Origin of the sequence: Providencia sp. PROV210, assembly GCF_028479445.1 — a bacterium.
GTDB lineage: Bacteria > Pseudomonadota > Gammaproteobacteria > Enterobacterales > Enterobacteriaceae > Providencia > Providencia rustigianii.
This window is the reverse complement of sequence record NZ_JAMPNQ010000003.1, coordinates 57,672-115,342: the sequence shown is the minus strand read 5'-3', so window position 1 is coordinate 115,342 and position 57,671 is coordinate 57,672. Positions and strand designations below refer to the sequence as shown.

Sequence of the window (57,671 nt, the reverse complement as noted above, 5' to 3'; positions counted from 1 at the left end):
GTATTGCTCTTGTACTTGGCTCTATATTAGGTGTTTCATTAGGAATTTTATTAGTGATCACCAGACCAGATGGGATCTGGGAAAATAAAACGCTCTATCGCATTATTAACCCAATTATTAATATCTTCCGCTCCTTACCTTTTATTATTCTATTAGTGGCTATCATTCCGTTAACTCGATTTGTCGTTGGAACTTCAATTGGAACAACCGCAGCAATTGTTCCTTTGGTCATTTATATTGCGCCCTATACCGCTCGATTAGTAGAGAATTCACTACTCAGTGTACATTCTGGCATTATCGAAGCCGCTGATGCTATGGGTGCGACTAATTGGCAAATTGTTTGGCACTTTATTTTACCTGAAGCAAAATCGTCACTGATTTTGAGTTTAACTGCAGCAAGTATCACCCTGGTTGGCGCAACCGCCATGGCTGGTGCCGTAGGCGGAGGTGGTGTTGGCGACTTAGCGCTTAATTATGGTTATCAGCGTTTTGACAATGTTGCAATGGCGATTACTGTCGTTACGTTAGTGATCATTGTTCAAGGAATACAGTTTATTGGTGATTATCTGGCTAAAAAGGCTCGTTTTCACTAGCTGTAAATTTGTCGGCAGTAATTCTCTGCCGACTTTTATTAATACTTCCCTATCAGAATCTGACTTCTCCATCTCGAGTCTTTCATCAAACTTCATCTTACTCGTCAAAAATAAGGTAATTTCGACTAATTTCACAAAAAATCGTGCTATATCTGCAAATTAACTTTTTAAAAATACAATAAAATATCAATATATTTAAAGTGATTCATATATAATCATAATATTCTGTAGCAAAATGTTTATTTATGCATTTGAAGTTAAAATATCATCCAACTGCATATTTTTGTCACTTTAATAAAATCAAGAGCTACTTCGTACGCTTTGCGATGCATCGTCAGCGTTTTATCAACCACTTAACTGACAACTGATTATGCCGACTATTGAACAACTGATTTTACTTTCATCTATATTGATTTTACTGGGTATTTTTTCTAGTAAACTCTCTGCAAGATTAGGCTTACCCATGCTGGTTATGTTCCTATTTGTCGGCATGCTAGCGGGAGAAGATGGTCTTGGAAAAATAACCTTTGATAATGTTAACGTTTCTTATGCTGTCGGATCCCTTGCGCTCGCTATAATTTTATTTGATGGTGGTTTACAGACTTCCGTTAAATCCATCAAATTAGTTTGGAAACCTGCATTTACCCTCGCTACCTTTGGGGTTTTAGTGACGGCAGGGATCACAGGACTCGCAGCTGCATATATCCTTGGTATACCTCTTCTTGAAGGATTGTTGCTTGGAGCAATAGTCGGTTCAACTGATGCTGCCGCAGTATTTTCATTATTACGTAATGCAGGGATCTACCTTAATGAACGTTTACAAGCCACATTAGAGATAGAAAGTGCAACCAACGATCCAATGGCTATTTTTTTAACGGTTGGTCTATTGCAGCTACTTATGAATCCTCAAGCAACAGGAAGTGAACTTGCTTTACTGTTTGTCAGCCAGATGGGGGTTGGTGCAGCGGTGGGTATTAGTGTCGGCTGGATTTCGATTAAAATCATCAATAAAATTAAATTGTTAACCGCTGGGCTCTATCCTGTGCTTGTTGCTGCCTGTGGTTTATTTTCCTTCGGTGTTGCCAGTAATTTAGGCGGTAGCGGGTTCTTGTCTATATTTATTACCGGAGTGGTCATCGGGAATCATTCATTTGTATTTCAACGTAATACCTTTTTATTTCATGATGGACTCGCGTGGTTAAGCCAAATCATCATGTTCGTCATGTTAGGGCTATTGGTGAATCCAAGCTCATTAATCGAAGTATGGCAAGAGGGGTTAATGATTGCGTTAGTATTAACATTCATCGCACGCCCATTAGCCGTGATTCCTGTATTAAAAATATTTGGTTTTACTCGAAATGAAAACACCCTGATATCTTGGGTTGGCCTAAGAGGATCAGTCCCAATTATTCTGGCTATATTCCCATTTATTTATGGTCTACCTGGCGCAAACCTTATTTTTGATGTGGTATTCTTCGTCGTATTAATTTCAGCGACTCTACAAGGCTCTACATTACCTTATTTTGCACGACGATTAAATCTGATGCAGCCACCGCCGTTGATACCAGCGGCAACCTTAGATATCACAGCTGTTGATCAAATTGATGCCGATTTAGTGGAATATACACTTGGTGATGACTGTTCAGCGGTAGGTCGCCGTTTGTCAGAATTAGCCTTACCCGATCAAACTGTTATCGCCATGATAACCCGAGGAAAAAGCGTCCTTCCTCCTAGAGGCTCAACCATGCTATTAGCTAGAGACCACTTATTTGTTGTTCTAAAACCTCAAAATAGAGCATTTCTAGAGCGTTTATTCTCTGGAAAAACAGCTTTAGCATTAGAACCTATTGAGTTGCCAGAAACAGGATTAAGCTTAAAAGGAACGACTCGAGTCAATGAAATATTCGAATCTTATGGTATCCAACTGGAAGTGGATTCCAACAAAACATTGGATCACTTTATTCACGTAAATACGGATAACCAGCCAGTACAAGGAAATATTATTAGATTGGATAATATACAGATAAAGATTGAGGAAATGATTGGCCCGCGAATTGTTACGGTGATATTGGAACCAGTAAAATTAGAGCTAAGCTAGCCTATTGAGAAAAATTTCAATTCTGTAAGAATTCACATTTCGTTTTTAGGAATTCGATTATATATAAAAATAAAAGCCCCTAAGGGCTTTTATTTTTAGTAAGTGTATTAGAAAAGAAAGTATATATATTCAAATACTCACGCTTAATTAATTAAATTCCATATTTTCGTTCTAAATTGAATCAATCTAATTACGAATTTCCATTTTCGTTTCATAATGAAACGTGGGTAGATAGGAAAATACTATACTAGAGAATAAATCGAGTCATTAAACCCTTTAGATTCTTTTCCTTCAGTGGCATTCATATCATCCTGAAGCACTTCGCCAAAGAATTCTCCCATATTCACGCCTAATACTTTTAATACACGAACTAAGCAATCAATATCGATACGGTTCACACCGCGTTCATAACGAAATAATTGCTGCTCGCTGATGTCAATCTCTTTAGCTAATTGAAACACAGTATAGCCTTGAGCTTTTCTTAACGATTTAATTTTTTGTCCAACTGCACAAGCGACAGGATATTTTGTATTCATAAACATTCTCGCTTCAATATATTAATTGAATAAAAATCAGCAGATATTTTTCCGCAGTTTTTTATTGTTATTTTATATAACTATAATAACTATAGCTCATTGATATAAACATGGTGATACATCCTACATCACTAAGCAAATAATATACTAGCCATCTAATTAGTTTCAACTAGTCCAAAAATGACATTGCAACTATGTAACAAAATATTACTTCCTATACAAATAAGATGATAAGGATAATTATCCTAATACTTTCATATGGTTATATTATTTAACGGACAGTGAATACCACCTAGTTAATTTAGGTGCAACGCACCTCAACAATATTATTCACTAAAAAAACACCACCTTCCCGCCAATTAATCCAAAAATAAAAGAAATAAACAGAATAATTTAACACTGTAACAAAGTTAATGGTTTCAGAATAACGATGATGTATTTTTAAGCTATAAGATACATCAAATACCAATATTCTGTAAAAGAAAGTAAAAAAATATACATTTTACATATATAACTATTTTGCAACACCGAGCATCAACAACATACATCTATGGACAGCATGTTACAATTAAATTAAATCACTATATTTTTAAAGTAGCCAGCGAATTTAATGCATCACCTTATTCAACATAACAAAACATTAACGTTAAGGAAGTTCAATGTTCACTTTACTTGATGAATATCACAAAAATATATACTTTAATGATTATCGATAATCTTATTTAAATATTATTTCACCGAGCACAAGTGGAATTTATTGTTTTTTTTGACTATCGAAACAGGAATAACCAGGATTTTCTTTCAATCTACCACTAGAATGATATCATTTTATTAACTAAATGATGTGAATTTCCATTAGAAATTCACAAAAATTTATTAGATTCTGCAACCGAACCTAATGCATAATAATCCTTATGCGAGTATTTCCAGTCCGAAAAAAAGATCTATTTAATCACTTAGATAGTTACTATTAACCCATTATATATACATAAAGTACTTTATTCATGTTACATAATAAACTCAGCACTATACAGTTCGTTGGGATAGGTAAATTTACTTATTTAATTTAAATTCATTATTTTAATTGAATATAGCCCCTCAACATAAAACTCACCGTGTATTGGAAAGCTTAAATAACCTACCATTAACTAGATTGAATCCCACTCGAACAGAGTAAACCCCTAAATTTATATTCTTAATATATTTATTGATATAACGCTTAATAACACTGCAATGTGAATACCCTTTTCGGGGTATATATAAATAATCACATAACAGGCATAAAACGCTTAACATAGTGATTAGTCTGGATATATAGAAAATATTTGATAGATAGTGGGTCGTGCAGGATTTGAGCTCTTCGAGCTGACACTTCGTGTCGAACCTGCAACCATTTTGTCGAGGTATGGTTCAATTATTGAAGCTTTACTTGAGATGGTGGGTCGTGCAGGATTACTCGGGCTTTGCCCTCGCCCTTCGGGTCGTTGCGGCAAGCGCAACGCTGTCTCGCTTCGCTCGGCTCGAACCTGAGCGCAGCTTCTCACCTACACTCAACGTACAATGTGTAAATAGTAGAGTTGTTTATTCTTGGGGAGTTTCTTTGAGATGGTGGGTCGTGCAGGATTTAAGTCCTTCGGACTTACACTTCGTGTCGAACCTGCAACCATCTTGTCGAGGTATGGTTCAATTATTGAAGCTTTACTTGAGATGGTGGGTCGTGCAGGATTCGAACCTGCGACCAATTGATTAAAAGTCAACTGCTCTACCAACTGAGCTAACGACCCATCTATTTTTGATTTTTTGTACTAATATAATGTCGAGAACGTACAGGATTCTTCGACCTTCGGTCTCACCCTTCGGGTTGAACCTGCAACCATCTTATTAACAGTTAACGATCCTACCAACTGAGTTAACGACCCATCTGTATGGCTTGAATTATTTACTACTTTAGATGGTGGGTCGTGCAGGATTCGAACCTGCGACCAATTGATTAAAAGTCAACTGCTCTACCAACTGAGCTAACGACCCATCTGAAAGTTTTTTAATGCGAATAACTAATGAAGTGGTGGGCGATAGCGGGCTCGAACCACTGACCCCCTCCTTGTAAGGGAGGTGCTCTACCAACTGAGCTAATCGCCCACTTCATGATAACCACATTGTAATAAATAATTGGTGGGCGATAGCGGGCTCGAACCACTGACCCCCTCCTTGTAAGGGAGGTGCTCTACCAACTGAGCTAATCGCCCAATTATTTATTTTCATCGTCAACGGTGGTGGGCGATAGCGGGCTCGAACCACTGACCCCCTCCTTGTAAGGGAGGTGCTCTACCAACTGAGCTAATCGCCCCGTCGTCGATGGAGTGGCATTATAGGGATACTGAGTTCTGAGTCAACGGTTTTTGAAGAGATTTTTTCTGTTCGTTGCAAAAATAATCAAGATGTTTTAAATATCACCAGGAAAGCCCCCTTTTTAATCAGACAGCTACAATCTTTTTCCAAAAAAGTCCTTTAAGAAAGTGAAAATGATTTGTCTCCTGAAAAATTTCTGCCCATTTTCCATAATTTGCTGATTTTCTTTATCTGTATAGAGATAAGCTGATTGAGGATTCGTTGCAGGATGATAGAATAGGGATACATTTTATCAATGCTTAGCAACTTCTGGATGTAAGGTTGGCGCAAAAAGTGGTCTTTTTAGATCCGCGTATCTCCTTTTATACCAATCACTATCTATTATATAGCAATGTGATTTTGCAAATATCCGATGAATATAAGCGTATAAGAAACCATGTTTCGTAATTAAGGCAATCTCGATGAGTAAAATCAAAACCCGTTTTGCACCAAGTCCAACAGGCTACCTGCACGTTGGTGGTGCTCGTACCGCTCTCTACTCCTGGTTATTCAGCCGTCACAATCAAGGTGAATTTGTCCTGCGTATCGAAGATACCGACTTAGAACGTTCAACTCAGGAAGCTATCGATGCCATTATGGACGGGATGAACTGGTTGAATTTAAATTGGGATGAGGGTCCTTACTACCAAACTAAACGTTTTGACCGTTATAACGCGGTTATTGACGACATGCTAACTGCAGGTACTGCTTATCGTTGCTACTGCTCGAAAGAGCGTTTAGAAGCATTACGCGAAGACCAAATGGCAAAAGGCGAAAAACCTCGCTACGATGGTTGTTGCCGTGACCATGCGCACAGCCACACTCCAGATGAGCCACACGTTGTACGCTTCCGTAACCCACAAGACGGCTCTGTGATTTTCAATGACACTATTCGTGGGCCTATTGAATTTAGTAACCAAGAGCTAGACGATTTGATTATTCGTCGTACCGATGGTTCTCCAACTTATAATTTCTGTGTAGTTATTGATGACTGGGATATGGAGATCACGCACGTTATCCGTGGTGAAGATCATATCAACAACACCCCTCGTCAAATTAACATTCTAAAAGCATTAGGGGCACCAGTGCCTGAGTATGCTCACGTTTCGATGATCTTAGGCGATGACGGTAAGAAATTGTCTAAACGCCATGGCGCTGTTAGTGTCATGCAATATCGTGATGATGGCTATTTACCTCAAGCATTACTTAACTATTTAGTCCGTTTAGGTTGGTCACATGGGGATCAAGAAATTTTCTCTATTGAAGAAATGAAAGAATATTTCTCTCTTGATGCTATCAGTAAATCAGCCAGTGCGTTCAATACTGAAAAGTTGCAGTGGCTGAACCATCACTACATCAATACCATGCCAGCTGAAGAAGTCGCAACATACCTTGCATGGCACATTGAACAGCAAAATATCGACACCAGCAATGGCCCGCAATTAGTCGAACTGATTAAATTACTGGGTGAACGTTGCAAAACATTAAAAGAGATGGCAGAGTCTTGTCATTACTTCTACCAAGATTTTGACGCTTTTGATGCCGATGCCGCGAAAAAACATCTACGTCCCGTTGCTCGTCAGCCATTAGAAGTTGTTAAAGATAAGCTGATCGCGATTTCTGATTGGACAGCAGAAAATGTTCATCAAGCAATTGAAGCCACCGCTGCTGAACTAGAAGTCGGTATGGGCAAGGTTGGTATGCCACTTCGTGTCGCTGTAACAGGTGCTGGTCAATCTCCAGGACTGGACGTGACTGTCCATGCTATTGGTCAAGCTCGTTCGGTTGCTCGCATTGATAAAGCACTGGCTTATATCGCAGAGCGAGAAGCTTTCGCACAATAAGTTATCTTACAGCCTCTGTCACTCAGAGGCTGTTTCTTTGTTTCGTTCCCTCCAAGTGGGAATTGATTGCAAAATGCTCTATATTTCAGCAATTAAACCCAAAACTCATATTAATATATTGACACTCAAACCTAGCTTGAATATGATGCCACCCGTCCAAAAGATTTTGTTTGGGGCTATAGCTCAGCTGGGAGAGCGCTTGCATGGCATGCAAGAGGTCAGCGGTTCGATCCCGCTTAGCTCCACCATCTAAAAATCCAGTTTAGGTGGCAAATACCCAACAAGGTATAACAAAATATTCGATTGGGGCTATAGCTCAGCTGGGAGAGCGCTTGCATGGCATGCAAGAGGTCAGCGGTTCGATCCCGCTTAGCTCCACCAAACTTTCCATCGAATCTTTTTTGTTTATGATCATCAGATCCTCCCCTGTAGTTACCCCCCAATCTGTATATAACTCATTAAATTAACAGTTATTTTATCGCCAGCTTCTATCTACAATTAATGACCTCATATATAATCATCTAATAATTTCATTTAAATAAAATTATTAGATGCACATTGGTGTATCTGTTACTTTCCATTTCAACTGGGTGAGTTATGCCACAACTAGATGCCGATATCATTGTGATAGGAGCAGGTATTTCAGGTTTATCCGCAACAAATCAATTACAGTCCCAAGGTAAGAAAGTCATTATTTTAGAAGCTAGAGACCGTCTAGGAGGGCGAATTCATACCCATGAAATTGCCGGACAGTTCTATGACTTGGGTGCGTCGTGGATCCACGGAATTAATGGCAATCCCATTAGTGCAATTGCTCAGCAACATCAAATCCAAACAGTTGTATTCAATTATCAAGATGCTATTTTCTATAAGAAGAATGGTTTAATCCTTTGTGAAAAGGAAAAGGCAGCTTTTGAAGCAGGTCTTGATTATTTGATGAATCAATTTGAAACTATTTCCTCTCCATGCAAATTTAACAGTGCTGCAGATGCATTAAATAGCTGGTTACAGAGTCTAGAATTCCATCAGTTACTAACCAAACAGCATCATGCTGATCAACCTCTTTTTGAGCAGTTACGGGATGGCTTACATGAATTTTTTGAAGCTATCGCCGAAGACCCTTGTGCTTGTACGCTAGAAACGCTATCACCTCACTTTCTTCAGCTGGAAGGCTTTTGTGACGGCGATGAGGTCATTTTCCCTCACGGATATCATCAAATAATAAAAACATTATCAAACAAGTTGGATATACGTACGAATCACCCCGTTCACCATATCGATTATCAATATGACTATGTGGTAGTGACGACCGTTTCTGGACAAAAGCTGACTGCGAGTCAAGTTCTGATAACGGTTCCATTAGGGGTTCTTAAAAAGAATGTAATCCAGTTTTTACCGCCATTACCCACTGTAAAGCAAGAAGCAATATCTCAACTAGGATTTGGCATTTTCAATAAATTATTCGTGACTTTTGAACACGCCTTCTGGCGTGAAGAGACGTTAAGTAACGTCAATAGTATGTATATCCATGAATCAGACTATTGGCTTAATTTTATGGATGTAAGCGCTATCTACCAAAAACCGACGCTACTGTTTTTATTTGGTGGGCTTTCAGCAAAATGGCTCGAAGAATGTGATGAGCAGACAGCTTGGAAAGAGTTATATGATTCCTTAACTAAAGTTTTTGATCATGTTCCGAAGCCAATTCAGCTATTAAAAACCGACTGGGAAAAAGATATTTATTCCTATGGCTCATTTAGCTACCCAGCCAATAACTATTCAACAAACCAAATTGAGCGATTAAAACAACCTATTAATGAAAAATTATTCTTCGCTGGGGAACATTTAGCACTATTAGGAGCAGGAACTGTTCATGGTGCATATCAATCAGGTATCGAGGCAGCAAGACAGCTACTAGGCGCTTCCTAGTTCCGAGTTGAACCTCTATGGCTTATTTACGCTTTAGGGGTTTAACAATGCTATCCAGCCCTTCGATTTTCAGCCCTAACGTCATTTCCATCAATTGTCCTAAACGACCTTGTGGAAACTCGCCTTTTTTGTAAAACCACAATAGATACTCTTCAGGTAAATCGATTAGGACACAGCCTTTATATTTTCCAAACGGCATATAGGTGTTAGCAATATCTAATAAATCTTGTTTTTCCATATGAAGTTTTCACTTTGTCAGTATCAAAAAAAACGGCATTCGATGAATGCCGTTTATCACTGTAACACTTTTTAGAAAATTACAGAATTAATCCTACCACCGCAGCTGACAGGAAGCTGACTAATGTTGAGCCGAACAATAATTTCAGACCAAAACGCGCTACGGTATTACCTTGTTTCTCATCTAATCCTTTGATCGCACCAGCAATGATACCAATAGATGAGAAGTTCGCGAATGAAACTAAGAATACTGACAGAATACCGACAGAACGGTCAGATAATCCGGCTGCAACTGCTTTTAATCCATCCATTGCAACAAACTCGTTGGTAACCATCTTCACGGCCATGATACCACCGACTTGCAGTGCTTCATTAGCAGGAATACCCAGCATCCAAGCAAATGGATAGAATACGTAGCCCAGCATGGTTTGGAAGCTAATACCAAAGATAGCGGAACAGATACCGTTGATCATGGCAATCAGAGCGATAAACCCAATCAACATTGCCGATACGATGATCGCAACTTTAAACCCAGCAAGGATATACTCACCCAGCATTTCAAAGAAGCTTTGACCTTCATGCAAACTGCGCATTTGAATGTCTTCTTCACCTTCTGGAGAATAAGGGTTGATTAACGATAACACGACGAATGTACCAAACATGTTCAGAACTAATGCTGCAACCACATATTTTGGATCCAGCATGGTCATGTACGCACCAACAATTGACATTGAAACCGTCGACATCGCGGTGGCTGCCATGGTGTACATTCTTCTTTCAGACATTTTGCTTAACTGGTCTTTATAAGCAATAAAGTTTTCTGACTGACCCAATAACAAAGAACTGACTGCGTTAAATGATTCTAATTTACCCATGCCATTCACTTTCGATAGCACTGTACCGATGATACGAATTACAAAAGGTAAAATTTTAACGTGCTGTAAAATACCGATGAGTGCTGAAATGAAGATAATTGGGCAAAGGACTTGAAGGAAGAAGAACGCTAAATTACCTTCGATCATCCCACCGAAAATAAATTTAGTCCCTTCTGCGGCATAGCCTAATAAGTGAGTAAATACCCCAGCAATTCCTAGAACAAAAGATTCACCGATATTTGATTTTAAGAACAAATAAGCCAATGCGATTTGGATGACAAGAAGCTGAATAACATAACGAGGACGGATCCCCTTACGGTTACTACTCGCCAAAATCGCAAGAGCAGCGATAACAACAATGGATAAGATAAAGTGCAGGATCGAGGTCATTTACGACTCCAACAAAGTTAAAAATCAGTCTATGTGCATATTCTATGTAATAGACAACATTTAAACGAGACTGGAGTCACATTAATATGAAAACTGAGAGCATCTATTTTCTAAAAACGAAGCCTAGGTCACGTTTAACAAGTAATGAACTAACCGCCCCTAAAATTGTAAATGCCATTATCACAATTATTGATAATGGCACGGCGAATTAAATATAGGTCACGATCAGATATTCAGCAAACGAACTAACTCATCTTCATCAATAACTTTTACACCCAGTTCAATCGCTTTAGCCAGCTTTGAACCAGCAGCTTCCCCAGCAATCACCATATCGGTCTTCTTCGACACACTACCTGCTACTTTTGCGCCTAAAGCCACCAATTGATCCTTCGCTTCGTCACGAGTGAGCCGGCTCATTGAGCCCGTTAACACCACCGTTTTTCCTGCAAATGGGCTATCGATTTCATCACTATTCACCACTTTTACTTCAGGCCAGTGGATATTGGCGATGGTCAGCAAGTCATGAATAACTTGGCGGTTATGCTCTTCATGGAAAAAATTCACCACATGTTTAGCCACAACTTCGCCAATATCTTGTACCGCTTTGAGAGATTCTTCATCTGCGGCCATCACCGCATCTAAAGAAGCATAATGAGAGGCTAAGTTGGCTGCTGTAGCCTCCCCTACTTCACGGATCCCCAACGCATAGATAAAGCGCGCTAACGTGGTTTGTTTCGATTTTTCCAACGCATCAATCAGTTTCTGTGCAGATTTTGGCCCCATTCTTTCCAGACCGGTTAATTTCCCTGCCGATAACTGATACAACTGAGCCGCATTCTTCACGTATTCGGCATCTACCAGTTGTTCAATAATTTTATCTCCCATACCATCGACATCCATTGCACGACGGGAAACAAAATGCTTTAACGACTCTTTCAATTGGGCACCACAGGTTAAACCACCGGTACAACGAGCAACGGCTTCTCCCTCTACTCGTTCAATATCAGAATGACAAACTGGGCACTGAGTTGGGAAAGTAATTTCACGGCTATCCGCAGGGCGTTTATCCATCACCACACTCACAATTTGTGGAATAACATCCCCCGCACGGCGGATCACCACCGTATCACCAATACGTACCCCAAGGCGTTCTATTTCGTCCGCATTATGCAAAGTCGCATTACTGACGACCACTCCTGCAACTTGGACAGGCTCTAAACGAGCCACAGGGGTAATTGCACCTGTACGTCCAACTTGAAACTCAACATCTTTTAATAAAGTTAACTGCTCTTGCGCTGGGAATTTAAACGCAGTTGCCCAACGAGGTGCTCTGGAAACAAAGCCTAATTTTTCTTGCGTCGCAATATCATTGACTTTAATCACCACACCGTCGATATCGAAACCTAAAGTTGGGCGAATTTTTTCAACATGGTGATAGAAGTCGAGAACTTGTTGGCAACCGACTCGTAATTGAACATGTTCGCTTACAGGTAACCCCCACGCTTTAAACTGCATTAGGCGTTCATAATGCGTATCTGGTAGGGTATTTCCCTCTACCAGACCCACACCATAGCAGTAAAAGGTTAAAGGTCGCTTTGCCGTGATGCGAGGGTCTAACTGACGCAATGAACCTGCTGCTGCATTACGTGGGTTAGCAAATATTTTTCCATCCGTTCTGCGAGCCTCTTCATTCATGGCTTCAAAACCTTTTTGTGGCATGAAAACTTCACCACGAATTTCGACGCGTGCAGGAATATTATCTCCACGTAAACGCAATGGAATCGCCTTAATGGTTCTGACGTTTACCGTAATATTCTCACCAACTGAGCCATCACCACGGGTCGCTGCTTGGACTAACTCGCCATTTTCATACAATAAACTGACAGCCAAACCATCCAGTTTCAATTCACAGCAAAATGTTAATTCTGTGTGATTATTGAGCCTATCTTTTACACGTTTATCAAATGCCAGATAGCTCTCTTCATCAAAAACGTTATCTAAAGATAGCATAGGGACTTCATGGCGCACGGTGCCAAAAGCGGTTAATGGCGCGGCGCCAACCCGTTGTGTCGGAGAGTCTGTCGTAATTAATTCAGGGTTTTCTGCTTCTAGACCTTTTAGCTCTTGCATCAGCTTGTCATATTCCACATCGGGAATTTCAGGCGCATCGAGCACATGATATAAATATTCGTGATGGCGCAGTTGCTGTTTTAAAGAGTCAATTTTTTGTTTTAGCGCATCTTGGGGCTGTTTCGTCGTCATGTTTCACCAGAGTAGATATAAAAAACCCCCAGTTACGGGGGTTTTAATTAACTTAATGTATTTCGAATTCTTGCATGATACACCTCTATTTTTTGAGGTGTCAGTATTTTACGTTCATCATCCAACACAACCCCTCCGGCATCGGAGGCAATCCGTTGTGCAGCCTGTAGCATCAATTTAAAGTTTTGACTGGCTTCACCGTAAGATGGCACCATCATAAAGATAGAGACCCCCGGTGTGGTAAATTCTGACATCGTATCCGGATCAAACGACCCCGGCTTAACCATATTGGCCAGACTAAAGAGCACTGGACCTGTACCTGATGGATTCACATGGCGATGGAAAATATTCATTTCACCAAATTGGAATCCTGCTTGGAGAATACTTTGCAGTAACGCATCGCCCTCCAGCACATGCCCTTGATGAGCTGCAACATGGAGAACCAGAACAGTTTCTTTACCATTTGATGCAGATGCTTGTTCTGTGGACTGAGAATGCTGTTCAATATGCTCATGATGAACTGGCTGAGCCGCTTCATGGGTATCAACCCCCATCATAGGCTCTTTGTAAATTCTCACCGGTTCAGACACATGCTCCACATCATCGACGACTTCATCAGCCATACTGATCGTGAGCTGTTCTGGAGCGTGGCGAGTTTCAGCATGAGGTGCAAATACCGGTTCTGATGCAGCCGGTTTTTCATGCCGCCCTGAATTATGATGAGCATCATCCATCGCCAAATTAAATTCTGGCTCAGCATCATGTTTAACCACAGTCTGTGACTGCACAGCAGGTTCAACACGAGGCTCATCTTTCACCATATAGATAGGTTCAGGCTCAACAACGGCTTTTTGTGCGGGTTGATTTTCTGTAAACAAGGCTGAATCATCATACGCCGATGAATTTTCCTGTGTTTCATTTTTTCTACGTTTTACAGGTCGATCGCGAAATAACTTAGAGCGCTCTTTACGGCTGGTCCATAAACCATGCAGTAATAAAGCGACAATGGCTATCGCACCTACGACCACTAATATTAGACGCAAATCCTGCATCGCTGCTATCTCTAGTTGATGAATAATGATGCCATCACGGCGGGAACTACCTTAAGATTATTTCTCAATTGCTCTAAGTGCAACCCTCAGAACGATTTTCTTACAAGAAAGAGAATAATCTGCCTTTATTTGCTGCTTTTTTATACAAAATTATCACTAGTCAGTGTAAATTCATATCTATATGATACATCTTCACCCGCAAAGGAGATAATAAGAAGTATGACCCAATCGACATTTTCGCCACAAAAAAATCATTCTGGTTTTTATTATTTTACACAAGGATGGCGATTAATCACACGTCCAGGCATTAAACGCTTTGTTATTTTACCTCTTTTGGCAAATATTCTGTTGCTAGGAGGCGCTTTTTGGTGGCTTTACAGCAAGCTAGGTGACTGGATTAATCAGGTAATGAGTTATATTCCAAGTTGGTTACAATGGCTTGATTATCTTATTTGGCCAATGGCTGTCATTTCTATCTTATTGGTTTTCAGTTATTTTTTCAGTACCGTCGCAAATATTATCGCTGCACCGTTCAATGGCTGGCTTTCTGAACATTTAGAAGCGGAACTCACCGGAAAACCGGCACCAGATACGGGTATTGCAGAATTAATGAAAGATATTCCTCGTATGGTAAAACGCGAGCTAGTCCGTATTGCCTACTACCTACCACGTGCGCTTATTTTACTGGTTTTATTCTTTATTCCGGGTATCGGTCAAACTATTGCCCCAATTTTATGGTTTTTATTCGGGGCATGGATGATGTCCATTCAATATTGTGATTATCCTTTTGATAACCATCGTGTTGGATTTGCTGAGATGAAACAAGCTCTAGCTAAAGACCGCATGAATAACATTCAGTTTGGTGGCGTGGTTAGCCTTTTAATGATGATCCCATTTATTAACTTAGTTCTTATGCCCGTTGCAGTCTGTGGCGCGACCCTTATGTGGGTTGATCGCTATCGTGCTCGCTACGCACGTTACTAATCTATTTTTGAGATATGCAGGCAATTTCCCTGCATATCTTTCTATCTTATTTCGCCTTTCGAATAAAACACCCATCAAGTTATAAGTGCCTATAAATTAATAACCATTAGTTATATCCTATAGGGAAATCATATTTGCATTAATTCCATGTTCACGTATGTTCAATTCATGTTCAATTTCGATGAACCCCTAATTTCTCGACAAAACGTTTATTTTAAGGATGTCCCATGAGCAAAATTTATGAAGATAACTCGTTGACCATTGGTAATACACCTTTAGTGCGTTTAAAGCATTTCGGCAACGGTAATATTTTGGCTAAAGTGGAATCTCGTAACCCAAGTTTTAGTGTAAAGTGCCGAGTAGGTGCCAGCATGATTTGGGATGCAGAGAAAAAAGGCATCCTAACTAAAGATAAAGAGCTTGTTGAACCGACTAGCGGGAACACAGGAATTGCACTGGCTTATGTTGCTGCAGCTCGCGGCTATAAACTGACACTCACCATGCCAGAGACCATGAGTGTTGAACGTCGTAAATTACTGAAAGCTTTAGGCGCAAATTTAGTACTAACCGAAGGTGCTAAAGGAATGAAAGGTGCGATTGCTAAAGCTGAAGAGATTATCAGCAGCAACCCAGATAAATACTTACTATTACAACAATTTAATAATCCAGCTAACCCAGAAATCCATGAAAAAACAACCGGCCCAGAAATCTGGCAAGATACTGACGGTAAAGTCGACGTGGTTGTGTCGGGTGTTGGTACTGGTGGCACAATTACCGGTATTGCGCGCTATTTGAAAAATACCCAAGGAAAAAAAGACGTTGTAATGGTCGCTGTAGAGCCAATCACGTCTCCAGTCATTAGCCAAGCGCTTGCTGGCGATGAAATCAAACCTGGTCCACATAAAATTCAAGGTATCGGTGCTGGGTTTATCCCTGGTAATTTAGATCTTTCTTTAGTGGATAAAGTGGTACAAATTAGCGATGACGAAGCCATTCAAACGGCTCGCGAACTCATGGAGAAAGAAGGTATTTTAGCCGGAATATCTTCAGGTGCAGCGATTGCAGCAGCCGCTAAACTGGCAGCCCAACCAGAGTACCAAGGGAAAAATATTGTCGTGATTTTACCCTCATCAGGTGAACGTTATCTATCAACCGCCCTATTTGCTGATATTAATGCCGAATAATTTTTCACACGTTAATATTTCGTTAAAAAAGCACCTGTTGGGTGCTTTTTTTGTGGGAGAGATCATAATTTAGCACGGATTGAGATGATTTCTTACTCAGTGTTTAGTATTAAACATACTAATTATTTCACACCTCGAAATTAATCATTTTTTAGTCAGCTCTAATTTTGGCTTATCAAATGAGTGATGTGAAAATTAAACCAGGTAAACTGTAAAAGGGTTGATACTGCACAAAGTTGGAAACCTTTTTATTAGTTAATAATCTAATTATACGCATGCTCAGCATATTTCATCTACAATACGCTGGGTAATGATAAAAACTAAAGTTATTGAGGAAATACTATGTTCCAGCAAGAAGTCACCATTACAGCACCAAACGGTTTACACACTCGCCCTGCTGCTCAATTCGTGAAAGAAGCAAAAGCATTCACATCTGACATTACTTTGAGTTCTGGCGGCAAATCAGCAAGTGCAAAAAGCTTGTTCAAATTACAAACTTTAGGTTTAACCCAAGGCACTGTAGTGACAATTTCCGCTGAAGGTGAAGACGAGCAACAAGCAGTTGAATTTTTAGTTAAACTGATGGGCGAATTAGAATAATTTCCCCCTCAAGAGATCGATTTTAACGAAATGATTCTCTGTCCCTGAATATTTTATTCAGGGACACCTGCTTAATCACGTATATCTACTGTTGTCTCTGCAACATCAAAACTCCTACCAGTAGTAAGGTAATATTATGATTTCAGGAATTTTAGTATCCCCAGGTTTTGCTTTTGGTCAGGCTCTCATCCTCAAAGAAGATCCTATCGTCGTTAGCACTCGCAAAATTAGCGATGAACAAATCGATAAAGAGATCCAAAACTTCATTGATGGACGTAACAAATCAGCCGAACAGCTCTGCCTCATCAAAGAGAAAGCAGAAAAAAATCTTGGTGCGGAAAAAGCTGAGATTTTTGAAGGCCATATTATGTTGCTGGAAGATGAAGAACTTGAGCAAGAAATTATCACCTTAATCAAAGGTGACAAAAAAACGGCTGATGCCGCAGTTTACTCTGTCATCGAAGATCAAGCTCAAGCCCTTGAAGCTTTAGATGACGAATATTTAAAAGAACGTGCTGCTGACGTACGTGATATTGGTAAGCGCTTGCTAAGAAATATCCTCAACATGCCAATTGTTGATTTAAGCGCTATCACTGAAGAAGTTATCCTCGTGGCACCTGATTTAACACCATCAGAGACAGCCCAGCTGAATCTCGATAAAGTTTTAGGCTTTATCACCGACTTAGGTGGACGGACGTCTCACACATCCATCATGGCTCGTTCATTAGAGATCCCAGCTATCGTCGGAACCTCCGACGCAACAAGCAAAGTAAAAAATGGCGATTTTATCGTGCTTGACGGTGTTAATAACGTCATTTATCTGAATCCATCAGAAAGCGAAATCGACAAGCTCAAAGCCTCTAATGCTGAATATTTGAAAGAAAAAGAAGAGCTGGCGAAACTGAAAGATTTGCCCGCAATTACTCTCGATGGTCATCAAGTTGAGGTCTGTGCCAATATCGGTACTGTGCGTGATGTCGCCGGCGCTGAGCGCAACGGTGCGGAAGGTGTTGGTTTATACCGTACTGAATTTTTATTCATGGACCGAGACGCTTTACCTAGCGAGGAAGAACAGTTCCAAGCATATAAAGCGGTTGCAGAAGCGATGGGCAGCCAAGCAGTGATTGTCCGCACCATGGATATCGGTGGAGATAAAGACTTACCTTATATGAATTTACCAAAAGAGGAAAACCCATTCCTTGGCTGGCGTGCAATTCGTATTTGTCTTGATCGCAAAGAAATTCTACACTCTCAATTAAGAGCTATTTTAAGGGCATCTAAATTTGGTAAACTGCGCATTATGTTCCCGATGGTGATTTCCGTTGAGGAAGTTAGGGAATTGAAAGCAGAACTTGAGATGCTTAAAGAGCAGCTACGAGAAGAAGGTAAAGCCTTTGATGAATCGATTGAAGTCGGTATTATGGTGGAAACGCCAGCGGCTGCAGTTATCGCCCATCATTTGGCAAAAGAAGTTGATTTCTTTAGTATTGGGACGAATGATCTCACTCAATACACTTTAGCGGTTGACCGTGGTAATGAGCTGATTTCTCACCTTTATAATCCAATGTCTCCAGCCGTCTTAAACTTGATTAAGCAAGTTATTGATGCTTCTCATGCTGAGGGGAAATGGACGGGAATGTGTGGCGAATTAGCAGGTGATGAACGTGCGACCTTATTGCTGTTAGGCATGGGGCTGGACGAATTTAGCATGAGCGCAATCTCAATTCCTCGCATCAAGAAACTCATTCGTAATGCGAATTTTTCTGATGCTAAGGCTCTCGCCGAGCAAGCACTTGCTCAACCGACTGCCGAAGAATTGATTAAACTTGTAGATACCTTTATCCAAGAAAAAACGTTATGCTAGCAGCAGCACATTAGTTCGGTCCCATATAAAACGATTAGGAGAAGGTCCATGGGTCTGTTTGACAAACTCAAATCACTAGTTTCGGAAGACAAAAGTAGCAGTGGCAGTATTGAAATTATCGCCCCTCTATCAGGTGAAATCGTCAATATTGAAGATGTTCCAGACGTTGTGTTTGCTGAGAAAATTGTTGGTGATGGTATTGCTATCAAGCCTACCGGAAACAAAATTGTCTCTCCAGTTGATGGTACTATTGGTAAGATTTTTGAAACTAACCATGCGTTCTCCATTGAATCAGATGATGGCATAGAACTATTTGTTCACTTTGGTATTGATACCGTTGAACTTAAAGGTGAAGGTTTTAAACGTATTGCTGAAGAAGGCCAAACGGTGAAGAAAGGGGATTTAGTCATTGAGTTTGACTTAGCTCTTTTAGAAGAAAAAGCCAAATCAACCTTAACACCGGTTGTGATTTCAAACATGGATGAGATTAAAGAACTGAATAAGTTAAGCGGTTCTGTGACAGTCGGTGAAACTGTCATTATGCGCATTAAAAAATAGTCGCAATTAATCGAGCCTAATAAAAAACCACCAGCAGCGCCAGCGTTATTGGCTCACTTCTGGTGGTTTTACTGTATCTATTGATATTATCTGTCAAAAACACCCGTTGATAGATAGCGGTCACCTCTATCACAGATAATAGCCACAATCACCGCTCCGGGATTCTGTTTTGCAACCCGTAAAGCCCCTGCAACCGCCCCACCAGAACTCACTCCACAAAAGATACCTTCATACTTAGCTAACGCTCTCATCGTCTCTTCTGCGTCTTTCTGGTTGATATCTAACACGCTATCAACAAGCTTACTATCAAAAATCCCCGGTAAATATCCCGGAGACCAACGACGAATGCCCGGAATTTGGCTTTTCTCTTCTGGCTGTAATCCAATAATCTGAACATCACTTGATTGAGATTTTAAGTAGCGGCTAACGCCAGTTATAGTACCGGTCGTTCCCATACTGGAAACAAAATGGGTGATACGCCCTTCTGTTTGTTGCCAAATTTCAGGCCCTGTTGTTTTAAAATGCGCTAATGGATTATCAGAATTATTAAACTGGTCGAGAACTTTTCCTTCGCCCTGATTGGCCATTTCTTGGGCTAAATCACGCGCCCCTTCCATTCCAACCGTTGTACTAACTAAAATCAGTTCTGCACCATAGGCTTGCATCGAAGCTTTGCGTTCTTGGCTCATATTATCGGGCATCAACAACTTTAATTTGTACCCTTTAACTGCGGCAATCATCGCCAGTGCAATGCCTGTATTACCGCTAGTTGCTTCTATCAGGGTATCTCCGGGTTTAATTTCCCCACGCTTTTCAGCCTCATTGATCATGGAAAATGCAGCGCGATCCTTCACTGAACCAGCTGGATTATTGCCCTCTAGTTTTACCCATACTTCTGCATCTATCCCTTCCACCAGACGTTGTAAACGTACTAACGGTGTATGACCAATAAACTGTTCCAAAGTCGACACTGAGTTTTCCTTATAATAATTTTTATTCATCGATCCCGCAGGTAAGATCAATCGCAATATTTTAATCTACGCGCTTTTAGCTAAAGTGGGAAAAAATAATTGCTCGTTTCCCTGATATATTTTGGTGTGTTTACTACCAAGGTAATATTGTTCACCTCTGATGGGTACCGCGCCCAGCTCTTGCCATACCACTGATAAACTGTGCTCCCCCCAACCGAGTGGTTGAACGGTTAATTGCCAGAAATGCCCCCGAGGACCCGACTCAACAACTCTAACAGGAAGCTGATGAAGTGAATCAGGTTGCACTTGTAGACTAATATCCCAAGGCCTGACAAATACATCGACATTACCTTGTTGTGCACTCACTTGCTCAAGAGGGAAAGTATAATTAGCAATTTGCAGCTGTGAACCACGAATTTGCCCTGCGATTTGATTCACTTCCCCCATAAACTCAAGAACAAAACGCGTTTGTGGATCTTGCCAAATTTCATTCGGTGTTCCCACTTGTTCAATCTGCCCTTGGCTCATCACCACAATCCGGTCAGCAACTTCCATCGCTTCCTCTTGGTCGTGAGTCACAAATACACTGGTAAATTTTAGTTCCTCATGAAGTTGACGTAACCAACGCCGTAATTCAATTCGGACTTGTGCATCCAACGCACCAAACGGCTCATCCAATAACAGAATTTGGGGTTCAACCGCAAGGGCACGCGCTAAGGCAACTCGCTGTTTTTGTCCACCTGAAAGTTGTGATGGATAACGAGAAGCCAAATGAGCTAATTGCACCATATCGAGCAATTCCATCGCTTTTCGTTTAATATCAGCTTTTGATGGGCGCTGTTTTCTTGGTAATACCGTCAAGCCAAATGCTACATTTTCAAAGACAGTCATATGGCGAAATAGCGCGTAATGTTGAAAAACAAAACCTACATGACGGTCTTTAGCATGAATATGGCTCACATCCTGCCCATGGAAACGTAAGTGCCCATAACTATGCTGCTCCAATCCTGCAATAATACGCAGCAATGTCGTTTTACCTGAGCCAGAAGGCCCCAGTAATGCCACCATTTCCCCTGAAGCGATATCCAACGAGATATTATTTAGCACTGGCGTTTTGCCAAAAAGTTTGCCTACGTTAGCGATTTCAATACTCATAATTAATGGACTCCCGACTCAGTTTGCTGGCGACTTAAATGCCATTGCAATGCACTTTTCACCATCAAGGTGATGATGGCTAATAACGCTAAAATTCCCGCGGCGGTAAATGCGCCTACCGTATTATAATCTTGATGAAGCAATTCAACTTGCAGCGGCAATGTATAGGTTTCCCCTCTAATGGCCCCCGACACCACGGACACAGCACCAAATTCGCCAATGGCACGGGCGTTAGTTAAAACCACGCCATACAACAGCGCCCAGCGAATATTGGGTAAAGTCACTCGCCAAAACATTTTCCAACCTGATGCCCCGAGTAAAATTGCTGCCTCGTCTTCTTGGCTACCTTGACTCAACATTAATGGGACTAATTCTCTAACGACAAAAGGGCACGTCACAAATATGGTGACTAATGCCATACCCGGCCATGAAAACATGACTTGAATATCAAATCCTTCCAACCATCCACCAAACCAACTGTTAGAGCCGTAAAATAATAGATATAGCAAGCCCGCTACCACCGGAGAGACCGCAAACGGGATATCGACTAAAGTGAGTAATAACTGACGACCGGGGAAACGGAAGCGAGTCACAAGCCACGCGAGCATGACGCCAAAAACTAAATTGACAGGCACGGTGATCAAGGCAATTAATACTGTTAGCCCGATAGCGTGTAACATATCGGGATCGCCCAAATTCATCAGAACCTCACCCAGACCTTTTTGAAATGCAGTAATAAAGATCCAAGCGATGGGAACCACTAATAGCAGAAAAGAAATGCTGATCCCGATTGTAATCAGAGCCCATTTTCCCCAATTAATTGCAGGGCGGCGTGCGATAGGAAATGGCGTAATCTGTCCCATTAATGTCCCCCTAACCTTTTACCAAATCGGCTTTGGATCATATTGACAGTAAACAGTAACAGTAATGAAACAGCCAAAATAACCGAGGCGATAGCACTTGCAGCCGGGTAATCAAATTGCTGTAGCTGGCTAAAAATCATTAATGAAACCACCTCCGTTTGCCATGCGATATTCCCCGCGATAAAAATAATTGCACCAAACTCGCCAAGGCTGCGAGTAAAGGATAAAACGGTGCCTGCAATTAAGGCTGGGGAAACTTCAGGCAAAATAACACGGCGAAAAGTTTGCCACCGCGTGGCACCAAGGGTTTGTGCGGCTTCTTCATATTCAGGGCCGAGTTCCTCAAGTACTGGCTGTACTGTTCTCACGACAAATGGAATGCTAGTAAATGCCATTGCAACTGCGATACCTAACCATGTATTGACGACTTTAATATCAAACTGATGTAGATATTGCCCATACCAGCCTGAAGTGGCAAATAAGGTAGCAAGCGTCAAGCCTGCCACCGCGGTTGGTAATGCAAAAGGTAAATCGACCAGCCCATCGAGAAATAGACGTCCCGGAAAACGGTAACGGGTTAAAATCCAAGCCAGTAACATGCCGAATATTGCATTAAATAAGCTTGCGACTAGAGCCGCTAGCAACGTTACTTTGTATGCGGCAACCACTTGGGGATAACTGATAACCGCCCAATATTGTTGCCATGTCATATCGGACAGTTGCACCACAAGGGCACTTAAAGGAAGCAGCAATATTAAACAGACATAAAATAAGCTACTGCCTAACGCCAATCCGAAACCCGGTAAAAACCGTTTTCCTGTTTTGAGCATTATCGGCGCCCTTGTTCCATAAGTTGATCGAACTCACCACCCGTTGAAAAATGGACATCCATCACTTTCGGCCAACTCTCAAACTGGGATTCAACCGTAAACAATTTGGTGTCTGGGAATTTGCTTTTATTCGCATCCATGACGCTTTTATCATTTACACGATAATTAAAGCTGGTAATTGTATTTTGAGCTTGTGGGCTATAGAGATAATTTAGGTACGCTTTTGCTACTTTTTCCGTGCCATTTTTTTGCACATTTTTATCTATCCACGCAACAGGGAACTCCGCCAAGATATCCACTGGCGGCACAATCACTTCGTAATCGGACTCACCGTATTGGCTACGGATATTATTCACCTCAGATTCAAAACTGATCAGAACATCCCCTAACCCTCTCTCAATAAATGAGGTCGTAGCACCACGTCCACCCGTATCAAACACTTCAACATTCTTCAGAAATTGCTGCATTTTTTCACGAGTTTGTGGCGTATTTTTCCCATTCTCTTGGTTAAATGCCCCCCACGCGGCAAGATAGGTATAGCGTCCATTACCGGATGTTTTCGGATTCGGAAAAACCAACTTCACATCTTCACGAACAAGGTCATCCCACGTTTTAATTCCTTTAGGATTACCTTTACGTACTAAAAATGCCATGGTGGAATAATATGGCGAGCTGTTATTAGGTAAACGCGCCTGCCAATCAGCAGGGATCAAATTTCCTTTATCGTGCAGGATCTGTACATCAGTAACTTGGTTAAACGTCACTACGTCGGCTTTTAACCCCTGCAAAATAGCTAATGCTTGCTTGGATGATCCTGCATGGGACTGTTTTATAGTCAGTGGGTCTTGAGGATTCTCTTTCGCCCATTGTTTTTCAAATTCAGGATTTAACGCGACAAATAGCTCCCGAGAAATGTCGTAAGAACTATTCAACAATTCAGCCGCCGTTAGGGATGCACTGCTCATTAACGAGAACATCGCCAAGCTTGCCAAACCGGTATTTTTTAATATTGATTTTTTCATGTGATCCCCAGTCAATACTCAACCCAAACTAATATCTAAAAATAATGTATACGTTTTAGTTATAACTTTATAGTTATCAATCACTGTTTGATATATCAAGTTGGTATATTAAATAGGTTATAGCGATAAGCATAAAAATCTATTTTGTATTGAATGGGTTAGCGTTATGAGGAAAGTTCAGGATGTTTAGACGGTAAATGAATACACATCAAACACACTTTTTAATTGCCCTCATTAAATTAGTGTGTAAGATGTGTATATCAGTTAACGAAATGGAGGGAACTTGAAAAGTTCGGAACTGATAAAGTTATTAGAAAAAAATGGTTGGAGGCTAGAGAGGATTAAAGGAAGCCATCATCAGTTCTCCCATCCCAATTTTTCAATTGTAATTACAGTCCCGCATCCACGTAAGGATTTAAAAATTGGAACGCTAAACCAAATTCTTACGGTTGCAAAACTGAAACATTAATCAAAGATGCGCTCATTAATAGTAAACAAGAGCGCCATCTTTATGGAGACAATACCATGTTATACCCAGCCTTTATTGAAATTGACAGTGATGGCAGCGCAAGCGGCTGGTTCCCTGATATAGAAGGATGCACCTTTGCAGGCGATAATATTGAAGATGCCTATGCAGACGCAAAATCTGCCATTGATGTTCATTTCGAGCTACTAAGTGAAAAAGGTTTTAAAATTCCATCACCAAAATCCCAGCATGCCCACCTTCAAGATACACCTGATATATATCAAAAAGGGATTTGGTTATTAGTGGATATTGATATGGATAAATATGATGGAAGAGCAGAAAGAGTCAATATCACACTGCCTCATCGCCTATTACACCGAATTGATACTCTCGTAAAAGAGCACCCAGAATATGGCAGTCGCAGTGGTTTTATTGCCGCAGCGGCACGAAAAGAACTACAAAAAAATAGTTAATATATTCAAAGAGACAAGCTGTAGCCGATACGCTACAGCTTGATTGCGGATAATGACTTATAAGGAAAGTAAACGTTCGATCGATGGGGCATAATAGTAGCTACCTGATACCGCTTTTGTCATGCGCAGTAGATCATCGTACTTACCATCAGTTTCACCAAACATACTCAGCAATTGCTGTTCAATATTATGGATAGTGGCACAATATGCGACAAAGAATAAACCATGTTTACCACTCGCAGTACCGTATGGCAGGCTATGACGCATCACTGATAATTCTTCCCCATCTTCCTCAACAACAACACGGGAAACATGAGACGTTTTATTACGCACACTTTCATCTAATTCGACGCTATCGTGTTTCGTGCGACCAATCATTTTCTCTTGCTCATGCTCAGAGAAACGAGACCATTTATTCAGGTCATGCTCATAACGCTGCACCATGATATAGCTACCACCGATATCTTCACCGTCTTTAATCAGCGTTACTTCGGCAATCTCTTCGCCTTGTGGGTTTTCTGTGCCATCAATAAAACCGCTCAAATCTCTGTCATCAACCCAGCGGAAACCGTGAATTTCTTCAACAACTTCAATCGATTTTCCAAATGCTTTCAACGCGGCTTGCGCTAAAGAAAAATTAATATCATGGCGTAATGATTGGATATGAATAAAGATATCGCGCTGAGTTGCTGGAGCAAGCCCTTTGCCTAAAGTACGAAATGGTTTTAATTCAGGGGAGACTTCTGCGTGCCCTAATTGTTGCCAAACATCTGAACCAAAAGCGATCACAGCCCCTAAGCGGTCATCGGGGTACTTAGCTTGCAATTTAGTTAATTCATCAACAAAAATCTTGCACCCTGATTTCACATCGTCGAGAGGTCCCTTTACCATCCCTTCGATAAAAATACCGAAACGACTATGTTCTTTCAAAATACCACTTTGTGAATGAGACATGCATAAACCCCTTAGAATGAATAAATTACACAAACTTATAGTTTATAAACATATTATCTTATTGAGGGTGATTTTCACCTTGTTTTAACGCAAGAGTTAAGCACTATTAGGGAGTTAATGCAGGAAAAGGAAATGTGGAAGAAAAAAACCATTGTATATCAATACAATAATGCCACAAATAATAATCTTATTTGTGGCTGTCATGAAAATAAACTTACTTATGCCAAATGATTTGTGACACTTTCCACTCTTTGAGTACTTCATCAGCCGGCATTAAATTTTCAGGCCCTTGCCATTTACCGCTAAAGCGATACACCACTTTGCTACTTTGCGGCGCGACACACAATACCGTTGGCACAGAATCAATAACTTCGCCCAATGAACATGAGCCATAGGCTTTTTGATAGATATCGTTAAATTCACTACCGATTTGAATTCCCCATTCGGTGATCATATCAGCATCATTGACGACCACACGAGAAACCGTGCCTTTTTCAGGGCCAAATACCTCGACAGCCACATCAAGATCTTTCATAGCTTGAAAGACTGATACCATATCGCCATTTTCCATCTGCATGCCACCACGAATGGTATAGCGGTCATCTAATTGGTTATTAATGACATTCAGATTCATTGGTGTTGCACTGGTGATTGCCCCGACGCCAGCATCAGAAATGACTAATGGGCTATGAAACCATGTGGAGGGAGAAAAAAAACTTTTTCCTGCACAGCCAGACAGCGCAATGACACCGCCAAGTAGGGTCATTCTGAATACGGTTACTAATGCACGTTGGGACATACCATCCTCTTTATTAGGTAATATAATGCATACTATGACAGTTCATTTCTAAAAACATTCAAGGAAACCACAAAGAATGCATTAAAAATCGACTTCGTGGGTCAACCTCTTTGAATAAATAAGACGCTCAGCCGGCTCTTCTTCATACAACATTTTCTCAAACATACAAATGGCTGCGTCTGACTCTTCATTCACCAAAAATTCAATTCTACCGCAGCCACGAGCAATCAATTTTTTCTCTAAGCGACTCACCAATGCATTAGCAATTCCACGCCCACGAAATTCAGGGTGAACCGCGAGATAAACAGCGGTTCCTCGAATACCATCATAGCCTCCCATGATAGTTCCGACGACTTCACCAGAAACTTCTGCAACCAGAAAGAGATCTGCGCCACATTGCAACTTACGTTCAATGTCTAATTCAGGATCCCCTGAAATTGCATTCAATTGACAACGTTCCCACAATGTTAGCACTTCTTCATAATCACTCTGGCGAAATATGCGTATTTCCATAACCTTGTCCGTTTACACTAAGCTTTCTGCCATTATCACTGCTTTTCATTCACAATCAATATTCAATATGCCTTTTTTACCTCAACGGGGTATACTTTAGGCACTTTTTTCTGCCGATGGTTCTATTAAAAAACAATGAATTACCCAGATATCGATCGTGTAAAAGCCTTTTTGCAAAGCTTGCAAGATACTATTTGTCAAAAAATCACTGAACTTGATGGCAAAGAAACTTTTCTTGAACAAACATGGGAGCGCGCAGAAGGCGGAGGTGGACGCAGCCGAGTTTTAACTCAAGGCGCTCTATTTGAGCAAGCTGGTGTTAATTTTTCCCATATTAAAGGAGACAAACTTCCTGCTTCCGCTTCTGCTCATCGTCCAGAATTAGCTGGTCGTAGCTATCAAGCCATGGGAGTCTCTTTAGTTATCCACCCATTAAACCCTTATATTCCAACGACCCATGCTAATGTACGATTTTTTATCGCTGAAAAAGAAGGTACAGAGCCCGTTTGGTGGTTTGGTGGTGGCTTCGATTTAACCCCTTATTATGGTTTTGAAGAAGATGCTATCCATTGGCATACCGTTGCTCGAGACCTATGCATGCCTTATGGGGATGATGTTTATCCTAAATATAAGAAATGGTGTGACGAATATTTTTATCTCAAGCATCGTAATGAGCCACGCGGCATTGGCGGTTTATTTTATGACGACCTCAACCAAGGCGGTTTTGAATCTTGTTTCAATTTTACACAAGATGTTGGTCATGGTTTTCTACAAGCCTATGCCCCTATCGTAGAACGACGTCGTTACCTCTCATGGGGGGAGCGAGAACGCCAATTCCAATTATATCGCCGCGGACGCTATGTGGAATTTAACCTTGTCTGGGATAGAGGAACTTTATTTGGCCTACAAAGTGGTGGTCGTACTGAGTCGATTTTAATGTCCATGCCACCATTAGTGCGTTGGGAGTACGATTATCATCCAGAACCAAATAGCCCGGAAGATAAACTCTATACGGATTTTCTTATCTCAGGTAAAACGTGGCTAACCCCTTAATTAGCGGTATACACTTTTGGAATTAATCAGTCAATTTTAAGCCGTTTATTACTGATAAAAATTAGCAACATTTAATTAAATACCTTAATTATCATGTAGATACAAATCAAATCTAAACATTTATGATTCTATTTCCTCAAACGAAATGGAGTCATAAATGAGTCAAATACTTGGTCGTTCACTACTCTCACCTAGCCTAATTTCTTACTTCTTTCAAGAAACTCAAAGCGGTGATTTAAAATCTACTCTATACCATATTAACGAAATAATGAGCCGCACTTACACTGATGAAGATGTCACCTATCAGCGGAAATTGTGGTGTAGCGCTCAGAACGCAGGCAAAGGATATAATCGCTTGATCCGGGATGCCCAGCAGCGCGTTGAAAACCTCAATCATAATCACTCTGACCTCCCCATTTGTCGCCGCGAAGAAATTCCTGCGGATGAACATATGGCTCATAATGATTTCTCAATCATCATGCGTGAAGATGATACCGTTGCGCCAAGCATGCCCGCACATCATGTTTTTAGTTCAATCGGTGTGATCCGTTCATTCTTAGAGGAGAAATTTAATATTGATAAAATGTTTGGCTGCGATGCTGATATCAATGCGGTTATTCATTATGGTAAAAATTATTCCAATGCCTTTTGGAATTCCCAAGCTATATTTTTTGGGGATGGTGATGGAACCGTTTTTGGTCCCTTCTACAACGATATTGATATAATTGCTCATGAACTTGCTCATGGATTTATCAGTTCTCAAGCTGACTTTGATTATATCTACCAATCTGGCGCGCTGAATGAATCCGTTGCCGATGTATTAGGCATTATGGTGAAACAATTTGTCCAGAAGGAAACCGTAAGTCAGTCAAACTGGTTACTGGGTGAAAATTTATTCATTGATAAAAAAAGAGCACCAGCACTTCGTTCTATGAAAGAACCGGGAACAGCCTACAATTTCACGCAAAGTAATCGCGACCCACAAGTTGGCCACATGAACCAATACCGTAATTTACCTCGCCATATTGATAATGGTGGCGTACATATCAACTCCGGTATACCAAACAAAGCATTCTACTTGTTAGCCATGGAATTAGGTGGCTATTCATGGGATGTGGCAGGGAAAATTTGGGTTGCCGCTGTTTCTGATCCTCTGGTAATCAGTTCTGCGACTTTCATCCAATTCGCCACAGCCACAGTGCGTGCAGCAAAACGTTTATTTGGTGATGATATTGCAATGAAAACACGCCAGAGCTGGCTAGATGTGGGGTTAAAACTGGATAATATTTAAGCGGTAGAAAGTGAAGTATTTTACTGAATAGTTTTTGTCGGCCTACAGAAAGGCTGACTTTTATCGCTAAAATGATCAAAGGCCAAGCTCATAAAGTTACTATCCACTTTTTCACTCAGCCTTTTCTCTATTTATTCAATGCCTATTAGCGTTTTTTCTTTTTACGTCCCGGCTGGGTAAATTTCTTTTTAGGTGGCTCCGCATTTGCTTTTGGCTTACTGCTTGTACCTTGCTTACCTGCCGTTTTACTCCCCGTATTACGCGCTTGTGGTTTTGCAGCTTTCTTCGGTTTCACATCTGACTCTGATTTTTCAATCAAATTAAATAATTCAATCAGTTCATCATCGGTCAGATCACGCCATTCACCCACAGGAATTCCGGTCAGTTTGACGTTCATGATTCGTACGCGTTCCAGCTTAGTCACTTCATAGCCAAAGTGCTCAGTCATTCGACGTATTTGACGATTTAACCCTTGGACTAACGTGATGCGGAAGACGAAAGGAGCTTCTTTTTTGACCTTACATTTTTTGGTCATCGTACCCAAAATTGGCACTCCAGAAGCCATGCCTTGGATAAATTCGTCCGTGACAGGTTTATTGACGGTGACGACATATTCTTTTTCGTGGTCATTACCTGCACGTAAAATTTTATTCACTAAATCCCCATGGTTCGTTAGAAATATTAATCCTTGGGAATCTTTATCTAAACGACCAATGGGAAAAATGCGTTTACTGTGATTAACGTAATCAACAATATTGCCTTTCTCACCACTTTCGGTCGTGCTTACAATGCCAACCGGTTTATTCAGTGCGATTAGCACTAAATCATCTTCATCACGAGGTTCAATCAACTGTCCATTTACTTTAACGATATCGCCAGCAGAAACTTGATCGCCAATACCAGCGCGCTTGCCATTAATGAACACGTTGCCTTGTTCAATATAACGATCAGCCTCACGTCTTGAGCAGATACCGCTCTCGCTAATATATTTATTCAGGCGTGTGGATGAATTGATTTCCATGGTTTTCCTCAGTCAATAAAACAACTTAAAATTTTCAGGGCTGTAGGGATACAATTAAACATAGTAAAAAGCCGTAACAACAATAAGTTACGGCTTTTTGTACGCTAGCCAAAATAATATTGCTATTTTGACATGACGTTGGTCAATTAACGTTTTTTCAGATGTTGCATTAAGCGCTTACGCTTACGTAACTGGGTCGCTGTTAATTTATTTTTCTTATCCGCATACGGGTTTTCACCCTCTTTAAATTGAATACGAATTGGCGTTCCCATGACTTTTAACGAACGGCGGAAGTAGTTCATTAAATAACGTTTATAGCTATCTGGTAAGTCACTCACTTGGTTACCGTGGATCACCACGATTGGTGGGTTATGACCCCCCGCATGGGCATATTTCATTTTCACACGGCGACCACGGATCAATGGTGGTTGATGTTCATCTTCCGCCATTTTCATGATACGTGTTAACAGAGCCGTTCCAACACGACGAGTGGCTGATTCATAAGCCTCTTGTACTGATTCAAATAAGTTACCTACGCCACTGCCATGTAACGCAGAAATAAAATGAATGCGAGCAAAGTCGACGAAACCTAGACGCAATTCCAGCATATCTTTGACGTGATCGCGATCTTCTGGCTTCATGCCATCCCATTTATTCACTGCAATAACCAAAGAGCGCCCAGCATTCAGGATGAAACCTAGCAGGGATAAATCTTGGTCTGAGATCCCTTCACGGGCATCAATCACCAGCAGTACAACGTTCGCATCTTCAATCGCTTGCAATGTTTTGATAACTGAGAATTTTTCAACAGTTTCGGTCACTTTTCCACGCTTACGTACACCCGCAGTATCAATGAGAATATATTCACGCTCATCGCGTTCCATTGGGATATAGATACTGTCACGGGTCGTGCCTGGCATATCGAATACTACGACGCGGTCTTCACCTAAAATACGGTTTGTCAGTGTGGATTTACCCACATTTGGACGGCCAACAATCGCTAATTTTATCGGCAATGTACTAGGATCAAAATCATCTTCTTCATCAGATAATTCGCTTTCAGCTTCTAATTCAGCCCAATAAGCCGCATTTGCCTCTTCATCGGTTAATTCAACTTCTTCTTCTTCAACTTCGATAAATGGCTTTAATGAGTGCTCAATTAGCTGGGTAACTCCACGTCCATGGGAGGCCGCGATTGGGTAGATTTCCCCAAGTCCCAGTGAATAGAAATCACCAACAACGATATTGGCATCAATACCATCCGTTTTGTTGGCGACTAAATAGGTTTTTTTCTTGCGGCTGCGTAAGTGTTTGGCGATACCTTCATCCGCAGGCATTAGCCCAGCTCTTGCATCGACCATAAATAGTACAACGTCAGCTTCTTCAATCGCTTGGAGCGATTGTGCCGCCATATGGGTTTCTACACCCTCTTCTGTACCATCGATACCCCCTGTGTCGATAATAATAAATTCATGCCCTTCAACTTCAGCACGACCATATTTACGATCACGAGTCAGACCTGGGAAGTCTGCCACAAGTGCATCACGGGTACGGGTTAATCGGTTAAATAACGTGGATTTTCCTACGTTTGGACGCCCAACCAGCGCTACGACGGGTATCATTCTTAAGTGCCTCACAACTTTAATTAACTAATAGAATTCTGAGGCTTAAACTCAGAAAACAAAAACGAAACGGTTCCTGTATCCAGGAACCGTTTATTTTATCGATAAATTGTCTACTTGTCAGGAAATTAACGTGTTAACAGGTAAACTGTTCCGTTTCTCGCCTGAACCATTAATTTATCTCCTGCAATTGCAGGGCGGCTATGGATACCGGAGCTATTCAGTTTGTTTTGTGCTACAAACCCACCCGTACTGGTATCTAACCAATGCAGATAACCTTCTTTATCACCCGCAACCAAGTAGCCGTTATAAACTTCAGGAGCAGATAATCCACGGTTTAGCAGTTGGTCTTGAGTCCATAAGGTTACGCCATCGCTCTTACGAACGGATAGCACGCGGTCAGTTTGATCGACCAGATACAAGTTGTCACCTGACAAGACCATATCATTAATAGAGCCTAACTCACGCTTCCATAACATCTGACCTGAACGCATATCTAATGCTGCTAATGTACCGTTATACGCAATAGCATATACTTTGCCATCATCAATAACTGGGGTCATATCCACATCATTCAAGCGACCAATTTCTGTCGAGCTAGTCACTTGAGAAATACGTTGTTGCCAAATTAATTGGCCTTGGGAAAGCAGAACCGCACTGACACGTCCATTATCACCACCAACAATAGCCGCACCAAAAGCAACGGCAGGCGCTGACTCACCACGGAGTGATAAAGATGGGGTATCCATGTTAACAGTCCACTTAATTGCGCCTGTTGCAGTATCTAAAGCTTGTAATTGACCATTACTGGTATGGATGATCACTAAATCACCACTAACAACCGGCTTAGACAGCGCTTCGCCTGCAACTTCAACATCCCACAGGACTTCACCATTTTCTTTATTTAATGCGATAACCGTGCCACGTTCGGTGCCAATGAAAATTTTGTCATCAAATACGGTTAAACCACCAGACAGTAGCGCAGATAAATTGGCAGAAAGAAAACCATTATTCTTTGATAAATCAACAGACCACAGTTCTTTACCGCTATCTAATTCAAATGCTTTTACTAAGCCTTTGCGATCCGCAGCGTATACGGTAGTTCCATCCCATACAGGGGACAGCTCTGAATAAAACTGATCAACACCGTTGCCGACGGATTTATCCCAAACAATAGTAGGTGTAAATTGATTCTCAACCTGTGGTAATGGCGCCATCACAATAGAATCAGTTTCGCTGGAACAACCGGCAAGTAAAGCTGAAGCGACTAGGCCTACCAAAAGAGTTTTGCGCAACTGCATAGTGTGTCGTTTCCTTTCTTTTTATGAATTAGATACGTTGTTCAATTTCAGAGTTAGGAGACCTCTGAGTGATTGAGAACCTTCACTTTCTAACCCCTGAGTGTATGCAGCTTTAGCGCCGGATTTATCACCCTTATGGAGTAATGCATCACCACGGACATCCTGTGCCGCAGCTTGCCATGACTTACCTTGAATCTTTGCAATAGAAGCCAGTGCCGCATCCGCATTGCCTTGAGCAAGCTGAACACGCGCTAAACGCAGGTTGATCACATCTTGCATATCAACCGTTTTGGCTTTTGCTAATGCATCTGTCAGTGCTTTATCTGCACTTGCTAAATCGCCTTTATCAACAGAAACCTGGGCTAATTCCAGCCCCATCATTGCACTGTAAACATCATCGGTTTCTGCTGCAAATTTTTTCGCCGCCTCAATACCTTGAGCTGAGCCTGTATGTAATTGCGTACTCACACTTTCGTATTTAGCCGCACTTTCTTGCAACACATTCGACTTATGAGATTGCCAATAGTTCCAACCAAATACACCACCGACCCCAATTACCAGTCCAATCACTAATGCAACGCCATTATTAGCAAAAAAGCGCTTGACCGCATCAACCTGGTCATTTTCGTTTGTATAGACTTCCACTTGTCTCTCCTTAACCTAATAGCTCGGCAATACGCGATGCCATTAGTTGCTGTGAAATAGTTTCTTGTGTTCCGGTACGTAAATCTTTCAGGGTCACTTGGCTATTTTGAATTTCATCTTCACCTAAGATCAGTGCCAATTTAGCACCTTGTTTATCTGCACGAGCCAGCTGTTTCTTAAAGTTTCCACCACCATGGTTGGTCATTAAGCGTAGAGTCGGCAGTGCATCACGCACTTTTTCTGCCACCAATAAAGCTGCTTGTTGGCTGTTATCACCAAATGAAGCGAGATAAACGTCAGCAACAGAATTATCGGCAGTAAATTCAGGGTTCACTTCTTGAACCAACAGAACCATACGCTCCATACCCATGGCAAAACCTACCGCAGGGGTTGCACGGCCACCGAGTTGCTCAACCAGACCATCATAGCGACCACCTGCACAGACTGTTCCTTGAGAACCTAATGCCGTTGTTACCCACTCGAATACGGTACGGTTATAGTAATCTAAACCACGAACTAAGCGCTGATTAACGCGGTATTGAATACCCGCGTTATCGAGTAACTTACATAATCCGTCAAAATGCTCACGGGATTCATCATCGAGATAATCAAACAGTGCTGGTGCATCATTTAATAAAGCTTGGACATCTTTATTTTTTGAGTCCAATACACGCAGAGGATTGCTATACATACGACGTTTGCAATCTTCATCAAGTTTATCTTTGTGTTGTTCAAGGAAAGCAACTAAAGCATCACGATAATTAGCTCGCGCTTCCAAAGAACCAATAGAGTTCAGTTCTAATGTTACATGCTCACTGATGCCTAAAGCACGCCACCAACGAGCCGTCATTAGAATCACTTCGGCATCGATATCCGGACCAGCAAGACCGAACACTTCCGCACCTAACTGATGAAACTGACGATAACGACCTTTTTGTGGGCGCTCGTAACGGAACATCGGCCCTAAATACCATAAACGTTGTTCCTGATTGTACAGCAAACCATGCTCAATACCGGCACGTACACAACCTGCGGTATTTTCAGGGCGCAGAGTCAAACTTTCTTCGTTACGGTCATTGAAGGTATACATTTCTTTTTCAACAACATCGGTAACTTCACCAATTGCTCTACGGAATAACGGGGTCTGCTCTACAATCGGGGTACGAATTTCACTAAAGCCATAACCCTGTAAAATATTTTTCAATGTTGCTTCGATTTTTTGCCATACTCTGGTATCTGCCGGCAAGTAATCATTCATGCCTCGGATGGCTTGGATATTTTTTCCCACTTTATTTCTCTATTTTCAGAATTACATTAGGTCGATTATAAGAGCGAAATGTCATCAGGTTCAATCAACAAACTGCAAATCACCCCCTCAATCGGGAATTATCTGTCGATTTTGGTCTCTAATCGTTAATTTTAAGAAAAAACAGCCATAATTAATACCGTTAATCATGGCAATAGATATAAAAACTGACTCTAATGAGCCAGTTTCTAATCATTATTTTTCTAATTGATTAATTTCTATCCGCATGCTTTCATCCATCATCGCCGCTTTAGCACGAATCTTCGCTTCTAACTGATCGATAATTTTATCATTATCAAAGCGTTCTTTTTGGCGAATGCCATCTTCGTAGAACCCACTTTTAGTTTTTGCACCCGCCACACCTAAAGTAGACACTTCCGCTTCTCCGGGACCATTCACTACACAGCCAATAATAGAGACATCCATTGGCGTAATGATATCTTCCAGTCGTTGTTCTAGCGCATTGACAGTGCCGATAACATCGAACTCTTGGCGTGAGCATGTTGGGCAAGCGATAAAATTGATTCCACGCGAACGAATACGTAATGATTTTAGAATATCAAAACCGACTTTGACTTCTTCAACAGGGTCTGCTGCCAATGAAATACGTAACGTATCACCGATACCTTCGGATAGCAGCATACCTAAGCCAATCGCAGATTTCACGGAGCCCGCACGTGCGCCCCCCGCTTCAGTGATACCTAAATGCAACGGTTGGTCAATTTTTTGAGCCAATAAACGGTAAGAACCTACCGCAAGGAAAACATCAGATGCTTTTACACTGACTTTAAATTGATCAAAGTTCAATCTATCGAGAATATCAACATGGCGCATAGCAGATTCAACTAATGCTTCAGGCGTAGGTTCACCATATTTTTCTTGGATATCTTTTTCCAATGAGCCGCCATTAACCCCAATACGAATAGGAATGTTGTAATGACGAGCGCAATCAACCACTTGGCGGATACGCTCTTCACTACCGATATTACCTGGGTTAATACGCAGGCAATCCACACCATATTCCGCAACTTTCAGGGCTATTCGATAGTCAAAATGGATATCGGCCACTAAGGGAACATCGACTTTTTGTTTGATTAATTTAAAGGCTTCTGCCGCATCCATTGTGGGCACTGATACACGCACAATATCCACGCCTACTCGCTCCAATGCTTTTATTTGGCGAACAGTCGCATCGACATCAGTGGTGCGTGTATTAGTCATTGATTGGACAGCAATTGGTGCGCCATCTCCAACGGGGACATTACCTACATAGATACGAGTGGATTTACGTCTTTTGATTGGTGATTCGTTATGCATTTTAGTTTAATTCTCCGGACATCCATGTGCTCTTTAATACCATGGCATAGTGTATGGTTATTGCTTCTTACGCATCCCACTATACACAAGAAAACAAACTACAAACTATCACAAAGAGTGTTTTAGGATATAGTTTGCTTCTTCTAATTTGCAGTGTCTTTTACGCTTCTGGCAATGTGAATTTTGCTGATCTTTTCGCTTTGATAAAACGACTTAAATCAACATCCTTGCCTTGGAATTGTACTGCCACATTTGCTGGCGCGCCGATATTCAAGCGGTAAGGCTGAGAGCCATCAAGTTCTAATTTGTCGCCGCCATTTTTCATGCCGCTGAATAACACTTTATTATTTGCATCACGAATTTCCAACCAACATTGGCCAGAGAAATTCAAGACCAAACCAGTTGTATTCGCCGCTGGCATATCTGTGGATTCAGTGCTTGCATTTGCTTGCGCTCTATCCACTGATGATGCAGTCTGTGGTGCATTTGGCAGTGGAATTGTTCTCACGGCTTGAGCATCTGCATTACCAGCAATTGGGGTCTCTTGATTGTCAGATAAAACAGGCAACTCGCCAGTTACTGAGGATGTTTGTACCGCACCATTCTCAGTTGCAAGTGGTGCAATCGTTGCGGGATTAGTCGGAGCTACAGGCTGACTACTATTATCCTGCTGCGATAAAATTAAATCGTTTTCCGTTGCCATGGTGATAAAATCTTTTTTCTGAGCATTATGATCTTGCCACCACCAAATACCCACCATAGCAATCAAAATAATCACGATCAGCCAAGTGATTTTCATCAACCAGCCTTCACGTTTTTTGCGTTTTTTACCTAGAGAATAGCTTTGCATCGGGGAAACATTGGAAACTTGAGCAGGCGCATCGGTTTTTAAAAATACGCTAATTTCACTTTCTGGGAGACCAACCATTCGAGCATAAAGACGTATATAGCCACGTAAGAATGTTGGCTCAACACCAGCTGGATGAATATCTTGCTCTATTTCCTTTACCGTACTCACTTTAAGGCACAGTCGCTCAGCAACCATTTCCTGCGTCAATCCCTTACGTTCACGGGCTTGCGATAATACTTGTCCTACAGTGATAGAGGTTTGTTCGGTATTATTTTCGATAGTCATTAGCTAGCAACACTATTTCCAAGTTAAAAAAATATAAAGCTGACTTCGCGCCACTTTATCCGTCAGAGTAACTCATAGTTTCTAAACAACAATATAGATTCCTTGTCACTTTAAACATTGTAGGCGAACCAGGGCATTTTGCCTAACATAAAACACCCTGAATCATAACCTAACTCACTGCTTAAATATTATCTATATATCAGACTGCTTTAACTTGGATTGGTTCCCCTGCTAAGCGTTTTTTCAAGGTCCGTTTCGTCCTATCAATAACATCGCCAGCAAGCTGTCCACACGCCGCATCAATATCATCACCACGCGTTTTACGAACTATCGTAGTAAAGCCATACTCCATCAACACTTTAGAGAAGCGGTCAATCCGACTATTTGAGCTGCGGCCATAAGGTGCTCCCGGGAACGGGTTCCATGGGATCAAATTAATTTTACTTGGCGTATTTTTCAAGCATTCAGCTAACTGATGCGCTTGCTCGACACTGTCATTAATATGATCAAGCATCACATACTCGACGGTTACACGCCCAGCATTTGCATTGGATTTAGTTAAATATCGATTCACACTATTTAAAAATGTTTCGATATTATATTTTTTATTGATAGGTACGATTTCATCACGCACATCGTCCGTTGGCGCATGCAGTGAAATAGCTAATGCCACATCAATCATATCGCCCAGTTTATCCAGTGCCGGAACTACGCCGGATGTGGAGATCGTCACGCGGCGTTTTGACAAACCGAAACCAAAATCATCCAACATGATTTCCATCGCGGGAACCACATTGTTCAAGTTGAGTAACGGCTCTCCCATTCCCATCATCACCACGTTGGTAATTGGGCGGCGGCCTGTCGATTTTAATGATCCAATAATTTTAGCGGCACGCCATACTTGCCCAATAATTTCAGATACGCGTAAGTTACGGTTGAAACCTTGTTGAGCCGTTGAGCAGAATTTACACTCAAGCGCACAGCCGACTTGGGAAGAAACACATAATGTTGCGCGATCAGCTTCAGGGATATATACCGTTTCAACCAGTTGGTCACCGACTTTGATGGCCCACTTAATCGTACCATCGGATGAACGTTGTTCATCAGCCACTTCAGGAGCGCGGATTTCAGCCACTTCTTTCAATTTAGTACGTAATACTTTGTTGATATCGGTCATTTGATCGAAATCATCGTAACAATAGTGGTAAATCCACTTCATCACTTGGTCTGCACGGAACGGTTTTTCACCTAATTCAGCAAAAAATTCGCGCATTTGCTTACGATTTAAATCCAGCAAGTTGATTTTCTGGGTATTTTTTTCTGGGGTAATCGATACAGCAGAAGATGTTGCACACTGTGCATTGGTAGTCATATCAGACATTGAGTTTGCCTCGTTGTTACACTTTCGGCAGTGCAAAAAGCACGACGTAAATATTCGGTTGCTATAAAAAAAATAACCCTGTTAACCATAATTATTAACAGGGTGACATATTGTACAAACTTTATATCAATAATGCTAACGCATTATTGAGCACGCCTTAGCGTGGGCAAATTTCGTCAGCAGTGAAGAAATAAGCAATTTCACGTGCAGCAGATTCTTCTGAGTCAGAACCATGCGTTGCGTTTTCAGTGAAGCTGTCAGCATAGTCAGCACGTAACGTACCCGCTAATGCGTTGTCAGGGTTAGTTGCACCCATCAGATCACGGTGACGTTGAATTGCGTTTTCGCCTTCTAATACTTGTAACATGATTGGACCAGAAGTCATGAATTCAACCAGACCATCAAAGAAAGGACGACCTTTATGTTCAGCGTAGAAGCCTTCCGCTTGTTCACGAGTCAGATGCATCATTTTAGCTGCAACGATTGAGAAGCCTGCGTTTTCAAAACGGTTGTAAATTGCACCAATTACGTTTTTCTTAACTGCGTTTGGTTTGATGATAGAAAATGTACGTTGAACAGCCATAAATAACCTCTTAGCGATTGACTTGACTTTGACTCTTTATTCTCTGCTTTTTTACTCTCATTTCGCAAACTGTTTATAGCTTGTCAGGTAAAAGGTGCATATTAAGAACCAAGAATATGTGTCTGTTGTAGTTTTTTATATTGTTTCTATTCCTGATACTAAGGAAGCAGAAAAACAAGGCGTTGATTATAGGGGCTCAGATTACAATTTCCTACAGCCATATCAACATTTTGTTAATCTTTTTATAGCAAAAAATGTCATTTTTTTAATTAAGTCACGGTTTTGTTCTATTACTTCACCCTAAAGTTGATGGCCGTTACCTGTCCACTCAGATCTAAGACAGATATTTGGTAGTTTCCACTTTTTTCCAAGGTCAACAAAATTGAACCATTTTGTTCAGTATTGTTCACTTGCTCACCATTTAAAAACCACCATTTTTGCCCTTGTCCCCCTTGAGTCATCAAGCGTAGGTCTAAACTAATTTTCCCTGGCAAGCGTTGTAATACTTCGCCGTCTCGGATCCCTGAAATTAATAATGGGGGCATTTCAAGGTTTAGTGGTGGGCACGCTTTATCCGGTTTAGGTAACCGACTGGCACGTTTTTCACTTGCTGGTAACCAAGATTCCACCGTAATTGGCCATAAATAAATCTCTTTTTCTTGCGCATTTGGGCAATCTGCCGCAACTTGTAAGCCTTGCTCGTTCACCCACACTTTATGCCGTAGTCCTAATGATGACTCTTGATCTCTGGCCATTAAGGTTGGTGGGATTGTGCTGTCTAAAATCCAGCTTAGACGGCGCTGGCGACAGTTACTATCATCCTTCAGTAACGCCGTACCTCCCGGCCAACAAATGACGGCTTGGCTAACACTGGCAGGTTTTGCATCTTTTGGTAATGGTTCATGGGACTGATAAATCCTCGTCAATAGCATATTATTAACTTGGTTCATAATTGGGATTGCTGTTGCGAATCCGAGTTGCCCCGCCACTGGTGTAGCATCTGGGCGTCCAACCCACACACCGATGGTGTAGCGTGGATTTACCCCTATAGCCCACGCATCACGGTAGCCATAGCTGGTTCCTGTTTTCCACGCCAAATTCAATTGCCCTGATAAGTTCGCATCAGGAACCGGGCGTGCTTCCCCTGCCATGATCCTCCGTACGATCCATGCAGCTCCCGGTGACATTAACGTCCTGTTTCTTACCTGATCTGTCGTGTGAAAGCGTAATGGTGAAACCTGCCCTTGTCGTGCAAATGCACTGTATGCAGAAACAAGGTCTTCCATTCGAGCTGCCGTACCGCCAAGGATCAGCGATAAATTAGGTTCCCCCCCAACCGGGAATCGTAATTCAGTACCGACATTACGCAGCTGTGCAGTAAAGCGCTTACTGCCATACACATCCAGTAATTGCACTACGGGTAAATTTAATGAACGAACTAAGGCATCACTGACACTGACTGGTCCATTAAAACCGCTGTCGAAGTTACCAGGGCGATAATCATTAAATCGCCGAGGAACATCCTGTAATAATGACTCGGCATGAATCAGTCCATCATCCATCGCTAAGGCATACAAAAAAGGTTTTAATGTGGAACCGGGCGAACGCCATGCATTGATCATATCGACGTGCCCAAACCGGCTATCATCTTGAAAATCAATGGAGCCAATATAGGCTTTGACGCTCATATCCGTATGATCCACCACTAGCAGACCGAGGGATGTCTGTTTGGGTAGCTGGTTTTTCCAGTTCATTGCCATCTCTTCAAGCTGCCTTTGCATACTTGCATCAATGGTTGTTTCCACAATAGACTCTTGAGAACCTTTAATTACACGGCGAGCAAGCAACGGTGCTAAATGAGGATTTTTCCGTGGTGCTAACCAAATTTGCTCTTGTTTAACTTCCACCACTTTTTCTGGAGTCCAGACCTTAAACTCTGCCAATCTATCTAAAACTTTATCTCGCGCCGCTTGAGCACGCTCTGGATATCTGTCCGGTCTCAAACGACTTGGCGCTTGGGGTAATACGGCAAATAATGCCGCTTCACTCGCCGTTAATTTGTCTGGTGCTTTATTAAGATATACCCAACTTGCCGCACCAATTCCCTCAATCGTTCCACCGTAAGGCGCTCGGTTAAGGTACATTTCAAGGATTTCATCCTTTGAATAATGGTATTCCAACTGAGCTGTGCGCCACAGCTGCTTGAGTTTGCCCCCAAAAGTACGCTCGTGAGGATCGATCAACCTTGCTACCTGCATGGAAATGGTACTGCCACCAGAGACAATACGCCCAGAGCTGGCTAATTGCCCTGCCGCACGCATTAATGAAAAAGGATTAACTCCCGGATGCTGATAGAAATGGCGATCTTCATAGGTTAATAAAGCATCAATAAAATCAGGTGAAACCTCATCCAATTTGACAGGAAAGCGCCAAATCCCTTCTTTATCTGCAAATCGCCACAATGGGGTGCCATCTGCTGCCACAACCGTGCGCGCCATCTCAATTTGCTTAATCGGCAATGGCCAAATTTTATCCGCAGCTATAAAGGCGACAGGTAAGACTACGACTAGGAAAACCAGTATCCACCCTGTGCGACGTAACCATTTCTTCATTTGTAAACATACCGCTAGTTATTATTGATTTTATAATGCTAAAAAAAGAGGGAAAACAAACTGCTTCCCTCTTTTTATTCACTCATTAAGCCATTATTTCCATGGCTTAATTTCTTGATTAGCGAACAATTTCCAATTGACCATCCGCATAACCCGTTGCACGCCACTCAGGGACATACATGGATTCCACTTGAGGTACAGGGTTGTTATAAACCCCCGGCGTCACTGCTCGAGCCAAATAAACCAGCGTTGTTGGACGATATTGCTGAACTTCTACTGCTGCCACGAAGCGGTCATCACGGTATTCCATATGACGAACTTGCGACTGCTGCATGTCATTAATCATCTCTTGCAGATTTGGCGCAGACTCACTGAGATTCGCACTACTATTCGCTAAGTTCTGATTTTCCAACTCTAGACCAGCAGGCAGTAAATCAACCACCAGCGCATCTGGCACTGTCTGTGATGCATTAACTTCCAGTTTGACCACCACCATTTCACCCGTTCTTAATCTATCTAATGAAACACGGTTACCTTTCATATCATAGTAACTACGCTTAATATCTAAGACGTTCGAAGAGGGTTTTGGTGAACGTAATGGGTAACCCACAACGTTCAAGCGTGTGTACAGCGTATTGGTTCCGCTGTTTTCAACGCTATATCCATTTTGCAATTGGTCTTTTGATAAAAACTCACTCACAGGTTTATCCGAAACAACCGGCGGCTGTTGGCCATTGACTAACGCTTTCCACGGTGTTTCTGTCTCGTTTATATAATAACGACCCGCCAAGTATAGTGAGTTACTCTCTTGCGTTGAAAAATAACCTTTTGACGTCAAATTATTAGACAGCGTTTGTAACTTCTGATCACGGGATTTTGGCATCAGCTTATATTCATTAAGTAATGCAACAATCATTGCATCATCACGGATGGCTGAACCGTAATCACCAATATAATTATAGCGAGTACGTTGTTTTTTCAATCCATCGATAATTGCGCTTTCACCTCGGGCTTTATCTCCCATCAGGTTTAAAGCGATACCCAATTGAACTAACGCTAAGCCACTCGTCGCTCTATCTGCATGACCATAAATTTGGCGCAAAGCACCCAGAGGAGCTTTTTGTTGGCTCGCCAACACTAACCCTGCGTAAGATTGAGTTGCAAAGCGAGAAGCTTCTTGATTATCGGTGTATGGATAGTTCACTAAATTGCCATCTTGTAGGTAACTTAATAAACGCGCATTGGCATTATTCAGTGCATCTTGCGGTACTGTGAAGCCACGCTGGTTAGCTTTATTCAAGAAATCTGCTGCATAGGCTGTTAGCCAGTATTCTTCACTGCCATTTTTATCCCATAGTGAGAAACTACCATCATCACGCTGCATACCCAGTAAATGCGGGATCCCTACCTCAATAGCTTTATGGCGCTCGGCATCGGTTTGCGTTTTGATACCTAGCTGATTCAGCTCTGCTTGAGTCGAGAATAACGATGGATATAACCCACTCACCGTTTGCTCAAGACAACCATATGGATAGGCAAATAGTTCACGGATATAACGGGCAATTTGCAGAGGAGGACGGCTCGTTAATAGTACTTGCCCTTCTAAGGTATCTGCCTGTAGGTAAGCAAAATCATTGGTTGGTAGTGACCACACTTCGCCCGGTTCAATCGCTGTCGCAAAAGAAACAGTTTCCGCTGGCTGTGCAGGTCTAACCCCCACTTTCCAACTATTTTTGTACTCTTTTTCCGCTTCTCCGGCGATTTTCACGCCATTGACCGTCATTGAGACTTCACCTTCGCCAAAACCATAGTCCGCGCTAACAGGTAAGGTCAGTGTGGTACGCTTGCCTTTCGTCAGTTCAACTTCACGGCTAGAAACACCGTCCAGTTTCACCATTCCTGACGCTTTGAATGATACCGTCACATTTTGGGTGCTATCGGTCATGTTAGTGAGGTCAAGCGCAAAATAGGACTTATCGCCACCCGCCATAAAACGTGGCATCGACATTTGGGTTACTAATGGTGCAGCGACAGTTACTTTACTGTCTGCATGTCCAAAGTCTTTTTGGTTCCATGCTTGCGCCATTAAACGTAGCTCTCCGTTAAAATCAGGGATAGCCAGTGTAATTTCACCTTCACCATTTTCATCAAGAGTGACTGGAGCCGCTTGTTCAGCGATAATTTTCACTTCAGTTAATGGTTTCTTACCACCGCGTTCAAGAGCAGCATCTTCACCATCACCGCCAAAACGTAAGTTCGCCAGCTTACCTTGACCTTCAATAAGGTGACCATAAACATCGTATTGATCAACGCTATAGCGCTTACGACCAAAGAAAGCATCGTATGGATCTGGGGTTTTAAAATCCGTGATATTCAGAACGCCAGTATCCACTGCGGATAGTAATACATTCACTTTTTCAGGTAATGGCTTACCATCTTGTGCAGTTGCTTTGATCTTCACTTTGAGATCTTGATTTGGACGCATTTTCGTCGGTGAATTTAGCGCTAATGAAATCTTACGATTCTCGTCTGCTAGCGGTAAATGCAGTACACCAACCGCACGTTTAACCGTAGCTTCTTTCGAATCATCACCCGGACGCACCACCACCGCGGAGATATACAAGTCATGGCGAGCCCACTCTTTATTGACTGGGACTTCAACGTCTAAGCCGCTAGCGGGTACATCAATTTCCTCCCACCACAGCGGTCCATTACTGGATTCAAGCAAGATATAACCCTTACCTGCTTTTGGTGATTCGATACGTACTTTGGCTTTTTCACCTGGTAAATAAGCGGGTTTATTTAAGCTTAATTTCACTTGGTCAGGACGAACAGAACCACTGCCTCCAGTATTGTCTTGCCATGAATAGCCAGCCCAGAATTGAAGGCTACTCACCAACTGATTTTCTGGATTAATCACTTCTAAACGGAAAGAGCCCCAATCAACAGGGAATGATAGCTTCGCCGTGCCATCTTTTTCGATGGTAATGTTTTCATTTGCCATCACCAGATCTTTCTGATCATAGTTAGAACCCCAACCACCACTTTCTGACCAGCTCCAGTAATAATCTCTACGTTCATACACTAAACGTACCGTCAAATTTTGCGCTGCCAATTTATTACCTGCGGCATCAGCCATGACGATTTCAAATTCAGCAAGTGAATTTTCATCAACGTTATATCGTTGGGCATAACGGTCTGTTCGGTAATCGTAAATTTCTTTCTTCGCAAACAGAGGGCGAATTCCCACTAACTCATTTGCTGGCCAAATAGCTTGTTCAGCGCGACGAGTTACAGGGCGACCACCCGCCTCTAGCAAGCTGGCTTGTAACACAGCAGTAATTGGTGAACGGGTCGACTCCCAGTTACTTTGTGGCAATGAAATTACGGTTTCGCCGCCATCATCCAGCGTTAAGTCAAATTCATCCAGTTTACGCGGTAGCCCTTCTTCATTCATGGCTCCAAACTCAAAGCCCGGCAGTTTTGCAACGGCTTCACGGTTAGCCTTCAGTAGCACCTGACCTTGTAATTCATTGTTTGCTGCAGGCGCGCCATACAAATAGCGACCTTTAATATCAAATTCAACAGATTCAGAATTCAATACTGGTTTATCATTGCCAGTAATATCTAATGCCATACGTTCTGGCATAAAATCTTCAACATTAAATTTGTAATAACGCTGTGGAGAACCATCCCCTAAATCGAAACGTAATGACCAACCACCTGTTTCTGCATTTTTAGGAATTTCAAATTGATACTGATACAGACCATCTTGTTTATCATCACCTTGCCATACAAAGCTTCTGAAGACCTGACCATCTGTTTTTAAAATATCCACTTTCACTGGCTGAGATTTTACTGGGTTACCATTGCCATCACGTAGCAAACCATTTACCAACAGTAATTCCCCTGGGCGATACAGGTCACGAGGTCCGAATACAAATAATTGTTTCGCAAAGCCCGAAGGTCCTGAAATATCAAATTCAGAAAGGTCTAGTGCAGGCTGAGTCAGGTCGATCATGCTGGTTTGCCCTTCATGGGTTGCCAACAATAATTTACCTCCTGCCAATTTTTCTAATTGTGCATGACCATCACCATCGGTCGTACCCTTGGTCACTAATTGACCTTTTTCATCCAGAATACGTAGTTCAACGCCTTTGATTACTGAACCTTTCGCTAAAGATTGCGTAAACACATCAACGCGATCTTGATAGCTATGCAGGGATACCCCAATATCACTCAGCGTGAATACTGTCGCAGGGAATTGATAACTGTAGCTACCCGCTTTTTGCATAATGGCTAAATAGACACCATCTTGCTGTAATTCTTTGATATCTTTTAATGGTAGCAGGATAGATTGACGGGTATTTTTATCAGGATTAAGGTCGAAACGTCCTGTATACGCTAGCTCAACTTTGTCGAGAAACTCTTCTGAATACCAATATTCGTAATTACTGCGGTATTGCCACATCGCTAAAAATTGCGGTAGCTGCTTTTCATCAACTCGGAAAAAGTTAACATCAACTTTATCGACGTTTAACGCAATAACAGGCAAGCCTTGAGCCACCTTACTTGGCAATAAAGAACCTTTACTTGCAAAGCCTACGGTAGGAATAATTTGTGCGGTTTGGAGCTTTTTCTCAAAATTGCTCAACAGGGTACGTTCGTTAACTGCTTTAACTCCAGGTGTAACAGAAAGGTTTAACTCTTTTGATGGCGGCAGATGACGGAAACGTAATTCCATTTGGTTATCAGACAGTTCCCAGTCCCCATCTAATTTACCCGCTTTAACATCTACAAGATTTAGATATTGACCGAAGTTTTGGTTAGGTTGTAATGGTACAGAAAAAGTGACAACCATTGCACTGGCACCGTCTAATTGCAGCTCGGATGCGTCAAGGATCTCAAGATCTTTACCTGCATACTTTTTAACCATCTCTTCATTCGATAGTTTTGGTGCGGATTTTTTTTGCTCTGCAACTGGCGCGGTTTTAGTCGTATTTTCTGTTGTCACAGGCGCCGAAACTGCACTCTCTTTTTTGGCTGCATCTTCGCTATTATCACAGCCTGCTAGCGCAATAACGGATGCTAATGCTAATGCGAGATAACGTTTTTTGGTTTTTAGACCCGCCAATGAACTCCAACTTGATTGTTGTTTCATTACCGCCCCATCCTCTATTGAGTTAAATTTATTATGTATGTTAGGCTCAAATACGTTTTTTGAACCCTAAAAATTAGATATGACTGAAATGTGTGTAATCAACAGTCATTAATTCAAGCGTGATTGTTCATATAATTTAACAGAATGTAACGGGAAGACATATCAGACAAAACGTAAAAATAAAGGCTGAACAGAGTCAGCCTTTATTTTTGTGAAGAAAGAGGTTTACGTATTAACAATAGGAATAGTATCACGTAAAAAACTACCTAATCGGCGCTGATAGAAAGGCGCTACATGTTTGGTGATGAAATGACTAATACCCGTTTCTTCATCATTCACAATACAAAAATCAATGGATTCATCATCATCAATATACTCACAAGCAATGCTACCAGCTTGATGAATGATCTCATCAATATTTTCAGTACCCGACACAAATTCCAATGCAATCATTAAAATGTCGTCATACTGTTTTTTTTCAATTTCCTGAACGGACACAATAAACCCACGGCGAATCACTTTATGCTGCTTAAAAAACTCACTCAAAGCAGCCGTTAATTCTTTAGGTTCTTGCTCTAGAACGCTTAACTTTAGCGAGGAGCCTTCCGGAATAGTCAGTTCCGTAAATTGAATATCGGATTGTGTATTTGTTGCTTGATTATTTGATTGTTGCGACATTGAGCATCCTCTGCAACGTGAAAATATGCACTCTATTTTCAATAAGCCTAAAAACAAAAAATCAATTTATACGCATAAATTAGTTGAGTGCAGGAAGCGAATAAATGCTTCACTGCAACTCATTATATCGCGAATTATTTTGCTTTTTTGAGAAGTAGGTTCGCTAATGTTCTCACGCCAATTCCAGTTGCGCCTTCGGCCCATAAACTTACAGGTGATTTACGGTAAGTTGCGGAGCAGTCAATATGCACCCAATTTTGACGATAGTTTTCAACAAAATGAGATAAAAATGCAGCGGCGGTACTTGCTCCCGCTGTATGCGATGGCGCAGCAATATTATTCAGATCTGCAAAACCTGATGGTAATTGTTGGCGATGGAATTCTGCTAACGGTAAACGCCAAAATAATTCAAACTCTTCATCAGAAGAGGACATAAGCTCAGAAACCAGCTTATCGTCAAAACTCAACACTGAGTGGTAATCGTTGCCTACTGCCGTTTTAGCTGCACCCGTTAATGTTGCAGCATCGATAATCAAGGTCGGTTTTTCTTTACTTGCATCAATCAGACCGTCAGCCAGAACTAAACGCCCCTCCGCATCCGTATTCATGATTTCAACAGATTTACCATTACGGTAGCGAATAATATCCCCTAATTTAAAGGCATTACCGCTCACCATGTTATCTGCGATGCACAGGATTAATTTCACACGCTTGTTTAAACCACGCGTGATCGCTAAAGCTAAAGAGCCAACCAGTGTTGCTGCTCCGCCCATATCGGCTTTCATTGAGTTCATTGATGCCGATGGCTTAATACTATAGCCCCCTGAATCAAAAGTGATGCCTTTACCCACTAAACAGGCAAATACTGGCGTTTTATCATTACTACCGGGGTTGTAATCCAATGCTAACAAAACTGGTGGGCGATTAGAGCCACGACCAACAGCATGGATACCTGTGTAGCCTTGTTCTAATAAGTCATCGCCTTTCACAATACGGTAGCTAATATCGTGTGCGCCAACTTTGCACAGTAAATCGATAGAACGTTGAGCTAGCTGCTCTGGACCTAACTCTTCAGCAGGCGCATTAATAATATCGCGAACCCAATCGATCGTATTGATTCGTTGTTCTAATTCTTTACGGTCGGCTTCAGCTAATACTGGCCATTCAATAGTTCTTGCACCTTTAGGTGCACGAAAACCTTGCCAAAATGCCCAACTTTTTTCTAGATCCCAGCCTTCGCCAATTAATGCAACATTACGAATGCCTTGACCATCCAGTTTACGACCTGCACTTTGCACCGCACAAAGCTTGCCGGGGTGCTTAAGATGGATAGTCATGCCTTTATCACTTGAACTTAACAAGGCGCCTTCACCCCAGCATGGTGCTGCGGGTTCGCAAGTAATCATTACTGGCATAATTTGTTTTGTCATCGTATCTCTCACTTTATCCACTGTGCTTATTGTCGCGAAACGTTAAATTTAACGCATCATTTTTCGCCACAAAATAATGTTTCTTCGTCAACTATACCCTAAAAATAGCAATAATATTGGGTTAACTTTCTATCAGATTGATAGGCGTACTTTAGAATATTTTACTCCGTGATAATAAAAATCACAGGTAGACAGACATAAAAAAACCGGATGCTATCTGTTATAGCTATCCGGTTATTTATCAGTGATTGCTTACTCGAACTCATCCAACCACACTAACAAAATTGCTTCTAAGATTTTTTCGTTTGATTTTTGTGGGTCATCTTCAAAATCTTCTAAGTCACAAATCCATTGGTGCATATCGGTGAAACGCACTGTTTTTGGATCAATATCCGGGTAAGCATCATACAACGCTTCACCAATTTCACGGCTGTTTGTCCATTTTAAGCTCATATTTTTTCCAAATTCTACAAAGTCAGTTTTTTGGATTATACCGCTCTAAATAGTTCATATTGTAGCTAGGCGGCAAAAGAGTTAATCCCTAGGAGCATACAAAAGTATGTGATTAGGGTTAACGAATGCAGCCAACAACGCTACGGCGAGAACTATGACGAGCAAAGCGGCAAAAAGAGTTAATCCCTAGGTGCATACAAAAGTATGTGACTAGGGTTAGCGAATGCAGCCAACAACGCTACGGCGCAAAATATAACGAGCATCAGTGTTCGCGAGCGTGGTTAATCGTATACTTCGGAATATCGACAACGAGGTCTTCATCCGCAACCAGTGCCTGGCAGCTTAAGCGGCTTTCTGGTTCTAAGCCCCATGCTTTATCTAGCATGTCGTCTTCAAGTTCGCTGCTCTCTTCCAATGAATCGAATCCTTCACGGACGATACAATGACATGTGGTACATGCACAGGATTTTTCACAGGCATGGTCAATTTCGATTCCATTGCGCAATGCTACGTCTAAAATTGATTCGCCCTCTTGTGCGTCAACAACCGCACCTTCCGGACATAAAGAACTATGAGGTAAAAAAACTATTTTAGGCATAATTATATCTCATCCACAGAATGGCCTGACAACGCTTGGCGGATGGAAGCATCCATTCGACGAGCAGCAAACTCCTGTGATTTTTTATCCAGTTGTTTAATTGCATTTTCAATTACGGTAGGGTCAGTTCCCTCTACCGCTTGGATTAACTCATTGACCGCATTATCAATTTCTGACTCTTCTTTCGGTGTCAGTAAATGTGCATCTTGCTCTAATGCGCTCGTTAAACTTTCAAGCACTCTTGCTGCTTCAACTTTTTGCTCCGCTAAGCGGCGCGCATTTAGATCATCCTGCGCGTTAGCCATTGAATCTTTAATCATGGTTGAAATTTCAGTGTCAGTTAAACCATAAGATGGCTTAACTTGAATCGAAGCCGCGACACCAGTGGATTTTTCCATCGCACTTACACTAAGCAAGCCGTCAGCATCCACTTGGAATGTGACTCGAATATGTGCGCCGCCAGCAGCCATTGGTGGAATATCACGTAACGTAAATCGAGCTAATGAGCGGCAATCTGCGACCATTTCACGCTCACCTTGGACAACATGAACACTCATCGCCGTTTGCCCATCTTTAAACGTGGTAAATTCTTGAGCTCGAGCGACAGGGATTGTCGTGTTACGTGGAATAACTTTTTCCACTAAACCGCCCATGGTTTCTAACCCTAATGACAAAGGAATCACATCTAATAGCAACATATCGCTATCAGGTTTATTTCCCACTAAAATATCGGCTTGAATAGCTGCACCGATCGCAACGACTTTATCAGGATCAATGGACGTTAATGGTGTACGCCCAAAAAACTCACCCACTTTTTTTCTGACTAATGGTACTCGTGTTGAACCACCGACCATGACTACATTAAGAACTTCACTCGCCTCAACGCCAGCATCTTTTAACGCTCGGCGACACGCCATTAAAGTACGTTTAATATGAGTTTCAATCAGAGATTCAAATGTTTCACGGTTTATTTCGCCCTGCCAATTTGGCAAGGTGATAGTGACAGATTCAGCATCACTTAACGCCACTTTAGTTTCTGTCGCAATGTTCAACAGCTGGCGAGTTAAACGGTGATTACCTTGAACGGAAAGACCGGCCTGTGCCGCAATCCATTCAGCGAGAACTTGGTCGAAATCATCACCACCCAGTGCAGTATCACCACCGGTGGCTAAAACTTCAAACACACCACGAGTTAGACGTAAAATAGATACGTCAAAAGTTCCGCCGCCAAGGTCATAAACCGCGATAACCCCTTCTTGTCCAGAATCTAAACCATAGGCAATTGCAGCAGCGGTAGGTTCGTTTAATAAACGTAGTACATGCAATCCTGCCAAACGAGCAGCATCTTTAGTACCTTGACGCTGTGCATCATCGAAATAAGCTGGCACAGTGATCACGACACCGTCCATTTCACCACCCAGCGTTTGTTCTGCCCTTTTGGCTAAGGTTTTCAAAATGTCAGAAGAAACTTGAATAGGATCTACTTGCCCAGCTGCAGTTTGGATAAACGGCAAACCATTTTCGCTGGCTGTAAGTTGGTAAGGTAATTCAGGGTAACGTTTCTGGATATCAGCTAATGAGCGTCCCATCATACGTTTCACTGAAATAATGGTATTAACAGGATCTTGCTCTGAAAGTTGTTTTGCTTCCCATCCAACGATTCGGCTATCCGCTTGGTAATTAACAATTGACGGTAACAAGTCACGACCTTGGTCATCAGGTAACGTCGCCGCCTCACCACTGCGTACTGTCGCAATCAAAGAGTGAGTTGTCCCCAGATCGATCCCTGCTGCTAATTTGCGCTGGTGTGGCGCCGCAGTCATGCCAGGTTCGCTAATTTGTAATAAAGACATAGTGGTTTTCTCTTAAAAGTCGTCTAGTAACCGTTCTTCGAGTTGCTCAGCCTGTTGCTGTAACTTATCGAGAAAACGCAATTTGCGTACGGTATCTGCGGCTTGTTCCCACTGCATACCATCAAGCTGAGTGACCATTAAAGCGCTACGTATCTGTTGCATTTGTTTGACTTTTTTCATGAACTCAGACAGTTGTTCAAGCGCTTGCGAGCTATTTTCAATACCATCTAATTCTTCACGCAGCTCTAATTGCTCCATCAAAAATGCAGTATCGTGCATGGTATGCTGTTCGTTATTAATGTCAAAACCATGCAGTAAAAGCATATACTCCGCACGTTTTAGCGGATGACGAAGAGATTGATATGCCGCATTGATAGTTGCAGCATGTTGGAGGGCTTGCATTTTTTCCTGTTCGGAACAGGTTGCAAAGCGATCTGGATGATACTGTCGCTGTAGTTCTTGAAAGCGATGCGTGAGTTGCTCACTGTCAATCGCATAGTTTGGGGTTAGCCCAAAAAGAGTAAAATAATCCATAAGTGCTCAGTTTCTCGAACCGGGTACCAATGTAGCTAACTTAACTAAATATCATGTTGCCATTAGTATCATGCTAGTTACATTGGTCAAAGTCATGTTCATTTGAAGACATTATACGTGAAAACTTTCACCGCATCCGCATTCACTGTTAACATTAGGGTTATTAAATTTAAACCCTTCGTTTAAGCCTTCTTTAACAAAATCCAGCTCAGTGCCGTCTAAATAAACCATACTTTTGCCATCAATGATGACCTTAACACCCTTATCTTCGAAAACTGTGTCTTCTTCATTGATAACATCAGCGAATTCAAGCACGTATGCCATTCCTGAGCAACCTGAAGTTCTTACACCTAAACGCAAACCTTCGCCTTTACCACGATTTTTCAAGAAAGCTTGAATTCGTTGCGCTGCACTTTCTGTAAGAGAAATAGACATTGCAAACCTCACTTTAGAAACAAACAAGGCAGATGCTATCAAAATATTAGCATCCGCCTTCAAATCATCGGTACAACTCATCATACTTAAAGTTGCATAATAAATACATCTTTAATTAATTTTGAGTTTACTTATCAGTCACAGGGCTGTGGATTTTTATTGTTGATATATAACGAGTGCAGCCCAAATTTACTGATAATTATGTTTTATTTGCTTTGGCGTTTGCTTTTGTAATCAGCAATTGCAGCTTTAATCGCATCTTCAGCCAGAATTGAACAGTGAATTTTCACTGGTGGCAATTCAAGTTCTTCAGCAATGGCTGTATTTTTGATTGCTTCTGCTTCGTCTAAGCTTTTACCTTTCATCCACTCAGTTACCAGTGAACTTGAAGCAATAGCAGAGCCACAACCGTATGTTTTAAAGCGCGCATCTTCGATAATGCCGTCATCATTGACTTTGATCTGCAATTTCATGACGTCACCACAAGCAGGCGCTCCTACCATACCGCTACCCACACTTGGATCATTGTTATCAAATGAACCGACATTGCGTGGATTTTCATAATGATCGATAACTTTTTCGCTGTAAGCCATTCTTAAACTCCTTAAACTGTCTGATTAATGGTGAGACCATTCGATGCTATTAATATCTACGCCTGCTTTAAACATATCCCATAAAGGAGACAGCTCGCGTAAATGGCCGATCGCACCATGAATCTGTTTGATTGCATAGTCAATTTCTTCTTCTGTGGTAAAACGACCCAAAGAGAAACGAATTGAACTGTGAGCCAGTTCATCACTCATTCCTAAAGCACGTAGCACATAAGAAGGTTCTAAGCTTGCAGAAGTACAAGCTGAGCCTGAAGAGACCGCTAAATCTTTTAAGGACATCATTAAGGATTCACCTTCAACATAGTTGAAGCTGACGTTAAGAATGTGCGGCGCACCATTTTCTAAATCACCGTTAAGGTAAACTTCTTCGATATCTTTAATACCATTCCATAAACGCAGGCGTAATCCACGCAGACGTTCAGATTCTTGCGCCATCTCTTCTTTTGCAATGCGGTAAGCTTCACCCATACCTACAATTTGGTGTACAGGTAAAGTGCCTGAACGCATACCACGCTCATGACCACCACCATGTTGCTGAGCTTCCAAACGAATACGAGGTTTACGACGAACATACAATGCGCCGATACCCATAGGTCCGTATAGTTTATGAGCAGAGAAAGACATTAGGTCAACTTTTAGCGTTGACAGGTCGATAGGTAATTTACCGACGCTTTGAGTTGCATCAACATGGAATACGATGCCACGGCTACGGCATAATTCGCCAATCGTCGCGATATCTTGAACGATACCAATTTCGTTATTCACATGCATGATAGAGACTAAAATTGTATCTTCGCGCATTGCCGCTTCTAATACTTTCAGATCAATTAAGCCATTGCTTTGAGGCGCTAAGTACGTTACTTCAAAGCCTTCACGCTCTAATTGACGACAAGTATCCAGAACTGCTTTATGTTCTGTTTTACACGTAATGATATGCTTACCTTTTTTCTGATAGAACTGGGCAGCACCTTTGATAGCTAAGTTATCAGATTCTGTTGCACCTGATGTAAATACGATTTCACGAGGATCCGCATTAACTAATTCAGCGATTTGATTACGAGCAATATCAACCGCCTCTTCAGCTTGCCAGCCAAAACGGTGTGAACGGGATGCTGGGTTACCAAAATTCCCATCCATTGTTAGACATTGCATCATTTTTTCAGCAACGCGAGGGTCAACTGGCGTAGTCGCTGAATAATCTAGATAAATCGGTAATTTCATTGCTCACATACTCCAAAGGACAAGACAGCTTTGCCTTTAATTTTTTAAAGATACCCAAGGCAGGATTAGCTATTTTTGCCACGCCCTTACCATTTGAGTATCGACTGCAATTTATAATCTATTTTATATTAGGCACGTACATTGATAATGGATTCTGGAGCAATACCGTTTGGCATTGTCTTACGCTTTTCATTATCTTGCCTATCCGCAACATCAAGCACTTCTTGATTTTTGACTAATTCATCAAGGCTGATACTGCTCAGGAAACTGGTAATTCTATCACTTAAATCGCGCCATAATGCGTGTGTTAAGCAACGATCGCCATTTTGGCAACCTTCTTTATTACCCTGACAACGGGTAGCATCTACGGATTCATCAACCGCAGCAATTACTTCAGCAACAAAGATTTGATCAGAGCCTCGACCCAACAAATAACCACCACCAGGGCCGCGGACACTGGAAACTAATTCGTTTTTCCGTAAACGAGAAAAGAGTTGCTCAAGATAAGAGAGGGAGATTCCCTGACGTTCAGAAATGTCAGCTAAAGGTACAGGACCTGTCTGAGAGTGTAACGCGACATCTAACATCGCAGTTACTGCGTAACGCCCTTTGGAAGTGAGTCTCATAACATAAATACTCCATGGTAAAATATGCAATAATTGTGACATACCTGAGTAATTTGGTCAACTATTTACCTGACTAATTTACTCAAGTATTATTTTACCTTACCACGGATTCAACCTCACTTTTTCGCCCATTTTTCCATTGATGTCAAAATGCCACGAAGAATGTGCAACTCTTGGGTTTCAACGTGTGCGCGAGTGAATAAACGTCTCAATTTATTCATAATTAACCCTGGATGCGCTTTTCGGATGAAACCTGACTCATTTAATACAGTTTCTAGATGAACATAAAAACGTTCTAAATCTTCAGCCGGTGGGTATTCTACCTCATCAACCGCGGATTTTTGCGTATTTTTTTCATTGATCGCTAAATAGGCCATACGAATTTCGTAACTAACTAATTGTACTGCCATTGCTAGATTTAATGAGCCATATTCAGGGTTCGTGGGGATATAAAGATGATAGTTACATTTTTGTAACTCTTCATTGGTTAATCCTACCCGCTCACGACCAAAAATAATCGCTACAGGTGACTCATTGGATTGCTGAACGGATTTGACACCACATTCACGGGGTTCAACCATCGGCCAAGGTAATGTACGCGAACGCGCGCTGGTACCAATCACGAGCTTACAGCCTTCAAGCGCTTCATCCAAGGATGTCACGATTTTTGCATTGCCAATCACATCACTGGCACCCGCAGATAATGCGATAGCATGGGAGTCTGGCTCTACCAGTGGGTTGACTAAATAGAGATTTGAAAGCCCCATGGTTTTCATAGCGCGAGCGGTGGAGCCCATATTACCAGTGTGGGAAGTTTCAACGAGAACGATACGGATATTATCTAACATGATTTATACGATGTAATGAAAAATTTATCGCAGTAGCTTAACACAAAATTGCTTATTGTGACGATCATCTATATAATTCGGCTCTCTTGTTTTTCGTTCTTTAAAAATTCCAGTGGAAAAAACCCATGCATCCGATGCTTAACATCGCCATACGTGCCGCACGTAAGGCTGGTAATCACATAGCTAAAAACTATGAAACTCCTCAAAATGTTGTCGTGACCCAAAAAGGTTCTAACGATTTTGTCACCAATGTTGACCGTGAAGCTGAACAACTCATTATTGAGATTATCCGTAAATCGTATCCTGACCATACCATCATCACAGAAGAAGGTGGTGAACTGTTAGGTAAAGATGATGATATTCAATGGGTAATCGATCCACTGGATGGCACCACTAACTTCACAAAACGTCTCCCTCATTTCGCTGTTTCTATTGCTGTACGCATCAAAGGCCGTACAGAAGTTGCTGCTGTCTACGATCCTATGCGTAATGAATTGTTTACTGCTGTACGTGGCC

Annotated in this window: 49 protein-coding genes, 7 tRNA genes and 1 other RNA gene (2 of these 57 cut by a window edge); 16 read left to right on the top strand and 41 right to left on the bottom strand. The window is 41.6% G+C overall.

The annotated features are described in order from the left end of the window. Nucleotides 1-593, top strand: partial view of a methionine ABC transporter permease gene (locus tag PR761_RS01105; RefSeq protein WP_112837034.1) — the 3' portion only. Its footprint begins 76 nt before the window's first position; the window shows 593 of its 669 coding nt (coding positions 77-669); the start codon falls outside the window, past its left edge; the stop codon is at nt 591-593. A gap of 370 nt (nt 594-963) precedes the next feature. Beyond that, nucleotides 964-2,691 carry a potassium/proton antiporter gene (locus tag PR761_RS01100; protein ID WP_112837036.1) on the top strand — a complete coding sequence of 576 codons (1,728 nt, stop codon included), beginning with the start codon at nt 964-966 and terminating at the stop codon, nt 2,689-2,691. 242 nt (nt 2,692-2,933) lie between these two features. Here the strand turns inward: PR761_RS01100 and PR761_RS01095 are convergent, their stop codons facing one another. The 7 genes from PR761_RS01095 to PR761_RS01065 form a co-directional block, all read right to left on the bottom strand. Further along, on the bottom strand, nt 2,934-3,227 hold the full coding sequence (locus PR761_RS01095; RefSeq protein WP_039855388.1) for a helix-turn-helix domain-containing protein: 294 nt from the start codon (nt 3,225-3,227) through the stop codon (nt 2,934-2,936). Between the two features lie 1,435 nt (nt 3,228-4,662). Continuing rightward, nucleotides 4,663-4,791: non-coding RNA, RtT sRNA (locus tag PR761_RS01090), on the bottom strand. A 144-nt stretch (nt 4,792-4,935) separates the two neighbouring features. Then, nucleotides 4,936-5,011 (bottom strand) — tRNA-Lys (locus PR761_RS01085). A gap of 168 nt (nt 5,012-5,179) precedes the next feature. After that, a tRNA-Lys gene (locus PR761_RS01080) sits at nt 5,180-5,255 on the bottom strand. Nucleotides 5,256-5,290: 35 nt separating this feature from the next. Then, nucleotides 5,291-5,366, bottom strand: a tRNA-Val gene (locus PR761_RS01075). Between the two features lie 31 nt (nt 5,367-5,397). Further along, a tRNA-Val gene (locus tag PR761_RS01070) sits at nt 5,398-5,473 on the bottom strand. A gap of 25 nt (nt 5,474-5,498) precedes the next feature. Beyond that, a tRNA-Val gene (locus PR761_RS01065) sits at nt 5,499-5,574 on the bottom strand. Nucleotides 5,575-6,037: 463 nt separating this feature from the next. Between PR761_RS01065 and gltX the strand changes: the two genes are divergently transcribed. From gltX to PR761_RS01045, 4 genes are all read left to right on the top strand, one after another. Further along, entirely contained in the window at nt 6,038-7,459 is a 1,422-nt protein-coding gene (gltX, locus tag PR761_RS01060; RefSeq protein ID WP_154610575.1) for a glutamate--tRNA ligase, read from the top strand. Nucleotides 7,460-7,631: 172 nt separating this feature from the next. Next, nucleotides 7,632-7,707, top strand: a tRNA-Ala gene (locus PR761_RS01055). Between the two features lie 57 nt (nt 7,708-7,764). Continuing rightward, nucleotides 7,765-7,840, top strand: a tRNA-Ala gene (locus PR761_RS01050). A gap of 216 nt (nt 7,841-8,056) precedes the next feature. After that, nucleotides 8,057-9,388 carry a flavin monoamine oxidase family protein gene (locus PR761_RS01045; RefSeq protein WP_006814660.1) on the top strand — a complete coding sequence of 444 codons (1,332 nt, stop codon included), beginning with the start codon at nt 8,057-8,059 and terminating at the stop codon, nt 9,386-9,388. A gap of 22 nt (nt 9,389-9,410) precedes the next feature. On the opposite strand, the gene PR761_RS01040 is transcribed toward PR761_RS01045, so the two are convergent. From PR761_RS01040 to zipA, 4 genes are all read right to left on the bottom strand, one after another. Continuing rightward, nucleotides 9,411-9,626, bottom strand: a complete 216-nt coding sequence (locus PR761_RS01040) for a DUF3820 family protein (RefSeq protein ID WP_006814661.1) — start codon at nt 9,624-9,626, stop codon at nt 9,411-9,413. Nucleotides 9,627-9,705: 79 nt separating this feature from the next. Continuing rightward, a complete protein-coding gene (locus tag PR761_RS01035) occupies nt 9,706-10,890 on the bottom strand; it encodes a NupC/NupG family nucleoside CNT transporter (protein ID WP_006814662.1) in 1,185 nt (394 codons plus the stop codon). Nucleotides 10,891-11,115: 225 nt separating this feature from the next. Further along, nucleotides 11,116-13,152 carry an NAD-dependent DNA ligase LigA gene (gene ligA, locus PR761_RS01030; protein ID WP_006814664.1) on the bottom strand — a complete coding sequence of 679 codons (2,037 nt, stop codon included), beginning with the start codon at nt 13,150-13,152 and terminating at the stop codon, nt 11,116-11,118. Between the two features lie 47 nt (nt 13,153-13,199). Continuing rightward, complete coding sequence (zipA, locus tag PR761_RS01025; RefSeq protein WP_006814665.1) at nt 13,200-14,204, bottom strand: cell division protein ZipA; 1,005 nt, start codon at nt 14,202-14,204, stop codon at nt 13,200-13,202. Between the two features lie 219 nt (nt 14,205-14,423). On the opposite strand from zipA, the gene cysZ reads away from it, so the two are divergent. The 5 genes from cysZ to crr all read left to right on the top strand — a co-directional run bounded on the left by cysZ (nt 14,424) and on the right by crr (nt 19,394). Next, the gene (gene cysZ / locus PR761_RS01020; protein ID WP_006814666.1) at nt 14,424-15,188 is read left to right on the top strand and encodes a sulfate transporter CysZ; all 765 of its coding nucleotides are present in this window, start codon (nt 14,424-14,426) and stop codon (nt 15,186-15,188) included. 227 nt (nt 15,189-15,415) lie between these two features. Continuing rightward, nucleotides 15,416-16,372 (top strand): cysteine synthase A, encoded by a 957-nt coding sequence (gene cysK / locus PR761_RS01015; RefSeq protein WP_006814667.1) that lies wholly within the window; start codon nt 15,416-15,418, stop codon nt 16,370-16,372. A 342-nt stretch (nt 16,373-16,714) separates the two neighbouring features. Beyond that, nucleotides 16,715-16,972, top strand: a complete 258-nt coding sequence (gene ptsH, locus PR761_RS01010) for a phosphocarrier protein Hpr (RefSeq protein ID WP_006658608.1) — start codon at nt 16,715-16,717, stop codon at nt 16,970-16,972. A 136-nt stretch (nt 16,973-17,108) separates the two neighbouring features. After that, on the top strand, nt 17,109-18,836 hold the full coding sequence (ptsI, locus tag PR761_RS01005) for a phosphoenolpyruvate-protein phosphotransferase PtsI (protein ID WP_112837042.1): 1,728 nt from the start codon (nt 17,109-17,111) through the stop codon (nt 18,834-18,836). A 48-nt stretch (nt 18,837-18,884) separates the two neighbouring features. Further along, nucleotides 18,885-19,394 carry a PTS glucose transporter subunit IIA gene (crr, locus tag PR761_RS01000; RefSeq protein WP_006814669.1) on the top strand — a complete coding sequence of 170 codons (510 nt, stop codon included), beginning with the start codon at nt 18,885-18,887 and terminating at the stop codon, nt 19,392-19,394. An 86-nt stretch (nt 19,395-19,480) separates the two neighbouring features. On the opposite strand, the gene cysM is transcribed toward crr, so the two are convergent. The 5 genes from cysM to PR761_RS00975 all read right to left on the bottom strand — a co-directional run bounded on the left by cysM (nt 19,481) and on the right by PR761_RS00975 (nt 24,235). After that, nucleotides 19,481-20,365: a cysteine synthase CysM gene (gene cysM, locus PR761_RS00995; protein WP_039855041.1), complete on the bottom strand. Its 885-nt coding sequence runs from the start codon at nt 20,363-20,365 to the stop codon at nt 19,481-19,483. Between the two features lie 66 nt (nt 20,366-20,431). After that, nucleotides 20,432-21,520 (bottom strand): sulfate/thiosulfate ABC transporter ATP-binding protein CysA, encoded by a 1,089-nt coding sequence (gene cysA, locus PR761_RS00990; RefSeq protein ID WP_006814671.1) that lies wholly within the window; start codon nt 21,518-21,520, stop codon nt 20,432-20,434. 2 nt (nt 21,521-21,522) lie between these two features. Beyond that, nucleotides 21,523-22,383, bottom strand: a complete 861-nt coding sequence (gene cysW, locus PR761_RS00985) for a sulfate/thiosulfate ABC transporter permease CysW (protein WP_006814672.1) — start codon at nt 22,381-22,383, stop codon at nt 21,523-21,525. After that, nucleotides 22,383-23,213: a sulfate/thiosulfate ABC transporter permease CysT gene (gene cysT, locus PR761_RS00980; RefSeq protein ID WP_115164489.1), complete on the bottom strand. Its 831-nt coding sequence runs from the start codon at nt 23,211-23,213 to the stop codon at nt 22,383-22,385. The genes cysW and cysT overlap by 1 nt, the downstream gene beginning before the upstream one ends. Then, nucleotides 23,213-24,235 (bottom strand): sulfate ABC transporter substrate-binding protein, encoded by a 1,023-nt coding sequence (locus tag PR761_RS00975; RefSeq protein ID WP_115164490.1) that lies wholly within the window; start codon nt 24,233-24,235, stop codon nt 23,213-23,215. The genes cysT and PR761_RS00975 overlap by 1 nt, the downstream gene beginning before the upstream one ends. Before the next feature lie 283 nt (nt 24,236-24,518). Here PR761_RS00975 and PR761_RS00970 point away from each other — a divergent pair, with 283 nt between their 5' ends. Beyond that, complete coding sequence (locus PR761_RS00970; protein ID WP_071599550.1) at nt 24,519-24,704, top strand: type II toxin-antitoxin system HicA family toxin; 186 nt, start codon at nt 24,519-24,521, stop codon at nt 24,702-24,704. A 56-nt stretch (nt 24,705-24,760) separates the two neighbouring features. Further along, nucleotides 24,761-25,174, top strand: a complete 414-nt coding sequence (locus tag PR761_RS00965) for a type II toxin-antitoxin system HicB family antitoxin (RefSeq protein WP_006814675.1) — start codon at nt 24,761-24,763, stop codon at nt 25,172-25,174. Nucleotides 25,175-25,231: 57 nt separating this feature from the next. On the opposite strand, the gene PR761_RS00960 is transcribed toward PR761_RS00965, so the two are convergent. The 3 genes from PR761_RS00960 to PR761_RS00950 form a co-directional block, all read right to left on the bottom strand. Beyond that, a complete protein-coding gene (locus PR761_RS00960; protein WP_006814676.1) occupies nt 25,232-26,128 on the bottom strand; it encodes a Dyp-type peroxidase in 897 nt (298 codons plus the stop codon). Nucleotides 26,129-26,342: 214 nt separating this feature from the next. Further along, nucleotides 26,343-26,927: an RpoE-regulated lipoprotein gene (locus PR761_RS00955; protein WP_039855044.1), complete on the bottom strand. Its 585-nt coding sequence runs from the start codon at nt 26,925-26,927 to the stop codon at nt 26,343-26,345. Between the two features lie 81 nt (nt 26,928-27,008). Beyond that, on the bottom strand, nt 27,009-27,440 hold the full coding sequence (locus PR761_RS00950; RefSeq protein WP_006814678.1) for a GNAT family acetyltransferase: 432 nt from the start codon (nt 27,438-27,440) through the stop codon (nt 27,009-27,011). A gap of 135 nt (nt 27,441-27,575) precedes the next feature. Here PR761_RS00950 and hemF point away from each other — a divergent pair, with 135 nt between their 5' ends. Beyond that, nucleotides 27,576-28,493 (top strand): oxygen-dependent coproporphyrinogen oxidase, encoded by a 918-nt coding sequence (hemF, locus tag PR761_RS00945; RefSeq protein WP_006814679.1) that lies wholly within the window; start codon nt 27,576-27,578, stop codon nt 28,491-28,493. A 157-nt stretch (nt 28,494-28,650) separates the two neighbouring features. Beyond that, on the top strand, nt 28,651-29,784 hold the full coding sequence (locus tag PR761_RS00940) for a M4 family metallopeptidase (protein ID WP_006814680.1): 1,134 nt from the start codon (nt 28,651-28,653) through the stop codon (nt 29,782-29,784). A 145-nt stretch (nt 29,785-29,929) separates the two neighbouring features. Here the strand turns inward: PR761_RS00940 and rluF are convergent, their stop codons facing one another. From rluF to trmJ, 22 genes are all read right to left on the bottom strand, one after another. After that, the gene (gene rluF / locus PR761_RS00935; protein ID WP_006814681.1) at nt 29,930-30,805 is read right to left on the bottom strand and encodes a 23S rRNA pseudouridine(2604) synthase RluF; all 876 of its coding nucleotides are present in this window, start codon (nt 30,803-30,805) and stop codon (nt 29,930-29,932) included. Between the two features lie 146 nt (nt 30,806-30,951). Next, nucleotides 30,952-32,427, bottom strand: coding sequence for a ribosome biogenesis GTPase Der (gene der, locus PR761_RS00930; protein WP_006814682.1), 1,476 nt, complete (start codon nt 32,425-32,427; stop codon nt 30,952-30,954). A gap of 128 nt (nt 32,428-32,555) precedes the next feature. Continuing rightward, nucleotides 32,556-33,728, bottom strand: a complete 1,173-nt coding sequence (bamB, locus tag PR761_RS00925) for an outer membrane protein assembly factor BamB (RefSeq protein ID WP_112837050.1) — start codon at nt 33,726-33,728, stop codon at nt 32,556-32,558. Nucleotides 33,729-33,749: 21 nt separating this feature from the next. Next, a complete protein-coding gene (locus tag PR761_RS00920; RefSeq protein WP_006814684.1) occupies nt 33,750-34,373 on the bottom strand; it encodes a YfgM family protein in 624 nt (207 codons plus the stop codon). A 10-nt stretch (nt 34,374-34,383) separates the two neighbouring features. Continuing rightward, a complete protein-coding gene (gene hisS / locus PR761_RS00915; protein WP_115164491.1) occupies nt 34,384-35,661 on the bottom strand; it encodes a histidine--tRNA ligase in 1,278 nt (425 codons plus the stop codon). 213 nt (nt 35,662-35,874) lie between these two features. Then, nucleotides 35,875-36,996 (bottom strand): flavodoxin-dependent (E)-4-hydroxy-3-methylbut-2-enyl-diphosphate synthase, encoded by a 1,122-nt coding sequence (ispG, locus tag PR761_RS00910; protein WP_006814686.1) that lies wholly within the window; start codon nt 36,994-36,996, stop codon nt 35,875-35,877. A gap of 160 nt (nt 36,997-37,156) precedes the next feature. Beyond that, nucleotides 37,157-38,131, bottom strand: coding sequence for a cytoskeleton protein RodZ (gene rodZ / locus PR761_RS00905; protein ID WP_126461058.1), 975 nt, complete (start codon nt 38,129-38,131; stop codon nt 37,157-37,159). Between the two features lie 199 nt (nt 38,132-38,330). After that, nucleotides 38,331-39,512 (bottom strand): bifunctional tRNA (adenosine(37)-C2)-methyltransferase TrmG/ribosomal RNA large subunit methyltransferase RlmN, encoded by a 1,182-nt coding sequence (locus PR761_RS00900; protein WP_006814688.1) that lies wholly within the window; start codon nt 39,510-39,512, stop codon nt 38,331-38,333. 157 nt (nt 39,513-39,669) lie between these two features. Beyond that, nucleotides 39,670-40,095 carry a nucleoside-diphosphate kinase gene (ndk, locus tag PR761_RS00895; RefSeq protein ID WP_006814689.1) on the bottom strand — a complete coding sequence of 142 codons (426 nt, stop codon included), beginning with the start codon at nt 40,093-40,095 and terminating at the stop codon, nt 39,670-39,672. A gap of 290 nt (nt 40,096-40,385) precedes the next feature. After that, on the bottom strand, nt 40,386-42,707 hold the full coding sequence (gene pbpC / locus PR761_RS00890; protein ID WP_126437118.1) for a peptidoglycan glycosyltransferase PbpC: 2,322 nt from the start codon (nt 42,705-42,707) through the stop codon (nt 40,386-40,388). Between the two features lie 118 nt (nt 42,708-42,825). After that, entirely contained in the window at nt 42,826-47,868 is a 5,043-nt protein-coding gene (locus tag PR761_RS00885) for an alpha-2-macroglobulin family protein (RefSeq protein ID WP_154610576.1), read from the bottom strand. 225 nt (nt 47,869-48,093) lie between these two features. Then, complete coding sequence (locus PR761_RS00880) at nt 48,094-48,546, bottom strand: enhanced serine sensitivity protein SseB C-terminal domain-containing protein (RefSeq protein ID WP_006814693.1); 453 nt, start codon at nt 48,544-48,546, stop codon at nt 48,094-48,096. Nucleotides 48,547-48,680: 134 nt separating this feature from the next. Continuing rightward, nucleotides 48,681-49,976 (bottom strand): aminopeptidase PepB, encoded by a 1,296-nt coding sequence (gene pepB, locus PR761_RS00875; RefSeq protein ID WP_039855048.1) that lies wholly within the window; start codon nt 49,974-49,976, stop codon nt 48,681-48,683. A gap of 252 nt (nt 49,977-50,228) precedes the next feature. After that, nucleotides 50,229-50,429, bottom strand: coding sequence for a Fe-S cluster assembly protein IscX (gene iscX, locus PR761_RS00870; RefSeq protein ID WP_006814696.1), 201 nt, complete (start codon nt 50,427-50,429; stop codon nt 50,229-50,231). A gap of 262 nt (nt 50,430-50,691) precedes the next feature. Next, on the bottom strand, nt 50,692-51,027 hold the full coding sequence (fdx, locus tag PR761_RS00865; RefSeq protein ID WP_006814697.1) for an ISC system 2Fe-2S type ferredoxin: 336 nt from the start codon (nt 51,025-51,027) through the stop codon (nt 50,692-50,694). Nucleotides 51,028-51,029: 2 nt separating this feature from the next. Further along, nucleotides 51,030-52,880, bottom strand: a complete 1,851-nt coding sequence (gene hscA, locus PR761_RS00860) for a Fe-S protein assembly chaperone HscA (protein WP_154610577.1) — start codon at nt 52,878-52,880, stop codon at nt 51,030-51,032. A 12-nt stretch (nt 52,881-52,892) separates the two neighbouring features. Continuing rightward, a complete protein-coding gene (hscB, locus tag PR761_RS00855; protein ID WP_006814699.1) occupies nt 52,893-53,414 on the bottom strand; it encodes a co-chaperone HscB in 522 nt (173 codons plus the stop codon). A 111-nt stretch (nt 53,415-53,525) separates the two neighbouring features. Continuing rightward, a complete protein-coding gene (iscA, locus tag PR761_RS00850; protein ID WP_039855390.1) occupies nt 53,526-53,849 on the bottom strand; it encodes an iron-sulfur cluster assembly protein IscA in 324 nt (107 codons plus the stop codon). A 206-nt stretch (nt 53,850-54,055) separates the two neighbouring features. Further along, entirely contained in the window at nt 54,056-54,442 is a 387-nt protein-coding gene (gene iscU, locus PR761_RS00845) for a Fe-S cluster assembly scaffold IscU (RefSeq protein ID WP_006814701.1), read from the bottom strand. Between the two features lie 24 nt (nt 54,443-54,466). After that, on the bottom strand, nt 54,467-55,681 hold the full coding sequence (locus tag PR761_RS00840; protein ID WP_006814702.1) for an IscS subfamily cysteine desulfurase: 1,215 nt from the start codon (nt 55,679-55,681) through the stop codon (nt 54,467-54,469). A 128-nt stretch (nt 55,682-55,809) separates the two neighbouring features. Further along, entirely contained in the window at nt 55,810-56,307 is a 498-nt protein-coding gene (gene iscR / locus PR761_RS00835; protein ID WP_006814703.1) for a Fe-S cluster assembly transcriptional regulator IscR, read from the bottom strand. A 116-nt stretch (nt 56,308-56,423) separates the two neighbouring features. After that, nucleotides 56,424-57,155 carry a tRNA (cytosine(32)/uridine(32)-2'-O)-methyltransferase TrmJ gene (trmJ, locus tag PR761_RS00830; protein WP_006814704.1) on the bottom strand — a complete coding sequence of 244 codons (732 nt, stop codon included), beginning with the start codon at nt 57,153-57,155 and terminating at the stop codon, nt 56,424-56,426. Nucleotides 57,156-57,280: 125 nt separating this feature from the next. On the opposite strand from trmJ, the gene suhB reads away from it, so the two are divergent. Further along, nucleotides 57,281-57,671 carry the 5' end (the start) of an inositol-1-monophosphatase gene (gene suhB / locus PR761_RS00825; protein WP_126437122.1) on the top strand. Its footprint extends 413 nt past the window's final position, so the window shows 391 of its 804 coding nt (coding positions 1-391); its start codon is at nt 57,281-57,283; its stop codon lies off the right edge, out of view.

Excerpts from the sequence above, each read along its gene's own strand:
- PR761_RS01100 (WP_112837036.1), top strand. The coding sequence starts at position 964 with ATGCCGACTATTGAACAACTGATTTTACTTTCATCTATATTGATTTTA.
- PR761_RS01095 (WP_039855388.1), bottom strand. The coding sequence starts at position 3,227 with ATGAATACAAAATATCCTGTCGCTTGTGCAGTTGGACAAAAAATTAAA.
- gltX (WP_154610575.1), top strand. The coding sequence starts at position 6,038 with ATGAGTAAAATCAAAACCCGTTTTGCACCAAGTCCAACAGGCTACCTG.
- PR761_RS01045 (WP_006814660.1), top strand. The coding sequence starts at position 8,057 with ATGCCACAACTAGATGCCGATATCATTGTGATAGGAGCAGGTATTTCA.
- PR761_RS01040 (WP_006814661.1), bottom strand. The coding sequence starts at position 9,626 with ATGGAAAAACAAGATTTATTAGATATTGCTAACACCTATATGCCGTTT.
- PR761_RS01035 (WP_006814662.1), bottom strand. The coding sequence starts at position 10,890 with ATGACCTCGATCCTGCACTTTATCTTATCCATTGTTGTTATCGCTGCT.
- ligA (WP_006814664.1), bottom strand. The coding sequence starts at position 13,152 with ATGACGACGAAACAGCCCCAAGATGCGCTAAAACAAAAAATTGACTCT.
- zipA (WP_006814665.1), bottom strand. The coding sequence starts at position 14,204 with ATGCAGGATTTGCGTCTAATATTAGTGGTCGTAGGTGCGATAGCCATT.
- cysZ (WP_006814666.1), top strand. The coding sequence starts at position 14,424 with ATGACCCAATCGACATTTTCGCCACAAAAAAATCATTCTGGTTTTTAT.
- cysK (WP_006814667.1), top strand. The coding sequence starts at position 15,416 with ATGAGCAAAATTTATGAAGATAACTCGTTGACCATTGGTAATACACCT.
- ptsH (WP_006658608.1), top strand. The coding sequence starts at position 16,715 with ATGTTCCAGCAAGAAGTCACCATTACAGCACCAAACGGTTTACACACT.
- ptsI (WP_112837042.1), top strand. The coding sequence starts at position 17,109 with ATGATTTCAGGAATTTTAGTATCCCCAGGTTTTGCTTTTGGTCAGGCT.
- crr (WP_006814669.1), top strand. The coding sequence starts at position 18,885 with ATGGGTCTGTTTGACAAACTCAAATCACTAGTTTCGGAAGACAAAAGT.
- cysA (WP_006814671.1), bottom strand. The coding sequence starts at position 21,520 with ATGAGTATTGAAATCGCTAACGTAGGCAAACTTTTTGGCAAAACGCCA.
- cysW (WP_006814672.1), bottom strand. The coding sequence starts at position 22,383 with ATGGGACAGATTACGCCATTTCCTATCGCACGCCGCCCTGCAATTAAT.
- cysT (WP_115164489.1), bottom strand. The coding sequence starts at position 23,213 with ATGCTCAAAACAGGAAAACGGTTTTTACCGGGTTTCGGATTGGCGTTA.
- PR761_RS00975 (WP_115164490.1), bottom strand. The coding sequence starts at position 24,235 with ATGAAAAAATCAATATTAAAAAATACCGGTTTGGCAAGCTTGGCGATG.
- PR761_RS00965 (WP_006814675.1), top strand. The coding sequence starts at position 24,761 with ATGTTATACCCAGCCTTTATTGAAATTGACAGTGATGGCAGCGCAAGC.
- PR761_RS00960 (WP_006814676.1), bottom strand. The coding sequence starts at position 26,128 with ATGTCTCATTCACAAAGTGGTATTTTGAAAGAACATAGTCGTTTCGGT.
- PR761_RS00955 (WP_039855044.1), bottom strand. The coding sequence starts at position 26,927 with ATGTCCCAACGTGCATTAGTAACCGTATTCAGAATGACCCTACTTGGC.
- PR761_RS00950 (WP_006814678.1), bottom strand. The coding sequence starts at position 27,440 with ATGGAAATACGCATATTTCGCCAGAGTGATTATGAAGAAGTGCTAACA.
- hemF (WP_006814679.1), top strand. The coding sequence starts at position 27,576 with ATGAATTACCCAGATATCGATCGTGTAAAAGCCTTTTTGCAAAGCTTG.
- PR761_RS00940 (WP_006814680.1), top strand. The coding sequence starts at position 28,651 with ATGAGTCAAATACTTGGTCGTTCACTACTCTCACCTAGCCTAATTTCT.
- rluF (WP_006814681.1), bottom strand. The coding sequence starts at position 30,805 with ATGGAAATCAATTCATCCACACGCCTGAATAAATATATTAGCGAGAGC.
- der (WP_006814682.1), bottom strand. The coding sequence starts at position 32,427 with ATGATACCCGTCGTAGCGCTGGTTGGGCGTCCAAACGTAGGAAAATCC.
- bamB (WP_112837050.1), bottom strand. The coding sequence starts at position 33,728 with ATGCAGTTGCGCAAAACTCTTTTGGTAGGCCTAGTCGCTTCAGCTTTA.
- ispG (WP_006814686.1), bottom strand. The coding sequence starts at position 36,996 with ATGCATAACGAATCACCAATCAAAAGACGTAAATCCACTCGTATCTAT.
- rodZ (WP_126461058.1), bottom strand. The coding sequence starts at position 38,131 with ATGACTATCGAAAATAATACCGAACAAACCTCTATCACTGTAGGACAA.
- PR761_RS00900 (WP_006814688.1), bottom strand. The coding sequence starts at position 39,512 with ATGTCTGATATGACTACCAATGCACAGTGTGCAACATCTTCTGCTGTA.
- ndk (WP_006814689.1), bottom strand. The coding sequence starts at position 40,095 with ATGGCTGTTCAACGTACATTTTCTATCATCAAACCAAACGCAGTTAAG.
- pbpC (WP_126437118.1), bottom strand. The coding sequence starts at position 42,707 with ATGAAGAAATGGTTACGTCGCACAGGGTGGATACTGGTTTTCCTAGTC.
- PR761_RS00885 (WP_154610576.1), bottom strand. The coding sequence starts at position 47,868 with ATGAAACAACAATCAAGTTGGAGTTCATTGGCGGGTCTAAAAACCAAA.
- PR761_RS00880 (WP_006814693.1), bottom strand. The coding sequence starts at position 48,546 with ATGTCGCAACAATCAAATAATCAAGCAACAAATACACAATCCGATATT.
- pepB (WP_039855048.1), bottom strand. The coding sequence starts at position 49,976 with ATGACAAAACAAATTATGCCAGTAATGATTACTTGCGAACCCGCAGCA.
- iscX (WP_006814696.1), bottom strand. The coding sequence starts at position 50,429 with ATGAGCTTAAAATGGACAAACAGCCGTGAAATTGGTGAAGCGTTGTAT.
- fdx (WP_006814697.1), bottom strand. The coding sequence starts at position 51,027 with ATGCCTAAAATAGTTTTTTTACCTCATAGTTCTTTATGTCCGGAAGGT.
- hscA (WP_154610577.1), bottom strand. The coding sequence starts at position 52,880 with ATGTCTTTATTACAAATTAGCGAACCTGGCATGACTGCGGCGCCACAC.
- hscB (WP_006814699.1), bottom strand. The coding sequence starts at position 53,414 with ATGGATTATTTTACTCTTTTTGGGCTAACCCCAAACTATGCGATTGAC.
- iscA (WP_039855390.1), bottom strand. The coding sequence starts at position 53,849 with ATGTCTATTTCTCTTACAGAAAGTGCAGCGCAACGAATTCAAGCTTTC.
- iscU (WP_006814701.1), bottom strand. The coding sequence starts at position 54,442 with ATGGCTTACAGCGAAAAAGTTATCGATCATTATGAAAATCCACGCAAT.
- PR761_RS00840 (WP_006814702.1), bottom strand. The coding sequence starts at position 55,681 with ATGAAATTACCGATTTATCTAGATTATTCAGCGACTACGCCAGTTGAC.
- iscR (WP_006814703.1), bottom strand. The coding sequence starts at position 56,307 with ATGAGACTCACTTCCAAAGGGCGTTACGCAGTAACTGCGATGTTAGAT.
- trmJ (WP_006814704.1), bottom strand. The coding sequence starts at position 57,155 with ATGTTAGATAATATCCGTATCGTTCTCGTTGAAACTTCCCACACTGGT.